This is a genomic window from Streptomyces sp. NPDC006544 (assembly GCF_040611715.1).
Classification (GTDB): domain Bacteria; phylum Actinomycetota; class Actinomycetes; order Streptomycetales; family Streptomycetaceae; genus Streptomyces.
Map to the genome: position 1 here is coordinate 1 of NZ_JBEXOV010000041.1, position 57671 is coordinate 57671.

Annotated in this window: 46 protein-coding genes and 2 tRNA genes (1 of these 48 running past the window's edge); 16 read left to right on the forward strand and 32 right to left on the reverse strand. The window is 71.5% G+C overall.

The window, feature by feature from the left end; genetic code table 11:
* Positions 1–66: 66 nt before the first annotated feature.
* From ABZY44_RS19980 to ABZY44_RS20040, 13 genes are all read right to left on the reverse strand, one after another.
* Positions 67–651, reverse strand: coding sequence for a hypothetical protein (locus ABZY44_RS19980; protein WP_356655560.1), 585 nt, complete (start codon positions 649–651; stop codon positions 67–69).
* Positions 652–884: 233 nt separating this feature from the next.
* Complete coding sequence (locus ABZY44_RS19985) at positions 885–1664, reverse strand: TIGR03936 family radical SAM-associated protein (RefSeq protein WP_356655562.1); 780 nt, start codon at positions 1662–1664, stop codon at positions 885–887.
* A gap of 126 nt (positions 1665–1790) precedes the next feature.
* Positions 1791–2900, reverse strand: a complete 1110-nt coding sequence (locus ABZY44_RS19990; RefSeq protein WP_356655564.1) for a hypothetical protein — start codon at positions 2898–2900, stop codon at positions 1791–1793.
* 186 nt (positions 2901–3086) lie between these two features.
* Positions 3087–5012: a TIGR03960 family B12-binding radical SAM protein gene (locus tag ABZY44_RS19995; RefSeq protein ID WP_356655566.1), complete on the reverse strand. Its 1926-nt coding sequence runs from the start codon at positions 5010–5012 to the stop codon at positions 3087–3089.
* Between the two features lie 71 nt (positions 5013–5083).
* Complete coding sequence (locus ABZY44_RS20000) at positions 5084–6556, reverse strand: CYTH and CHAD domain-containing protein (RefSeq protein ID WP_356655568.1); 1473 nt, start codon at positions 6554–6556, stop codon at positions 5084–5086.
* 79 nt (positions 6557–6635) lie between these two features.
* Complete coding sequence (gene rodA / locus ABZY44_RS20005) at positions 6636–7835, reverse strand: rod shape-determining protein RodA (RefSeq protein WP_356655570.1); 1200 nt, start codon at positions 7833–7835, stop codon at positions 6636–6638.
* Between the two features lie 15 nt (positions 7836–7850).
* Positions 7851–10028 (reverse strand): penicillin-binding protein 2, encoded by a 2178-nt coding sequence (mrdA, locus tag ABZY44_RS20010; RefSeq protein ID WP_356655572.1) that lies wholly within the window; start codon positions 10026–10028, stop codon positions 7851–7853.
* A 13-nt stretch (positions 10029–10041) separates the two neighbouring features.
* The gene (gene mreD, locus ABZY44_RS20015) at positions 10042–10746 is read right to left on the reverse strand and encodes a rod shape-determining protein MreD (RefSeq protein WP_356655574.1); all 705 of its coding nucleotides are present in this window, start codon (positions 10744–10746) and stop codon (positions 10042–10044) included.
* Positions 10747–10758: 12 nt separating this feature from the next.
* The gene (gene mreC / locus ABZY44_RS20020; protein ID WP_356655576.1) at positions 10759–11700 is read right to left on the reverse strand and encodes a rod shape-determining protein MreC; all 942 of its coding nucleotides are present in this window, start codon (positions 11698–11700) and stop codon (positions 10759–10761) included.
* A 162-nt stretch (positions 11701–11862) separates the two neighbouring features.
* A complete protein-coding gene (locus ABZY44_RS20025) occupies positions 11863–12882 on the reverse strand; it encodes a rod shape-determining protein (protein WP_112453164.1) in 1020 nt (339 codons plus the stop codon).
* Between the two features lie 295 nt (positions 12883–13177).
* A complete protein-coding gene (gene ndk / locus ABZY44_RS20030; RefSeq protein ID WP_356655578.1) occupies positions 13178–13588 on the reverse strand; it encodes a nucleoside-diphosphate kinase in 411 nt (136 codons plus the stop codon).
* A 140-nt stretch (positions 13589–13728) separates the two neighbouring features.
* Complete coding sequence (locus ABZY44_RS20035) at positions 13729–14085, reverse strand: DUF4233 domain-containing protein (RefSeq protein ID WP_356655580.1); 357 nt, start codon at positions 14083–14085, stop codon at positions 13729–13731.
* A 3-nt stretch (positions 14086–14088) separates the two neighbouring features.
* Positions 14089–15603: a folylpolyglutamate synthase/dihydrofolate synthase family protein gene (locus ABZY44_RS20040; RefSeq protein WP_356655582.1), complete on the reverse strand. Its 1515-nt coding sequence runs from the start codon at positions 15601–15603 to the stop codon at positions 14089–14091.
* A gap of 118 nt (positions 15604–15721) precedes the next feature.
* Between ABZY44_RS20040 and ABZY44_RS20045 the strand changes: the two genes are divergently transcribed.
* Positions 15722–16771 (forward strand): rod shape-determining protein, encoded by a 1050-nt coding sequence (locus ABZY44_RS20045; protein ID WP_356655584.1) that lies wholly within the window; start codon positions 15722–15724, stop codon positions 16769–16771.
* A 115-nt stretch (positions 16772–16886) separates the two neighbouring features.
* Here the strand turns inward: ABZY44_RS20045 and ABZY44_RS20050 are convergent, their stop codons facing one another.
* Both ABZY44_RS20050 and ABZY44_RS20055 read right to left on the reverse strand, forming a co-directional pair.
* On the reverse strand, positions 16887–18035 hold the full coding sequence (locus tag ABZY44_RS20050; RefSeq protein WP_356655586.1) for a histidine kinase: 1149 nt from the start codon (positions 18033–18035) through the stop codon (positions 16887–16889).
* 227 nt (positions 18036–18262) lie between these two features.
* Positions 18263–20884: a valine--tRNA ligase gene (locus ABZY44_RS20055; RefSeq protein ID WP_356655589.1), complete on the reverse strand. Its 2622-nt coding sequence runs from the start codon at positions 20882–20884 to the stop codon at positions 18263–18265.
* Between the two features lie 128 nt (positions 20885–21012).
* Here ABZY44_RS20055 and ABZY44_RS20060 point away from each other — a divergent pair, with 128 nt between their 5' ends.
* Positions 21013–21948 carry a hypothetical protein gene (locus tag ABZY44_RS20060; RefSeq protein WP_356655591.1) on the forward strand — a complete coding sequence of 312 codons (936 nt, stop codon included), beginning with the start codon at positions 21013–21015 and terminating at the stop codon, positions 21946–21948.
* A 77-nt stretch (positions 21949–22025) separates the two neighbouring features.
* Here ABZY44_RS20060 and clpX read toward each other — a convergent pair whose 3' ends face one another.
* The 5 genes from clpX to ABZY44_RS20085 form a co-directional block, all read right to left on the reverse strand.
* The gene (clpX, locus tag ABZY44_RS20065; RefSeq protein WP_356655593.1) at positions 22026–23312 is read right to left on the reverse strand and encodes an ATP-dependent Clp protease ATP-binding subunit ClpX; all 1287 of its coding nucleotides are present in this window, start codon (positions 23310–23312) and stop codon (positions 22026–22028) included.
* 152 nt (positions 23313–23464) lie between these two features.
* Positions 23465–24136 carry an ATP-dependent Clp protease proteolytic subunit gene (locus tag ABZY44_RS20070; protein WP_285427762.1) on the reverse strand — a complete coding sequence of 224 codons (672 nt, stop codon included), beginning with the start codon at positions 24134–24136 and terminating at the stop codon, positions 23465–23467.
* Positions 24137–24221: 85 nt separating this feature from the next.
* A complete protein-coding gene (locus tag ABZY44_RS20075) occupies positions 24222–24839 on the reverse strand; it encodes an ATP-dependent Clp protease proteolytic subunit (protein ID WP_215021577.1) in 618 nt (205 codons plus the stop codon).
* A gap of 297 nt (positions 24840–25136) precedes the next feature.
* Positions 25137–26519 (reverse strand): trigger factor, encoded by a 1383-nt coding sequence (gene tig / locus ABZY44_RS20080; RefSeq protein WP_356655596.1) that lies wholly within the window; start codon positions 26517–26519, stop codon positions 25137–25139.
* A gap of 187 nt (positions 26520–26706) precedes the next feature.
* Positions 26707–26783, reverse strand: a tRNA-Pro gene (locus tag ABZY44_RS20085).
* A 167-nt stretch (positions 26784–26950) separates the two neighbouring features.
* Between ABZY44_RS20085 and ABZY44_RS20090 the strand changes: the two genes are divergently transcribed.
* A tRNA-Gly gene (locus ABZY44_RS20090) sits at positions 26951–27021 on the forward strand.
* Positions 27022–27414: 393 nt separating this feature from the next.
* On the opposite strand, the gene ABZY44_RS20095 is transcribed toward ABZY44_RS20090, so the two are convergent.
* From ABZY44_RS20095 to ABZY44_RS20105, 3 genes are all read right to left on the reverse strand, one after another.
* Positions 27415–27609 (reverse strand): hypothetical protein, encoded by a 195-nt coding sequence (locus ABZY44_RS20095; RefSeq protein ID WP_215021580.1) that lies wholly within the window; start codon positions 27607–27609, stop codon positions 27415–27417.
* A 128-nt stretch (positions 27610–27737) separates the two neighbouring features.
* A complete protein-coding gene (locus ABZY44_RS20100) occupies positions 27738–28196 on the reverse strand; it encodes an HD domain-containing protein (protein ID WP_356655598.1) in 459 nt (152 codons plus the stop codon).
* Positions 28193–29587 (reverse strand): pyridoxal-dependent decarboxylase, encoded by a 1395-nt coding sequence (locus ABZY44_RS20105; RefSeq protein WP_356655600.1) that lies wholly within the window; start codon positions 29585–29587, stop codon positions 28193–28195. The genes ABZY44_RS20100 and ABZY44_RS20105 overlap by 4 nt, the downstream gene beginning before the upstream one ends.
* Before the next feature lie 382 nt (positions 29588–29969).
* On the opposite strand from ABZY44_RS20105, the gene ABZY44_RS20110 reads away from it, so the two are divergent.
* Together ABZY44_RS20110 and ABZY44_RS20115 are read left to right on the forward strand one after the other, a co-directional pair.
* A complete protein-coding gene (locus ABZY44_RS20110; RefSeq protein WP_356655602.1) occupies positions 29970–30392 on the forward strand; it encodes a DUF4232 domain-containing protein in 423 nt (140 codons plus the stop codon).
* The gene (locus ABZY44_RS20115; RefSeq protein WP_356655651.1) at positions 30389–30991 is read left to right on the forward strand and encodes an ATP-binding protein; all 603 of its coding nucleotides are present in this window, start codon (positions 30389–30391) and stop codon (positions 30989–30991) included. The genes ABZY44_RS20110 and ABZY44_RS20115 overlap by 4 nt, the downstream gene beginning before the upstream one ends.
* Here ABZY44_RS20115 and ABZY44_RS20120 read toward each other — a convergent pair.
* From ABZY44_RS20120 to ABZY44_RS20130, 3 genes are all read right to left on the reverse strand, one after another.
* Positions 30978–33380: an FtsX-like permease family protein gene (locus ABZY44_RS20120; protein ID WP_356655604.1), complete on the reverse strand. Its 2403-nt coding sequence runs from the start codon at positions 33378–33380 to the stop codon at positions 30978–30980. The two genes, ABZY44_RS20115 and ABZY44_RS20120, sit on opposite strands and share 14 nt — an antisense overlap.
* Complete coding sequence (locus tag ABZY44_RS20125; protein ID WP_356655606.1) at positions 33380–34330, reverse strand: ABC transporter ATP-binding protein; 951 nt, start codon at positions 34328–34330, stop codon at positions 33380–33382. Before ABZY44_RS20125 ends, ABZY44_RS20120 begins: the two co-directional genes overlap by 1 nt.
* A gap of 304 nt (positions 34331–34634) precedes the next feature.
* A complete protein-coding gene (locus ABZY44_RS20130) occupies positions 34635–35777 on the reverse strand; it encodes a PP2C family protein-serine/threonine phosphatase (RefSeq protein ID WP_356655608.1) in 1143 nt (380 codons plus the stop codon).
* A gap of 117 nt (positions 35778–35894) precedes the next feature.
* Here ABZY44_RS20130 and ABZY44_RS20135 point away from each other — a divergent pair, with 117 nt between their 5' ends.
* Positions 35895–37136: a GNAT family N-acetyltransferase gene (locus tag ABZY44_RS20135; protein WP_356655610.1), complete on the forward strand. Its 1242-nt coding sequence runs from the start codon at positions 35895–35897 to the stop codon at positions 37134–37136.
* A 103-nt stretch (positions 37137–37239) separates the two neighbouring features.
* On the opposite strand, the gene ABZY44_RS20140 is transcribed toward ABZY44_RS20135, so the two are convergent.
* Both ABZY44_RS20140 and ABZY44_RS20145 read right to left on the reverse strand, forming a co-directional pair.
* Positions 37240–38049 (reverse strand): DNA-formamidopyrimidine glycosylase family protein, encoded by an 810-nt coding sequence (locus ABZY44_RS20140; protein ID WP_356655612.1) that lies wholly within the window; start codon positions 38047–38049, stop codon positions 37240–37242.
* A 67-nt stretch (positions 38050–38116) separates the two neighbouring features.
* Positions 38117–38602, reverse strand: a complete 486-nt coding sequence (locus ABZY44_RS20145) for a ribose-5-phosphate isomerase (protein WP_356655614.1) — start codon at positions 38600–38602, stop codon at positions 38117–38119.
* Between the two features lie 228 nt (positions 38603–38830).
* Between ABZY44_RS20145 and ABZY44_RS20150 the strand changes: the two genes are divergently transcribed.
* Positions 38831–40270, forward strand: coding sequence for an amino acid permease (locus ABZY44_RS20150; protein ID WP_356655616.1), 1440 nt, complete (start codon positions 38831–38833; stop codon positions 40268–40270).
* A 112-nt stretch (positions 40271–40382) separates the two neighbouring features.
* Here the strand turns inward: ABZY44_RS20150 and ABZY44_RS20155 are convergent, their stop codons facing one another.
* Complete coding sequence (locus ABZY44_RS20155; protein WP_356655618.1) at positions 40383–40967, reverse strand: biotin transporter BioY; 585 nt, start codon at positions 40965–40967, stop codon at positions 40383–40385.
* A 283-nt stretch (positions 40968–41250) separates the two neighbouring features.
* Here ABZY44_RS20155 and ABZY44_RS20160 point away from each other — a divergent pair, with 283 nt between their 5' ends.
* The 3 genes from ABZY44_RS20160 to ABZY44_RS20170 all read left to right on the forward strand — a co-directional run bounded on the left by ABZY44_RS20160 (position 41251) and on the right by ABZY44_RS20170 (position 45098).
* Positions 41251–42675, forward strand: a complete 1425-nt coding sequence (locus tag ABZY44_RS20160; RefSeq protein WP_356655620.1) for an amino acid permease — start codon at positions 41251–41253, stop codon at positions 42673–42675.
* A 186-nt stretch (positions 42676–42861) separates the two neighbouring features.
* Positions 42862–44277 carry an amino acid permease gene (locus ABZY44_RS20165; protein ID WP_356655622.1) on the forward strand — a complete coding sequence of 472 codons (1416 nt, stop codon included), beginning with the start codon at positions 42862–42864 and terminating at the stop codon, positions 44275–44277.
* 164 nt (positions 44278–44441) lie between these two features.
* Complete coding sequence (locus ABZY44_RS20170; RefSeq protein WP_356655624.1) at positions 44442–45098, forward strand: superoxide dismutase; 657 nt, start codon at positions 44442–44444, stop codon at positions 45096–45098.
* Between the two features lie 153 nt (positions 45099–45251).
* Here the strand turns inward: ABZY44_RS20170 and ABZY44_RS20175 are convergent, their stop codons facing one another.
* The gene (locus ABZY44_RS20175) at positions 45252–45899 is read right to left on the reverse strand and encodes a DsbA family protein (protein ID WP_356655625.1); all 648 of its coding nucleotides are present in this window, start codon (positions 45897–45899) and stop codon (positions 45252–45254) included.
* A 110-nt stretch (positions 45900–46009) separates the two neighbouring features.
* Here ABZY44_RS20175 and pepN (ABZY44_RS20180) point away from each other — a divergent pair, with 110 nt between their 5' ends.
* A complete protein-coding gene (gene pepN, locus ABZY44_RS20180) occupies positions 46010–48574 on the forward strand; it encodes an aminopeptidase N (RefSeq protein WP_356655627.1) in 2565 nt (854 codons plus the stop codon).
* 186 nt (positions 48575–48760) lie between these two features.
* Complete coding sequence (locus ABZY44_RS20185) at positions 48761–49720, forward strand: hypothetical protein (RefSeq protein WP_356655629.1); 960 nt, start codon at positions 48761–48763, stop codon at positions 49718–49720.
* Positions 49721–49806: 86 nt separating this feature from the next.
* Here the strand turns inward: ABZY44_RS20185 and ABZY44_RS20190 are convergent, their stop codons facing one another.
* Both ABZY44_RS20190 and ABZY44_RS20195 read right to left on the reverse strand, forming a co-directional pair.
* Positions 49807–50721: a pyridoxamine 5'-phosphate oxidase family protein gene (locus ABZY44_RS20190; RefSeq protein ID WP_356655631.1), complete on the reverse strand. Its 915-nt coding sequence runs from the start codon at positions 50719–50721 to the stop codon at positions 49807–49809.
* On the reverse strand, positions 50721–51179 hold the full coding sequence (locus ABZY44_RS20195; protein ID WP_356655633.1) for a VOC family protein: 459 nt from the start codon (positions 51177–51179) through the stop codon (positions 50721–50723). The genes ABZY44_RS20190 and ABZY44_RS20195 overlap by 1 nt, the downstream gene beginning before the upstream one ends.
* Before the next feature lie 148 nt (positions 51180–51327).
* On the opposite strand from ABZY44_RS20195, the gene ABZY44_RS20200 reads away from it, so the two are divergent.
* The 4 genes from ABZY44_RS20200 to pepN (ABZY44_RS20215) form a co-directional block, all read left to right on the forward strand.
* Positions 51328–51894, forward strand: coding sequence for a CGNR zinc finger domain-containing protein (locus tag ABZY44_RS20200; protein WP_356655635.1), 567 nt, complete (start codon positions 51328–51330; stop codon positions 51892–51894).
* A 273-nt stretch (positions 51895–52167) separates the two neighbouring features.
* Positions 52168–55500 carry a S8 family serine peptidase gene (locus ABZY44_RS20205; protein ID WP_356655637.1) on the forward strand — a complete coding sequence of 1111 codons (3333 nt, stop codon included), beginning with the start codon at positions 52168–52170 and terminating at the stop codon, positions 55498–55500.
* 288 nt (positions 55501–55788) lie between these two features.
* Positions 55789–56817 carry an aspartate-semialdehyde dehydrogenase gene (locus ABZY44_RS20210; RefSeq protein ID WP_356655639.1) on the forward strand — a complete coding sequence of 343 codons (1029 nt, stop codon included), beginning with the start codon at positions 55789–55791 and terminating at the stop codon, positions 56815–56817.
* A gap of 197 nt (positions 56818–57014) precedes the next feature.
* A protein-coding gene (gene pepN, locus ABZY44_RS20215; RefSeq protein ID WP_356655641.1) for an aminopeptidase N crosses the window boundary here: on the forward strand, positions 57015–57671 show its beginning. It continues 1920 nt past the right edge of the window; the window shows 657 of its 2577 coding nt (coding positions 1–657); its start codon is at positions 57015–57017; its stop codon lies beyond the right edge, outside the window.

Below are 57671 nucleotides of genomic sequence, written 5' to 3' on the forward strand. Positions count from 1 at the left end.
TGCCGTCGGTCTGGCCGTCGATGGAGGTGCGCCGGATGTCGCCGTCGCCGGAGGCCCAGCGGCCCATCACGTACCAGGGACGGCGGGGGCCTCCTCGGCGACGGCGGGCGCGGCCTCGGCGGCGGGAGTCTCCGGGGCGGCGACGCCGCGGGTGGCGCGGCGACGGGCACGCGGAGCGGGAGCGGCGGCCTCCTCGGCAGCCACGGCCGGCGCGGCCTCGGCGACCGGAGCCTCCGGGGCGACCGGCGCGGCCTCGGCCACGGGCGCCTCGGGAGCGGTCACGGCGCGGGTGGCGCGGCGACGGGCACGGGGCGCCGGGGCGGCGGTCTCCTCGGCGGCGACGGGCGCGGCCGGAGCGGCCGGAGCCTCCTCGGCCACCGGCGCGGCCTCGGCCACGGGCGCCTCGGGGGCGGTCACGGCGCGGGTGGCGCGGCGACGGGTACGGGCCGGGGCGGCGGCCGGGGCGGCCTCCTCGGCGGGAACGGCTGCCACCACGGGTGCGGGGGCTGCCTCTGCGGCGGCTACGGGGCCGCCGGGGGGACCGGCCGGCCGGGAAGCGGCGCGCCGGCGCCTGCGCGGAGGCAGGTTGTCGCTGGGGCTGCCACTGTCGGCGGCGTTGTTGGCGGTGGTGTCGTTTTCGCTGTTGAGCATGCGGGGGTCTCCCGTCACGCTCCCGGGCGCCGCGGCTGACTTCCGGTCCGGCACGGCCCCGCGTAATGAGCGCGGAGCCGGCCTCCGGGGCGCGTTCGCCACACGGGAGCTCAGTTCAATGGCCGCCGGTTCCGTACGTGGTAGTCCGTACGGCCTGGCGGAAGTCTTCAGGTCTGTGCGCGGCCGGACCCAGGTGGCTCCCGAGTCCCGGGGCTGCGCGACGACGACGATCCTTACGCGGCGGGACCTTCCGGCGCCTTCGCGTCGGCGGTGGCGGCCGCCGTGGATGGGGCGGTCGCAACAGCTTCGCGGTCGGGCGCGAGCGGGTCGGTCACCGTGCCGGACTCCTCGTCGAAGAGCCCCTGCGCCAGCCTGGTCACCGCAGCGGGGACCGGCGGCGTTAGGTCGGCCACAGCTCGGAGACCGGACAGGACGTCGTCGGGTCGCACGGCAGGTGTCAGATGCCGAACAACCAGCCGCAGTATCGCACAAGCATTGTCCAGGGGCCTATCAGCCGTTGCCGGAACCGCTTGAAGGGCGACGACGGCCCCCCGCGTGTCGAAGGTCCGCATGCCGTTCTTGGTACGGCGCTGGACCTCGACCGCCTCGGCGGCGAGGAAGGCCTCGACGGCGCTCTCGGCTTCCGTGGGCTCGACGCCGTCCAGGCGCAGCTCCCACACGGAGGCGGTCAGCCGCTCGGCGAGGCCCGAGGTGCGGGCTTCGACGGCGTCGATGATGTCGAGGCCGACGGGCATCGAGTCGTCGAGCAGCTTGCGCAGGACCGCGGGGTCGCGGGGCTCCGCGAGGGCGATCTCCAGGTACTCGGCCTCGCTGCCGGTCCCGGTCGGGGCGGCGTTCGCGTACGAGACGCGGGGGTGCGGGGTGAAGCCCGCCGAGTACGCCATGGGTACCTCGGAGCGGCGCAGGGCCCGCTCGAAGGCACGCTGGAAGTCCCGGTGGCTGGTGAACCGGAGGCGGCCGCGCTTGGTGTAGCGCAGACGAATGCGCTGCACCACCGGTGCGGGAGGCGGGCCTTCGGGCTGGCGCTTGCCCAGTGGTTCTTCTCCTTGTGCGGGGCTCCGCGGCTCGCGCGTCGCCCTGAGGTCTGTGGAGCCTGCCGGCTCGCCGTGCCCTCCGGCTCACCCTTGCTTGGACAAGGAGATCTCGGGGGCGGGCGTGTCGCCTGCGGCTGTGTTACTACCCAGAGTACGCGCCTGTGACCTCCCCGGTTCCCGGGACGGGCCGCCGAACAGCGCGCGGCGCACATCGTCCCGTGCTTCGCGCACCGCGAGGCGGGAGGCACGCCAGACCTCGCCGGCGGCGCGGCCGACGGGAGCGATCACCTGCCGGCGCACCGTGCGGACCGCACGGCGGGCGGAGGCCCACGCCGCGCGGACGGCGTGCCCGACGGGTGTGGCGATCCACCGGTACGCCCAGGCGGCGGGCCGCGCGACGAGCCCGCGCCACAGCAGGAGGAGTCCGCGTCCCAGCGCCCGGCTCAGCCTTCCGGCGAGTTGCCAGGCGCCGACGAGCAGTCGTCCCAGTGGCATGAGCAGCCAGGCGTGGAGCGCCCGGCCGGCCGGCGCGGCGCCGTACCGGTACAGCGCCCGCACCGGCAGGACCAGCAGGTACCGGACCAGGCGGATGACCAGCCAAGCGAGGCCCCGCCCGAGGGGCACCAGCACGTACTGCCCGGCCGGGACCATGACGAACCGCCAGAGGCCGACCCACGGCCAGACGAAGAGCGTCATCCCCAGCGCCCAGCCGGCCCGCTTGAGGGCCACGCCGACCGGCCGGATCGCGTACGCGTACAGGGCCCGCACGAGCCAGGCGGTCCCGTGCCCGACGGGCCGCAGCGCGTACGCGTAGACCCTCCGTCCGAGCCAGGCGATCCCCCGCCCGACCGGCCGCAGCGCGTACGCGTACACCCCCCGTCCGAGCCGGGCGATCCCCCGCGCGGCCGGAACGGCGACGAACCGCCAGAGACCGGCCCAGGGCCAGTAGAAGACCGCCTTGATCAGGATCTCGATCACCAGCCCGAGCCCGCGCAGCGCCGGCAGCAGCAGCCGTTGCCACAGCGGCCCGAGGACCGTCCGGCCCAGCGTCCGCGCGGCGGCGACGAGCAGGTCCCACACCACCCGTACGGGCAGCACGAGCAGCACCGCCACGATCTTCACGGGAAGCCGGACCATCCCGGCCAGGCAGCCGTCGCCATCGCCCTGCGCGGGCCGCGACTCATCGAGTTCCATGACAGTAAGGACACACCACGTCCCCGCGCCGTTGCACCAGGCGCCCCTCGGTCGGGGATCCCCGCGCCGGGGGCCAACGGACGGGCGGCTCCGGGTGTTTGACGTACGCCCCGGTGTCCGGGGCACGCACGACGATGCCCCCCGCCGTTCGGCGGGGGGCATCGTGGGGCGGTAGTCAGCCCGGGATCACTTCACGACCGTGAGGGGCAGCAGCTTCTTGCCCGTGGGGCCGATCTGGATGTCGAGATCGAGCTGCGGGCACACGCCGCAGTCGAAGCACGGGGTCCAGCGGCAGTCCTCGACCTCGGTCTCGTCGAGGGCGTCCTGCCAGTCCTCCCAGAGCCAGTCCTTGTCGAGACCGGAGTCCAGGTGGTCCCAGGGCAGGACTTCCTCGTAGGTGCGCTCACGGGTCGTGTACCAGGCCACGTCCACGCCGTACGCGGGCAGCGTCTCCTCGGCCGCCCGCATCCAGCGGTCGTAGCTGAAGTGCTCGCGCCAGCCGTCGAAGCGGCCGCCCGACTCGTACACGGCGCGGATGACGTCGCCGACGCGGCGGTCGCCCCGCGAGAGCAGGCCCTCGACGACGCCCGGCTTGCCGTCGTGGTAGCGGAAGCCGATGGAACGGCCGTACTTCTTGTCCCCGCGGAGCTTGTCGCGGAGCTTGCCCAGACGGGCGTCCGTCTCCTCCGCCGACAGCTGCGGCGCCCACTGGAACGGGGTGTGCGGCTTCGGCACGAACCCGCCGATGGACACCGTGCAGCGGATGTCGTTCTGGCCGGAGACCTCGCGGCCCTTGGCGATGACGTTGACCGCCATGTCGCCGATCTGGAGCACGTCCTCGTCGGTCTCGGTCGGCAGGCCGACCATGAAGTACAGCTTGACCTGGCGCCAGCCGTTGCCGTACGCCGTGGCCACGGTCCGGATCAGGTCCTCTTCCGAGACCATCTTGTTGATGACCTTGCGCATGCGCTCGGAGCCGCCCTCGGGGGCGAAGGTCAGGCCGGAGCGGCGGCCGTTGCGGGTCAGCTCGTTGGCCAGGTCGACGTTGAAGGCGTCCACGCGGGTCGACGGGAGGGACAGGCCCACCTTCTCGTCGGTGTAGCGGTCGGCCAGGCCCTTGGCGATGTCGGCGATCTCGGTGTGGTCCGCGGAGGACAGCGACAGCAGGCCGACCTCTTCGAAGCCCGTCGCCTTGAGGCCGCGCTCCACCATTTCGCCGATGCCGGTGATGCTTCGCTCCCGTACGGGACGCGTGATCATGCCGGCCTGGCAGAAACGGCAGCCGCGGGTGCAGCCGCGGAAGATCTCCACGGACATGCGCTCGTGGACGGTCTCGGCGAGCGGGACCAGGGGCTGCTTGGGGTAGGGCCATTCGTCGAGGTCCATGACGGTGTGCTTGGACACCCGCCACGGCACGCCCGAGCGGTTCGGGACGACGCGGCCGATGCGGCCGTCGGGCAGGTACTCGACGTCGTAGAAGCCCGGCACGTAGACGCCGCCGGTCTTCGCGAGCCGCAGGAGGACCTCTTCGCGGCCGCCCGGCCTGCCCTCGGCCTTCCACGCGCGGATGATCTCGGTCATGTCGAGGACGGCCTGTTCGCCGTCGCCGATGACCGCGCAGTCGATGAACTCCGCGATCGGCTCGGGGTTGAAGGCCGCGTGGCCGCCCGCGAGCACGATGGGGTGGTCGAGCGTACGGTTCTTGGCCTCCAGCGGGATGCCCGCGAGGTCGAGGGCCGTCAGCATGTTGGTGTAGCCGAGCTCCGTGGAGAAGGAGAGCCCGAAGACGTCGAAGTCCCCGACCGGGCGGTGCGAGTCGACGGTGAACTGCGGCACCTTGTGCTCGCGCATCAGCTCTTCGAGGTCCGGCCACACGCTGTACGTGCGCTCCGCGAGCACGCCCTCGCGCTCGTTGAGCACCTCGTAAAGGATCATGACGCCCTGGTTGGGCAGACCGACCTCGTACGCGTCCGGGTACATGAGTGCCCAGCGCACGTCGGCGCTGTCCCAGGGCTTGACGGTCGAGTTGAGCTCACCGCCGACGTACTGGATCGGCTTCTGGACGTGCGGAAGCAGAGCCTCGAGCTGGGGGAAGACCGATTCGGTCATCACGCGACTTTCTGGAGCGGGCAGGGGGCGACTCTCAAGCGTACCCCGAGGCCCGGCAGCCTCCCGCCCGAAGATCAGCCGCGCAGTGCGGCCGCCCGGGCGGCCGTGCCCGCCCACATCTCGGGCAGCTCCCGCTCGCGACGGTCGGACAGCGCCTCCTCGCGGGCGAAGAGCACGCCCCAGGTGAAGGCGGACTCCCCCGCCCCCGCCGCCTGGACCGCGAGAGCGCGCAGGGCCGCCCGCGCGACGACGCTGTCCTGGTGGTCGCCGAGCAGGCTCTGGACCGCCTTCACCTTCTTGGCCAGCCGCCGGGCCGGCTTGCCGAGGGCCGGGGCGGCCGCGTCCGCCGCGTACCGGGCCCGCTTCGCGGCCTTGCGGGCCTCGTGCAGGGCCAGGTCGCGGGCCTGGCCCGGGTCGATGGCCAGCGCCCCTTCGATCCGGCCGGCGAGGCGTTCGCAGTCGTGGATGACCGCCGCGGGCAGCGCCGTCCGCGCGGACCGGCCGGCGGCCTTGCGCAGCGGCGGGTCGGCCAGCAGGGCGGCGAGCACCGTGCGGCGCGAGCCGGTGCGGCGGGCGGTGTTCCAGGTCTTGAGGCGGCCGCGGACCGGACCCAGCTGCAGGGTCACCGGGAGTTCGCCCAGCCGGGTCTGGATCCGCTCCAGCAGCACCTCCTGGTCGCGGTCGACCCCGAGCTCGGCGGCGAGCCAGCGCAGCTCCTCGCCGACCGGACCGGTCACGGCGGGATCCAGGAGCCGTCGGTAGGTCTTGAAGGCGCTGCGCAGCCGCCGGGTGGCGACCCGCATCTGGTGGACGGAGTCGGGCAGGCCCCGGCGTACGGCGGGGTCCTGGGCGATCAGGGTGTCGCGCTGTTCGCGCAGGTATCCCAGGACGCACGCGCCCGCCGTGCCGTCGGGGGCGGCGGCCCCGTTGCGGTCCGGCGGCTCGCCGGTGGTCTCGGCGAGCGCGCGGGCCAGTTTGGAGGGGGCGGCGGAGACCCGCAGGCCGGCCTTGCGGAACTTCTTCTCGACGGCGTCGAGCAGCGCCGGGTCGACACCGTCGGCGAGTTCCACCTCGACCTCGGTCCAGGCGGCGGTGGCGTCCGCGCGCTCGGCCCGCACCGCGTCGGTGGACAGCTCCGCGAGGAGGGTGCCGTCGGCGTCCAGGAGGTGGCTGACACGGCGCGAGGACAGCAGCCTGACCTGGGGTTCCAGGGCGCTGTCGCGGATCCGGGAGCGGAGCAGGACGGCGAGGGAACGGGGGACGGTGTCGCTGAGGGCGGCCGTGATCTCGTCGCGGACGCCGGGGGACACCGGAAGTTTCAGGTGCCACCCCGCGTCCTTGCCGCCGGTGCGCCGCCGCAGGGTGAGCCCGTCGGCGGCGAGCCGCTGGTCGTGGGTGTCGTAGTAGACGGCGTCGAGGTCCACGGTGCCCTGGTCGGTGACGGCCGCGACGGCGGCCGTGCCGGTCAGGTCCGGTACCCCGCGCCGGGCCCGCTCGGCCGTGGAGAACTCGAACTTCCGCTCGATCTCACGCTTCGTGTCCGCCATGAACCGAATTTAGTCCCGAACGGGCGGCCGCGTGAAGGCGAACGGGCAGAGCGGCCGAAAGCGTCCCCCGGGCGGCCGGTCAGGCCGACATCGGCCGCTGCACCCTGATCGACTGGAGCAGTCCGATGGCCACCCATACGGCGAACATCGACGATCCTCCGTACGACACGAACGGCAGCGGGAGTCCCGCCACCGGCATGATCCCCAGCGTCATCCCGATGTTCTCGAAGGCCTGGAAGGCGAACCAGGCGATGATCCCGGCGCACACGATCGTCCCGTACAGCTCGGTCGTCTCGCGGGCGATCACGCAGGCCCGCCACAGGATGACGCCCAGGAGGACGAGGATCAGCCCCGCTCCGACGAAACCGAGCTCCTCCCCCGCCACCGTGAACACGAAGTCGGTCTGCTGCTCCGGGACGAACTGGCCGGTGGTCTGCGAGCCGTGGAAGAGCCCGGAGCCGGTGAGTCCGCCGGAGCCGATGGCGATCCGCGCCTGGTTGGTGTTGTAGCCGACGCCCGCGGGGTCGAGCTCCGGGTTGGCGAAGGCCGCGAAGCGGTTGATCTGGTACTCGTCGAGGATCCCGAGCTGCCAGATGAGGATGGCGCCGGCCGCGCCCGAGCCGAGGAGGCCGAACACCCAGCGGTTGGAGGCGCCGGAGGCGAGCAGGACGCCGAGCACGATGACGACCATGACCATGACGGAGCCGAGGTCGGGCATCAGCATGGTGATGCCCATCGGTGCGGCCGCGAGGCAGAGCGCCTTGACGACGGTGCGGTGGTCGGGGTGGGCGAGGTCGCCCGCGTCGACCCGGGCCGCGAGCAGCATCGCCATGCCCAGGATGATCGTGATCTTCACGAACTCGGAGGGCTGGAGCGAGAAGCCGCCGCCGATCACGATCCAGGCGTGGGCGCCGTTGATGGTGGCGCCGAGCGGGGTGAGCACGGCGAGGATCAGCACCACGGAGAGGCCGTAGAGGACCGGCACGGCGCCGCGCAGGGTCCGGTGGCCGAGCCAGACGGTGCCGATCATCAGCACGAGGCCGATGCCGGTGTTCATGGCGTGGCGGAAGAGGAAGTAGTACGGGTCCCCGTTGTTCAGCGAGGTGCGGTTGCGCGTGGCCGACCACACCAGCAGGGAGCCGAGGAGGGAGAGGGCGAGTGCGGAGAGGAGTATCGGCCAGTCGAGCCGGCGCACGACGGAGTCGCGCGCGGTGAGCTTGGCCATCGCCCCGCGTTCCGGCGCGTACCGGGATACGGAGAACTTGTTCGCGGTCTGCATGGGGGGTCTCGGTCCTCAGTCCTGGCGCGCGACGGGTGGGGCGGGGGGCCCGGCGAGCGCGGGCGGTGCCGGTTCCTCGGGGGACGGCGGCACGTACGGGGTGATCTCCGGGGTCTCGATCGAGCCGTCGGGCAGGATCTTGGGCAGTTTCGCCTCCGGCTTGAGCAGCAGGGCCTTCTTCGGGTCCTGGACGCCGGACATGGTGAGTCCGTAGATGGCGTTGTAGACGTTGCGCACCGCGGGACCGGAGGCGCCGGAGCCGGTGCCGCCCTGGGAGATCGTCATCACGATCGTGTAGTCCTCGGTGTACGTGGCGAACCAGGAGGTGGTCTGCTTGCCGTAGACCTCCGCGGTGCCGGTCTTGGCGTGCATGGGGATCTGCTTCTGCGGCCAGCCGCCGAAGCGCCAGGCGGCGGTGCCGCGGGTCGCGACCCCCTCCAGCGCGGCGGCCATCTTCTGCCGGGTGACCTCGGTCATCGGCAGCCTGCCGTGGGCCTGCGGTTTGATCTCTTCGATCCTCTTGCCGTCGGCGGAGACGATGGCCTTGCCGATGGTCGGGTTCCACAGGGTGCCGCCGTTGGAGATGGCCGCGTAGATGGTCGCCATCTGGATCGGGGTGACGAGGGTGTCGCCCTGGCCGATGGAGTAGTTGACGGCGTCACCGGCGCGCATGAGGTTGCCTTCGAGGCAGTTCTCGTAGGACAGCAGCTCGACGTAGGTGCCGCCCTTCTTGCCGGTCTTGCACCACACGTCCTTGTTGGCCTGCCAGAACCGCTGCTTCCACGCGCGGTCGGGCACGCGGCCCTTCTCCTCGCCCGGCAGGTCCACGTGGGTCTCGGCGCCGAGGCCGAACTGGTGGGCGGTCTTGTAGAAGACCTCGGCCGGGCTCTTCTTCGGATGGAGTCCGCCGTCCTTGATCCACTGCTGGTGGCCGAGGGCGTAGAAGACGGTGTCGCAGGAGACCTCGAGGGCCCGGCCGAGGGTGATCGATCCGTGGCCCTGGGACTCGAAGTTCTTGAAGACCTGGCCGCCGATGGAGTACGAGCTCGGGCAGGGGTACTCGCCGTCGAACTTGTATCCGGCGTTGACCGCGGCCGCGGTCGGGATGACCTTGAAGATGGAGCCCGGGGCGGCCTGCCCCTGGATCGCCCGGTTCATCAGCGGGACGTTGGACTCCTTGGCGGTGAGCTTGGCGTAGTCCTTGCCGGAGATGCCGCCGACCCAGACGTTCGGGTCGTAGCTCGGGTTCGAGGCCATCGCCACGACCCGGCCGGTCCTGGACTCCAGGACGACGATGGCGCCCGCGTCGGCCTTGTAGGGGACGCCGGTGTTGCGGTCGATCTGCTTGCGCGCCTCCACCATGGCCGCGTTGAGCTCGAACTCGGCGACCCCTTGGACGCGGGCGTCGATGCTGGTGACGAGGTGGGCGCCGGGCACGGCCGGGTCGTTCCTGGCCTGGCCGATGACCCGGCCGAGGTTGTCCACCTCGTAGCGGGTGACGCCCGACTTCCCGCGCAGCTCCTTGTCGTACGTACGCTCGATGCCGAAGCGGCCGACCTGGTCGGAGCGCAGGAAGGGCGAGTTGGTGTCCTTCGCCTTGACGATCTCGGCGTCGGTGACCGGGGAGAGGTAGCCGAGGACCTGGCCGGTGTTGGCGCCGCCGGGGGCGGGGTAGCGCCGGACGGCAGTGGGTTCGGCGGTGATGCCGGGGAAGTCCTCGGGGCGTTCGCGGATCTGGAGGGCCTGCTGGGTGGTGGCCTTGTTGGTGACCGGGATCGGCTGGTACGGGGAGCCGTTCCAACAGGGCTGCGGGGTCTGGTTGTCGCAGAGCCGGACCTTGTCCGCGACGTCCTGCGGCTTCATGTCGAGGACCCCGGCGAGCTGGGCGAGCACCGCCTTGCCCCGGTCCTTCATCTTCATCAGCTCGGTGCGGCTGGCGGAGACGACGAGGCGGGTCTCGTTGTCGGCGAGCGGGACCCCGCGGGCGTCGAGGATCGAGCCGCGCACGGCCGGCTGGACCACCTGCTGGACGTGGTTGTTCTTCGCCTCGTCGGAGTACTCGTCGCCGTTGCGGATCTGGAGGTACCAGAGGCGCCCGCCGAGGGTGAGCAGCAGGGAGAAGACGAGGACCTGGATGATCACGAGCCGGATCTGCACCCGGGAGGTGCGGCCGGTGTCCGGAATATTGGTCACGGGGACTCCTCCCTCACAGCTTCTTGACGCTCTTCACACCCTTGATTCCCTTGACACCCTTTATCCGGCCGGCCCGGTTGGCGCGGTTGCGGGCGGTCTTCATCCGCAGGCCGCCTCGTTGGCTGCCGATCCGCAGCCCGGTGCCGCCGGCCAGCCAGCCGGAGGCGAAGTCCTTGCCGGCCGGCGGCCCGCCGTTGGCGTCGACGGCCATCGGGTCGTTCTCGGCGCGGCGGGCCAGGGCCATGATGAACGGAACGGTGAAGGGCGCGAGCAGCAGGTCGTAGAGGACCGCGGTGAACAGCAGCCCGGTCAGGCCCACGTGGCGGGCGGCGGTGTCGCCGACCAGTGCGCCGACGCCCGCGGAGAGCAGGGTGGAGGCGAAGGCGGCGCCGACGACGGTGAGCATCGGGCCCCAGGCGGAGCGGAAGCGCCCCGTGTCGGGGCGGACCACGCCGGCGACGTAGCCGATGACGCACAGCACGAGCGCGTAGCGGCCGGCGGCGTGGTCGGCGGGCGGGGCCAGGTCGGTGAGGAGGCCGGCGGCGAAGCCGATGAGGGCGCCGCTGACGCTGCCGTACACGAGTGCGAGGGCGACGACGGTGAGGAGGACCAGGTCGGGGACGGCTCCGGGCAGTTGGAGCCGTCCCAGGACGGAGACCTGGATGACGAGCGCGACCACGACGAGCGTGGCAGCGAGCAGGATCCGGTTGAAGCGCATGGTGATCGGCTCCTACTCGTCGGCCGGCTTGCCGGGCGCGCTGGCCGACGGCGTGACCGTGACGGTGACCGTCGGGATGGGCTTGGGCGCCTCGGGCTTGGGCGGCAGGACGGCGTCGCGCGGGTCCTCGCGCGGGGGCATCACCACGACGCCCACGATGTCCAGGCGCGAGAAACCCACGAACGGGCGGACCCAGACGGTCCGGGTCAGGTCGCCGCGCGAGGGGTCGACCTTGACCACCTCGCCGATCGGGACACCGGGGACGAAGGGCTTGTTGCCGCGCGAGCCGAAGGTGACGAGGCGGTCGCCGGGGTTGATCTTGGCCTTGCCGTTGAGCATCTGCACGGACAGCGCGCGGTCGCCCTGGCCGGTGGCGAAACCGAGTTCGCCGGTCTTCTCCAGACGGGTGCCGACCGTGAAGTCGGGGTCGTTGGCGAGGACCACGGTGGCGGTGTCGGGGCCGACGGTCGCGACGCGGCCGACGAGTCCGTCCCCGTTGAGGACGGTCATGTCGCGTTCGATGCCGTCTTTGCTGCCGGCGTCGATGGTCACGGTCCAGGAGAAGCCCTGGGCCGCTCCTATGGCGATGACCTCGGCGCCCTTGATGCCGTACTGTCCGGCGCCCGCCCGCTTGAGCATCTCGTCCAGTTCGCGGATCCGGCTGCGGGTCTGGTCGTCACTGCCCAGCTTGGCCTTCAGCGCCGCGTTCTCGCGCTCCAGCGTGGCGATGCGGTTGTGCCGCTCGCCGGAGTCCCGTACCGCCCCTATGGCGTTGGCGACCGGGTCGACCCCTCTGGCCACGCCCTTCTCGACCGGCCCGAAGACCGCTGCGGCGGCCTGCCGGGCACCGTCGACCGGCGAGTCCTCGCCCGTCCTGATGTCCACCGTGATCAATGCGAACGCGATGGCGATCAGAAGCACCAGGAGCAGCCGGCTTTCTCGTGTGTCCCTCACGTGCGGCGGCCGTGCCTTCCTCGTAGTTCCGTGCGGCGAAGCCGCTCCGGTGGAGCCGGGGCTCGAACCGGACCTTGCCTGTATATCAACGATCCGCCGCACGGGCCCGGTAGCACCCGTACGGCGGATCATTTGCGTTCCGCCGCCCCGCGGCGGGCCGGGTCAGCGTCGGGGCTGGGCGTCCAGGACCTGCTGGAGCGCCTCGAACTCCTCGACGCACTTGCCGGATCCGAGCGCGACGGAGTCGAGCGGATCCTCGGCGATGTGGATGGGCATGCCCGTCTCGCGGCGCAGCCGCTCGTCGAGGCCGCGCAGCAGGGCGCCGCCGCCCGTGAGGACGATGCCGCGGTCCATGATGTCGCCGGAGAGTTCGGGCGGGCACTTGTCGAGGGTGGTCTTGACGGCGTCGACGATGGCGTTGACCGGCTCCTCGATCGCCTTGCGGACCTCGGCGGCCGAGATCACGACCGTCTTCGGCAGGCCGGAGACCAGGTCCCGGCCGCGGATCTCGGTGTGCTCGTCCTTGTCGAGGTCGTAGGCCGACCCGATGGTGATCTTGATCTGTTCGGCCGTGCGCTCGCCGAGGAGGAGCGAGTACTCCTTCTTGATGTGCTGGATGATCGCGTTGTCCAGCTCGTCGCCGGCCACCCGGATGGACTGCGCCGTGACGATTCCGCCGAGGGAGATGACGGCCACCTCGGTGGTGCCGCCGCCGATGTCCACGACCATGTTGCCGGTGGCCTCGTGGACGGGCAGCCCGGCGCCGATGGCCGCGGCCATGGGCTCCTCGATGATGTGCACCTGGCGGGCGCCGGCCTGCGTGGACGCCTCGATGACGGCGCGGCGCTCCACTCCCGTGATGCCGGAGGGTACGCAGACCACGACGCGCGGACGGGCCAGGTAGCGGCGCTTGTGGATCTTGAGGATGAAGTACCGGAGCATGCGCTCGGTGATCTCGAAGTCGGCGATCACGCCGTCCTTGAGGGGCCGAACGGCGACGATGTTGCCGGGCGTGCGCCCGATCATCTTCTTCGCCTCGGTGCCTACCGCCAGGATGCCGCCGGTGTTCGTGTTGATGGCGACCACGGACGGCTCGTTCAGGACGATTCCCCGGCCCCTCACGTACACCAGCGTGTTGGCGGTCCCGAGGTCGATCGCCATGTCACGGCCGATGAACGACATGTAATTCCCCTTGTTCCCCATGAGGAGCGTCTGGCCTTCCAGTTGATAGCAGCTGCTGTCAGGTCGGCGAGGTGGGTGTGTGGGTGGAAGCCTCATCGTAGTGCCGCAAGTACGGACACCGCGCGACGGGACTCCGGCAATCCCGCCGGAACGGATACCCGCCCCATAGTGGTGACGTCGTGTCCTGTCCATGCGTTCCCCGAAGTCGCCGGTAATACCAAAGGGCGACCGAAATTACTTCGGTCGCCCCAGGTCATGAGCGCTATTCGGCTGATGTTCCGTCAGGGAGGAGTGATCAGAGCGACGGGAAGAAAAGCTTCAGCTCGCGCTCGGCGGACTCCTCGGAGTCCGAGGCGTGGATCAGGTTCTCCCGGGTGACGGTACCGAAGTCGCCCCGGATGGAACCGGGCGCCGCGGCGATCGGGTCAGTGGGTCCGGCCAGCTGGCGGACACCCTCGATCACGCGTTCCCCTTCGACGACCAGGGCCACGACCGGGCCACTGGCCATGAAGCCCATGAGCGGCTCGTAGAAGACCTTGCCCTTGTGCTCGCCGTAGTGCGCCTCCAGGGTCTCCTGGTCCAGCGTGCGCAGCTCCAGCGCGGGAATGGTCCAGCCGGCCTTCCGCTCGATGCGGCCGACGATCTCGCCGATCAGGCCCCGCCGGACGGCGTCGGGCTTGAGCAGGACGAGCGTGCGCTGGGTCATGTGGGTAACTCCTTGCGGCATACGGGTGCGGTCCGACGAGGCTACAGGGGCCCGGAGCCCCTCCGTACGGGGCCTTCCCCGGTCCGGGCGCCACTTTGCCGGCGACGCCCTGGGCCGATCGGGTAACGGCCCGGCGGACCCTACGCCTCCGCGGCGGCGGGCGTCTCGGACTGCGCGGCGGCCCAGCGGGCCTTGATGACGTCGATCCGGCGCCCGTAGTGGACCGAGCACCACCACAGGCCCGCGAACACCGCGCCCAGGACGAACATCATCGGGACCACGAAGCCGCTCAGGACCAGCCCGATCTGCAGGGCCCAGCCGATCTGCACGGCGCCCGGGCGGGACAGCATCCCGCACAGCAGCACCGACAGCAGCATCCCGAGCCCGCAGACCGTCCAGACCACCGCCTGGCTCAGGTCTCCCTTCATGGCGACCAGACCCGCGAAACCGATCACGAAGAACTCGCCGATCAGCGTCGAAGCACACAGCGTGCGCATCCCTCAGCCCCTCTTCAGCAGCAGGCGGGCCTCGCCCACCGTGATCACGGACCCGGTCACCAGGACTCCGGCCCCTCCGAACTCCGCCTCTTCCTCCGCCAGGGTGATCGCCGCCTCCAGGGCGTCGTCCAGCCTCGGCTCCACCTGCACCCGGTCCGGTCCGAACACCTCGACCGCGATGGCCGCCAGCTCGTCGGCGGTCATCGCCCGGTGGCTGGTGTTCTCCGTGACCACGACCTCCGCGAAGATCGGCTCGAAGGCCTCGAAGAGCCCGCGCACGTCCTTGCCCTCGCTCGCCGCCACGACCCCGATCAGCCGGCTGAAACCGAAGGACTCGGTCACCGCGTCCGCCGTGGCCAGCGCCCCGGCCGGGTTGTGCGCCGCGTCCAGGACCACCGTCGGGCTGCGCCGCACGACCTCCATGCGGCCGGGCGAGGTCACCGAGGCGAACGCCTTGCGCACGGTGTCCACGTCCAGCACCCGCGCGTGGTCCGCGCCGATGCCGAAGAAGGCCTCGACCGCGGCCAGCGCCACCGCCGCGTTGTGCGCCATGTGGGCGCCGTACAGCGGCAGGAAGATCCCGTCGTACTCGCCGCCCAGCCCGCGCAGCGTCAGCTGCTGGCCGCCGACCGCGACCTCACGGGTGACCACGCCGAACTCCATGCCCTCGCGGGCCACCGTCGCGTCGACCTCGACGGCCTTCTTCAGCAGCACCTGCGCCGCGTCCACCGGCTGCTGCGCCAGGATCACGGTGGCGCCCTGCTTGATGACGCCGCTCTTCTCCACCGCGATCTCGCCGGGCGTGGAGCCGAGCCGGTCCGTGTGGTCCAGGCTGATCGGGGTGACCACGGCGACGGCCCCGTCGATCACATTCGTCGCGTCCCAGGTGCCGCCCATGCCGACCTCGACCACGGCCGCGTCCACCGGCGCGTCCGCGAACGCCGCGTACGCCATGCCGGTGAGGACCTCGAAGAACGACAGCCGGAACTCCTCGGCCGCGTCGACCATCTCCACGTACGGCTTGATGTCGTGGTAGGTCTCGACGAACCGCTCGGCGGAGATCGGCGCCCCGTCCAGGCTGATCCGCTCCGTGACCGACTGCACGTGCGGGCTCGTGTAGCGGCCGGTGCGCAGCTCGAAGGCGTTCATCAGCACCTCGATCATGCGGGCGGTGCTCGTCTTGCCGTTGGTGCCGGTGATGTGGATGGAGGGGTACGCGCGCTGCGGCTCGCCCAGGACGTCCATCAGCGCGGCGATCCGCGTGACGGACGGCTCGAGTTTCGTCTCGCCCCACCGCCCGGCCAGCTCCTGCTCCACCTCCCGCAGCGCTTCGCTCACCTGGGGGTCGGCGGGCACGTCGGGCACCGGGTCGCCCTGGGGTGGACCGGCGTGCGCGCGCAGGGTGCGGCTGCCCGCAGCGATCACCGCCAGGTCGGGGTCGCGGTCGGACTCTTCCGCCACGATCTGGTCGAACTCGTCGAAGCTGTCATCGTGGCTCTCGGGCTGCTGCTCACTCACGGGACCCAGTCTACGGACGAGGGGCGCCGGGACTTTCGGCCTGGTCGCTTCGGGGCCTTCGGCGGCGGAGGCGACCTGATCGTCATGCAAGCCTTGCGGACAGGAGATAGGGGAACGAATGCCGCAGGCCAGCACCAACAAGACAGCTTCCAGCCGCGACATAGGGATAGACCTGGGAACCGCCAACACCCTCGTCTACGCGCGGGGGCACGGCATCGTCCTGAATGAGCCGTCCGTGGTCGCGGTCAAGGCCGGCACGACCACCGCCCTGGCCGTCGGGGCCGAGGCCAAGGAGACCATCGGCCGCACCCCGGGCTCCATCACCGCGATCCGCCCGCTCAAGGACGGCGTGATCTGCGACTACGAGGCCGCCGAGGAGATGATCCGGCACTTCGTCCGCAAGGCCGTCCCCGGCCGGCGGGTACGCACCCGGATGGTGATCTGCGTGCCCTCCGGGGTCACCCCGGTCGAGCGGCGGGCCATCATCCACGCCTCCACCCGGGCCGGCGCCAGGACCGTGCACCTGATCGAGGAGCCGATGGCCGCGGCGATCGGCGCCGGACTGCCGGTGTCCGAAGCGCGCGGCTCGATGGTCGTCGACATCGGCGGCGGCACCTCCGAGGTCGCCGTCATCTCACTGGGCGGCATCGTCACCGCCCAGTCCCTGCGCGTCGGCGGGGACCGGCTGGACGGCGCGATCATGGACTACGTCCGCAGGGAGCACTCCTTGCTCATCGGCGAACGCTCCGCCGAGGACGTCAAGATCGGCATCGGCTCGGCCTGGCCCGTGCCGGACCGGCCGGAGCTGGAGACCCGCAGCTTCACCGTCCGGGGCCGCGAGAAGGTCGGCGGCATGCCCAAGAGCCTCCAGCTCGGCGCGGCCGACGTCCGCGCGGCCCTCGACGAACCCGTCGAGGCGATCATCGCGGCCGTGCGCACCACCCTCGAGGAGTGCCCGCCCGAGCTGTCCGGCGACGTCATGGAGCACGGCATCGTCCTGACCGGCGGCGGCGCGCTGCTGCCCGGCCTGGACCTGCGGATGGCCTCCGCCACCGGGATCCCCGTCTTCGTCGCGGACTCACCGCTGGACTGCGTGGCCCTGGGCTCGGGCCGCTGCGTCGAGGACATGGACACGCTCAGCAGCCTGCTCGCACCGGCGAAGGCCTGACACCCGGGCCCGGCAGTGCGGGAGGGGCCGGTGCCCGCGCCCACGGACAGAACCGGAGCCCCGGCACCCGCGCCCGCGGACACCGGCGAGGACCTTCCCGAAGCCTGGACGTCGTCTAGCCCTTCGGGAAGGTCGCGACGACCTCGTACGCGTCCTGCGTGCGGGTCGCCGTCAGGCTGCCGCCCAGGCTGCGCACGCGCTCCGACATGCTCGCCGTGCCCGAACCCGCGGAGACCGGCGCCCGGGTCGCAGTGCGCTCCGGCAGGCCGTTGCTGACCGCGATCCGAAGCTGCGGCCCGTTCGCCGCTATCGAGACCTCGATGGTCTCGCCGCGGGCGTGCTTGGCCGCGTTGGTCAGGCATTCCTGCACCACCCGGTAGACCGCCGCCTGCCGCAGCGGCGACAGCCCGTGTGCCTCCGGATCCAGGTCGAGCCGTACGGGCGAACCCGCGCGCCCGCTCTCCTGCGCGAGCTCCGCCAGCCCCTCAACCCCCGGGGTCGAGGCCCGCTCCCCGCGCTGCACGATGATCTCGTTCAGCACCAGGTGCGCCCGGCGCGCGGTGTCGGCCAGCTCCTCGAAGTCCTTCGCGTACGCCGTCTCGCGCGCCCGCATCGACAGCACCTCGGAGCGGACCGTGAGCAGGGTCAGCTCCCGCCCCACGAAGTCGTGGACATCACGGGCCACCGAGGTGCGCTCCTGCTCCACGGCCCGCAGGACCGCGGCCTCCGCGCGCCGGGTGTCGAGCTCGCGCACGAGGTCGTGCCGGTAGGCGGCGATGCCGACGGCCGAGGCGAGCACCCCGATGGGGACGACGAGGCTGAGGAAGGAGCTGAGGGTCTCGATCCGCGGCTCGGGCCAGCCGGGTACCGCGAACACCATCAGCGCGAAGGCCACGTACCCCAGGGTGGCCAGGATCCCGGTGCGGCGCCCGCGGTAGCGGCCCACGGAGTAGAGCGCGAACTGGATCAGGGTGAGTTCGTGGAGCCAGCCGATGAAGAACAGCGCGGTGAGGTAGGAGACCCAGGGCGCGCGCCGGCGCACCAGCAGGCCGAGGCAGCCGACGGCGAGCACCACGGCGGCGAGCGGGCCGTTGAGGGAGTTGTCCGCGGCGGCCAGGCCCGGCAGGTCCAGGGCCATCAGGGCGAAGCAGCTGCCCGCCGTGAGCAGGTCCATCGCCCGGGGCGAGCCGGCCCAGCCCTCGGCGAACCGGCGACCGGTGGCCAGGGCCCGGTGGAACGCCGGGACGACGGGCTTCACGTGCATGCCTTCCATCATCCGTGGTCGACATCGTGGATCCGATCCGCGGACGCCGCACAAGGGGTGATATACGGCACTTCGGACCATCCGGTCACGCGGCGCTGATCCTTACGGGGTGCGGCAGCCGTCTGCCGTGACGGCGGCTCTCCGGCGGGGAACAGATACGGCGAAGGCCCCCACGTCGACCGACGGCGTGGGGGCCTTCGCCTGCGCTCTACCGCGCCACCGGAGGGCTAGGCCGGGGGCAGCGCGTCCAGCTGGGTCCGGAGCCGGGCGATGTCGCCCTCGGCCTTGGTGAGGCGGCCCTTGATCTTGTCGACGACGTTGTCGGGCGCCTTGGCGATGAACGCCTCGTTCCCGAGCTTCGCCTCGGCCTGCAGCTTCTCCTTCTCGGCGGCCGCCAGGTCCTTGGAGAGCCGCTTGCGCTCCGCCTCCACGTCGATGGTGCCCGACAGGTCGAGCGCGACGGTGGCACCGGCGACCGGCAGGGTCGCGGTGGCGCTGAACGCCTCGCCCTCGGGCTGGAGGCGCAGAACCTGGCGGATGGCACCCTCGTGCGCGGCCAGCGCGGTGGCCGACAGGTCCAGGCGGGCCGGAACCTTCTGCTTGTCGTCGAGGCCCTGCTCCTTGCGGAACCGGCGGACCTCCCTGACCAGGGCCTGGACGCCCTCGATCTCGGCCTCGGCGGCCGCGTCGCGGAAGCCGCTGTCCTTCGGCCAGTCGGCGATCACGAGGGACTCGCCGCCGGTCAGCGTGGTCCACAGCGTCTCGGTGACGAAGGGGACCACCGGGTGCAGCAGCCGCAGCATGACGTCGAGGACCTCGCCGAGGACCCGGGCGGACGCCTTGGCCGGCTCGCCACCCGCGAAGAAGGTCGTCTTCGACAGCTCGACGTACCAGTCGAAGACCTCGTCCCACGCGAAGTGGTAGAGGGCGTCCGACAGCTTCGAGAACTGGTAGTCCTCGTAGAACGCGTCGATCTCGGCGACGGTCTTGCCAAGCCGCGACAGGATCCAGCGGTCGGTCGCCGACATCTGCTCGGCGCTCGGCAGCTCGCCCTCGATCGTGGCGCCGTTCATCAGCGCGAAGCGCGTGGCGTTCCAGATCTTGTTGGCGAACTTGCTGGAGGCCTGGACCCAGTCCTCACCGATCGGGACGTCGACACCCGGGTTGGCGCCGCGCGCCAGCGTGAAGCGGACCGCGTCGGAGCCGTACTTGTCCATCCAGTCCAGCGGGTTGACCGCGTTGCCGAAGGACTTCGACATCTTCTTGCCGCGCTCGTCGCGGACCATGCCGTGCAGGGCGATGGTGCCGAACGGCGGGGTGCCGTCCATCGCGTACAGGCCGAACATCATCATCCGGGCGACCCAGAAGAAGAGGATGTCGTAGCCGGTGACCAGGACGGCGTTCGGGTAGAACTTCGCCAGGCTGTCGGTCTGCTGCGGCCAGCCGAGCGTGGAGAACGGCCACAGGCCGGAGGAGAACCAGGTGTCCAGAACGTCGGTGTCCTGGGTCCAGCCCTCGCCGGTGGGCGGCTGCTCGTCGGGACCGACGCAGACGATCTCGCCGTTCGGGCCGTACCAGACCGGAATGCGGTGGCCCCACCACAACTGACGCGAGATGCACCAGTCGTGGAGGTTGTCGACCCAGTCGAAGTACCGCTTCTCCATCTCCTGCGGGTGGATCTTGACCTTGCCGTCGCGGACCGCGTCACCGGCGGCCTTGGCGAGCGGGCCGACCTTGACCCACCACTGGAGCGAGAGACGCGGCTCGATGGTGGTCTTGCAGCGCGAGCAGTGACCCACCGAGTGGGTGTACGGGCGCTTCTCGGCGACGATGCGGCCCTCGGCGCGCAGCGCGGCGACGATGGCGGAGCGGGCCTCCAGCCGGTCCAGGCCCTGGAAGGGGCCGTGGGTGGTGATGATGGCGTGCTCGTCCATGACGGCGAGGTTGGGCAGGCCGTGGCGCTGACCGATCTCGAAGTCGTTCGGGTCGTGCGCCGGGGTCACCTTGACGGCGCCGGTGCCGAACTCGGGGTCGACGTGCTCGTCGGCGACGACCGGGATGCGGCGGCCGGTGAGCGGCAGCTCGATCTCGGTGCCGACGAGGTGCTGGTAGCGCGCGTCCCCGGGGTGGACGGCGATGGCCGTGTCGCCCAGCATCGTCTCGGCGCGGGTGGTCGCCACGACGATGGAGGCGTCACCTTCGCCGTACCGGATGGAGACGAGCTCGCCCTCGTCGTCCTGGTACTCGACCTCGATGTCGGAGATCGCGGTCAGGCAGCGCGGGCACCAGTTGATGATGCGCTCGGCCCGGTAGATCAGCTCGTCGTCGTAGAGCTTCTTGAAGATGGTCTGGACGGCCTCGGACAGGCCCTCGTCCATGGTGAAGCGCTCGCGCGACCAGTCGACGCCGTCGCCGAGGCGCCGCATCTGGCCGGAGATCTGCCCGCCGGACTCGCCCTTCCACTGCCAGACGCGCTCGACGAACGCCTCGCGGCCCAGGTCGTGGCGGGACTTGCCCTCCTTGGCGAGCTCTCGCTCGACGACGTTCTGGGTGGCGATGCCCGCGTGGTCCATGCCGGGCTGCCAGAGCGTCTCGTAACCCTGCATGCGCTTGCGGCGGGTGAGGGCGTCGATCAGCGTGTGTTCGAAGGCGTGCCCCAGGTGGAGGCTTCCGGTGACGTTCGGCGGCGGGATGACGATGGCGTACGGAGGCTTCTCGCTCTTCTCGTCCGCCTCGAAGTAGCCACGCTCTACCCAGCGCTCGTAGAGCTTCCCCTCTACGTCGGCCGGCGTGTAGGCGGTCGGCAGTTCGGAGTCGGGGCTGCTGGGTGTCTGCGTGTTCTCGGTCACGAGGCACAGTTTAGAGCGGTAACAGTCCAGTCATGAAACCGGCTTTCCAGGGACCCCGCGGCCCTGTGGGCCCACGGCTTCCGCCAGGATGTGTGAAACGAATAAACAACCTCATGGGGGGACGCGGGATGAGCTACAACCAGCCGGGGCCGTACGGAGGCCAACAGCCGCAGCAGCCGGGGCCTTACGGGCAGCAGCCGCAGCAGCCGGGACCCTACGGACAGCCCGGCCCCTACGGGCAGCAGCCCGCGGCCCCGCAGCCCGGCTACGGATACCCGCAGCAGGCCCCCCAGGGCGTCCCCCCGCAGGGCTACCCGCAGCAGCAGCCCCCGTACGGCGGCTACCCGCAGCAGCCTCCGTACGGCGGCACGCCCCCGAAGAAGTCGAAGGCCGGCGTGGTCGTCGCGGTGGTCCTGGCGGTCGCCGTGATCGGCGGCGCGGGCTGGTACTTCACGAAGGGCGGCGGCGCGAGCGCCTCCATCTCGGCCGACACCAAGGGCTACAAGCTGGTGGCCCCGGAGTCCGTCGACGACTTCAAGAAGGACCCGAAGTACGCGGCCAAGGACTTCAGCGACAAGGACAAGAAGGAAGCCGAGGGGGTGGGCATCAAGAACCCCACCCAGGTCGGCATGAACTACCAGTCCGGCGACCCGAAGAACCCGCTGACCGCCAAGGGCCTGAACTTCACCGGCCTCTACGGCGACATCGCCGACCCGGAGAAGTCGGTGGACTCGTACTTCGCCATGGCCAAGCTCAACGCCGGCAAGGAGAAGGAGTTCTCGGCGGAGCTGATCGGGAGCCCCCAGGCCATGACCCCGGCCGGCTTCAAGGGCGCGGTGATGAAGTGCCAGGAGATGAAGTTGACCTCCACGCGCACCAGCACCACGGCGAAGGAGCCGAAGGAGATGACCCTGCCGCTCTGCGTCTGGGGTGACTACAGCACCCTGAGCATGGTCAGCGCCAGCGACGTGGCTTCCCTCCTCGCAGGCAAGAAGGGCTACACCCTGGAGCAGACCGCGGACCTCACCGCGAAGGTCTACAACACCGCCCGCGTCAAGAAGTAGCGGACGGCACGCAGTCGAACGGAAGGGGCGCCCCCGGTCGGGGGCGCCCCTTCTGCGTACGCGTACCTGCCGTGCGGCTACGCCGACTTCTCGTGCGGTCCCTGGTCCTTCGGGACGATCCGCGGGACCAGCGTCGGGTTGACGTTGGAGCGGACCACGTCCGCGGTGATGACCACGCGGGCCACGTCCTTGCGGGACGGGACCTCGTACATCACCGACATCAGGACCTCTTCCATGATGGCGCGCAGGCCGCGCGCGCCCGTCTGGCGCAGGATCGCCTGGTCCGCGATGGCTTCCAGCGCCTCGCGCTCGAAGTCCAGCTCCACACCGTCGAGTTCGAACAGCCGCTGGTACTGCTTCACCAGCGCGTTGCGCGGCTCGATGAGGATCTGGAGCAGGGCCTCGCGGTCCAGGTTGTGCACCGAGGTGATGACGGGGAGACGGCCGATGAACTCGGGGATCATCCCGAACTTCACCAGGTCCTCCGGCATGACCTCCTGGAACTGGTTGCTCGCCTCGATCTCGCGCTTCGAGCGGATCGTCGCCCCGAAGCCGATGCCCTTGGCGCCGGCGCGGGACTCGATGATCCGCTCCAGGCCGGAGAAGGCGCCGCCCACGATGAACAGCACGTTCGTCGTGTCGATCTGGATGAACTCCTGGTGCGGGTGCTTGCGGCCGCCCTGCGGCGGTACGGAAGCGGTCGTGCCTTCCAGGATCTTCAGGAGGGCCTGCTGCACGCCCTCACCGCTCACGTCGCGCGTGATCGACGGGTTCTCGCTCTTGCGGGCGACCTTGTCGATCTCGTCGATGTAGATGATCCCGGTCTCGGCCTTCTTGACGTCGTAGTCGGCCGCCTGGATCAGCTTGAGCAGGATGTTCTCGACGTCCTCGCCGACGTATCCGGCCTCCGTGAGCGCCGTCGCGTCGGCGATGGCGAACGGGACGTTGAGCATGCGGGCGAGCGTCTGGGCCAGCAGCGTCTTGCCCGAGCCCGTGGGGCCCAGCAGCAGGATGTTGGACTTCGCGAGCTCGATCGCGTCGTCCTTGCCCTGTGCGCCGCCGTTCTCGCCGGCCTGGACGCGCTTGTAGTGGTTGTACACCGCGACCGAGAGCGCCTTCTTCGCCGGCTCCTGGCCGACGACGTAGCTCTCCAGGAACTCGTAGATCTCACGGGGCTTGGGGAGTTCCTCCCACCGGACCTCGGAGGTCTCCGCGAGCTCCTCTTCGATGATCTCGTTGCAGAGGTCGATGCACTCGTCGCAGATGTACACACCGGGTCCCGCGATGAGCTTCTTCACCTGCTTCTGGCTCTTTCCGCAGAACGAGCACTTGAGCAGGTCGCCGCCGTCACCGATGCGTGCCACGAGGTACTTCCCCTTCGCCTGGGAGACGCCTGGATCAGCGCCCCCGGTGCCTCATATCCGACGGTACCTTGCCGGGGGCCCCGTGCGGGGCCCCCTTGACGTGGTTCACATCCCGAATCCGGCGACGTGCCCACGCCAACTGGCGGCAAGGATCAGTGCGAGGTCTTGCGCGTGGCGACGACCTGGTCGATCAGGCCGTAGGCGAGCGCGCCCTCGGCAGTGAGGATCTTGTCGCGCTCGATGTCGTCGCGGATCTTCTCCAGCGGCGTCGTCGAGTGCTTGGCCAGCATGGTCTCCAGCTGGTCGCGCATGCGCAGGATCTCGTTCGCCGCGATCTCCAGGTCGGAGAGCTGCTCGCGACCGGTGCCACCCGAGGGCTGGTGGATCAGCACGCGGGCGTTCGGCAGGGCCATGCGCTTGCCGGGGGCGCCGGCGGCGAGCAGGACGGCGGCGGCGGAGGCCGCCTGGCCCATGCAGACCGTCGAGATGTCCGGCTTCACGAACTGCATCGTGTCGTAGATGGCCGTCAGCGCGGTGAAGGAGCCACCGGGGCTGTTGATGTAGAGGTAGATGTCGCGGTCCGGGTCCATCGACTCCAGGCACAGCAGCTGTGCCATGACGTCGTTGGCGGAGGCGTCGTCGATCTGCACGCCGAGGAAGATGATGCGCTCCTCGAAGAGCTTCGCGTACGGGTCGTACTCGCGCACGCCCTGCGAGGTGCGCTCGACGAAGCGCGGAACGACGTAGCGGTTGTCCACCGGCGCGCCGGTGTAGAGGCCGCTCGCGGGAGAGAGGTTGTTCATGTGCATCTGGGTGTTCACCATCCTGGTGGCGTTCTGCGGGCTGAGGCTTGCCTGGTGCTGGCGGGCGTACGGGCCCCCGTACGGGGACCCGCGCGCCGGGGCCGGATCAGGCCCCGGTGCCGCCGCCGCCGGGGACCAGGGACGCCGCGGAGATGATCTCGTCGATGAGGCCGTAGGACTTGGCCTCTTCCGCCGTGTACCAGCGGTCGCGGTCGCCGTCGCGGATGATCGTCTCCACGGTCTGGCCGGAGTGGCGGGCGGTGATCTCAGCCATGCGCTGCTTCGTGCGCAGCAGGTACTGGGCCTGGATCTTGATGTCAGAGGCGGTGCCGCCGATGCCGGCGGAGCCCTGGTGCATCAGGATGTCGGTGTTCGGGAGCGCGAAGCGCTTGCCCGCGGTGCCGCCGGTGAGCAGGAACTGGCCCATGGAGGCCGCCATGCCCATACCGATGGTGACGACGTCGTTCGGGATGTACTGCATGGTGTCGTAGACCGCCATGCCCGCCGTCACCGAGCCACCGGGGCTGTTGATGTACAGGTAGATGTCCTTCTCCGGCTCGGCGGCCAGGAGCAGGAGCTGCGCCGTGATCTTGTTCGCGATGTCGTCGTCGACCTGCTGGCCGAGGAAGATGATGCGCTCGCCGAGCAGCCGGTTGTAGACATGGTCGCCGAGGCCGCCACCGATGGACGGCTCACCCGCGGCGTAAGGCTTCAGATTCGTCACGTATCCACCTGCTCGTCTCCGACGGCCATGTGCCGTCTCAGCGTCTCGTTCTGGGGCTCGGACCTACCGACGGGGCGATGCCCCGCGGCGTCGGGTACTCCCGTGCCCTCGTATTCATGGACCCTAACGCGCAGGTAGGACAACGCCATCCCGCTTCCCGAACTGTTCGCTCGGAGCGCAAGGTCCGCGGCCGCTCACGGGGCGTTCGCCCCGGCTGCCGCGAAGGGCCCGCACGCGGTCGCGTACGGGCCCTTCGGCAGTGCTCCGGTACTGCTCGGCGGGGGTGACCCCGGGGTGTTACTTGGCCTCGTCGGCCGCGGTCTCGTCGGCGGCCTCGACGGCCTCGACGGTCTCGGCGTCCTCGTCCTCGTCGTCGGAGAGGTCGACGACCTCACCGTTGGTGTCGGTGACCTTGGCGGCCTCGACGACGACCGCGAGGGCCTTGCCGCGGGCGACCTCGCCGACGAGCATCGGAACCTGGCCGCCCTCGACGACGGCCTGGGCGAACTGGTCGGGGGACATGCCGGAGGAGGAGGCACGCCGCATGAGGTGCTCGGTGAGCTCCTCCTGGTTGACGTTCAGCTTCTCCTTGTTGACCAGCTCGTCGAGGACGAACTGGGTCTTGATGCCCTTGATCGCCTGCTCGGCGGTCTCGGCGTCGAACTCCTCGACCGTCTTGCCCTGGATCTCGAGGTACTTCTCGATGGACAGGCCCATCTGGCCGAGCTGGTGGTGCTCGAGGTTGTGCTTGCGGGTCTGGACCTCGTCCGCGAGGAGCTTCTCGGGGATCGGGACCTCGACGAGCTCCAGCAGCTTCTCCAGGACGCGCTCCTGGGCCTGCGTGGCCTGGTCGTACTGCTTCATGTTCTCGAGGCGCTTGCGGCTGTCCGCCTTGAGCTCTTCGAGGGTGTCGAACTCGCTGGCCATGCCGGCGAACTCGTCGTCCAGCTCCGGCAGCTCGCGGGCGGAAACCTTGGTGACCTTGACGGTGACCTCGGCGTCCTTGCCCTCGGCGGAACCGCCCTTGAGCTGGGAGGTGAAGGTGGCCTCGCCACCGGCCTCCAGGCCCTTGACGGCCTCGTCGATGCCTTCGAGAAGCTCACCCGAGCCGATGGTGTAGGAGACGTCCTGGGCGACACCGTCCTCCAGCACCTCGCCGTCGACCTTGGCCTCGAGGTCGATGGTGACGACGTCGCCGTCCTCCGCCGCGCGCTCGACGTCCTTGGTGGACGCGAAACGGCCGCGCAGCTGCTCGACCGACTTCTCGACGTCCTCGTCCGAGACCTCGATGGCGTCCACCGTGACCTCGATGCCGGAGTAGTCCGGGATCTCGATCGCGGGACGGATGTCAACCTCGGCGGTGAAGGCCAGCAGTTCGCCGTCCTTCAGCTCCGTGATGTCGACCTCGGGCTGGCCCAGCGGGTTCAGGTCGGCCTCGTTGACCGCCTCGGTGTAGAACTTCGGGAGGGCGTCGTTGACGGCCTCCTCGAGCACCGCACCGCGGCCGAAGCGCTGGTCGATGACGCGGGCGGGGATCTTGCCCTTGCGGAAGCCCTTCACCGTGACCTGCTGGTTGATCTTCTTGTAGGCCGCGTCGAGGCTTTCCTTGAGCTCCTCGAAGGGCACCTCAACAGTGAGCCGAACCCGAGTCGGGTTCAGGGTCTCCACGGCGCTCTTCACGGTTTGGTCTCCTTGTGGCTGACTGCTGGGGTCTCTGTCGTCACGCTGGGATTCAGCGGTCCGGCGGATCGGGCCCGGTACATCAGACACACGGGCACGCAGCTTGCATAGTAACCGCAAGCGGCAATCAGCCCACAACGCGATCATCGGCGCGATCACCCGCGCGATCTTCGGCGAAGGGCCCTGCTGGTCGGGGTGGCCGGATTCGAACCGACGACCTTCCGCTCCCAAAGCGGACGCGCTACCAAGCTGCGCCACACCCCGTCGGTGCGACACGTAGGGTACATGCCCGAAGACCCTCCGCCGCGCGGAGTTCCGGCGAAATCGTCACCGCGCGCACACGCGGGGCCGCAATGTGGTGTGCGATCCCCCGCTCCGACCCGCTAGGATGCTGTCCGTGCCGCGGTCCCCGGACCTGCGGTGCATGTGCTGCGGGTGTAGCTCAATGGTAGAGCACTAGTCTTCCAAACTAGCTACGCGGGTTCGATTCCCGTCACCCGCTCAGAAGTACGAAGGGCCAGGTCAGAGGATGTTTCCTCGACCTGGCCCTTCGTCGTTCCCGGGGGCTGCGATCAGGCCGCCGTGCCCCCTGCGTGCCCCTTGCCGCACCGCCGCGACAGGGAATGGATCATCCGCAACGCCAAGGGGCGGAAGTTCGTCTACGAGCGTCGGGATCGGTGAACGGCGGCGGGACCTCTAGCCGGTCGGCGACTGGGTTGGTGCGGAACAGGCCCCGGTAGATCTCGCGGGTCAGCACGACGGCTCCCCCGCCGCACTCATGCAGTTCCTCCCCCCGCGCCGCGGCTGTCGCAGCGCGGCGCGTGTGCGCTTTCCCCGTCTGGCCCAGGGCAGCTACGCGGGGTCGATTCCCGTCACCCGCTCGTCCCGGGCCGGCTCAGAGTTTGATGCCGGCGATCGTGTCCGCGAGGGAGTTCAAGAAGCGGTTGACGTCCGGGGCGATCGAGCTGGACGCGAGGAAGAAGCCGAAGAGGACCGCGACGATCGCGGGGCCGGCCTTGAGGTGACTTCCCCGGACGAGCACCACGAGGATGATCGCCAACAGAACCACTACTGACAGCGAAATGGCCACTTCTGATCACACCTTCAGTCGTCCCCTGGTCGGCCCGGGGCGCGACCAGCACACCCCCACATGGGCCATCTTCCCACCAACACGCCCCGCCTATCCGCCTGGTGGCCAAGAGACCTGGCGCATTCCCGTCAGGAGGCGGCGAGTCCGAGGAGCGAGCGGACATAGGCGTACTTAGCGGACAAGCGGTCGCGGGTCGCGGCGTCGAGGACCGCGAGGCGGGCGGGATCGGCGTTGTGGGCCAGGTCGGCCTCCTTGACCAGGAGCGCGCCCGGAGTGGCGAGGACGCGGGCGGCGTACTCCTCGACCGGTTCTCCGGGGCGTTTGCTGAGGGACAGGACCATCTCCTTGACGGACGACGGGAGTCCGGCCGATTCCAGCCAGGCCAGGGTGAGGGCGTCGTCCTCGATCGCGTCGTGGAGCCAGGCCGCCGCCTGCTGCTCGGCCGTGCCGCCGCGCAGGCGCACTCCCTCGGCGACGGCCGCGAGGTGCTCGGCGTACGGCCTGCCGGCCTTGTCGGTCTGGCCCTCGTGCGCGGCGCGCGCCAGGGCCTCGACCTCGATGAGGGTCAGGGGGTGGTGGTCGGTCATCCGAGCTCCCTTGCCGCCGTGTGCAGTGCCCGCGCGATCCGGCGCACATCCGCCTGCGTCGTACGCCAGTTGGAGAACGCGGCGCGCAGGGCGGGGGTTCCCGCGTAGTGCGTGGGGGTGACGAAGACTTCGGAGCCGGCCGCTTCGCGCAGGGCCGTGAGGCGTTCGGGGGTGGGCGCCTCGGCGAGGGTGAAGCAGACGACGTTCAGCCGGACCGGGGCGAGGACGGTGAAGGACGGGTCCTGTGCGAGGGCGGCGCCGAGGGCGCGGGCGCAGGCGATGTCGCGTTCGACGATCTCCCGGTGGCCCTCGCGGCCGTAGGCGCGCAGCGTGAACCAGGCGGCGAGCGCGCGCAGCCGGCGGGAGTTCTCGGGGGTGAGGTGGACCAGGTCGGGGTGGTCGCCGAGGGGGCCGAGGTAGGCGGCGGCGTTCTGGAACACGCGGGCCTGGAGGTCGCGGCGGCGGGTGAACTGGACGGCGCTGTCGTAGGGGACGTTGAGCCACTTGTGCAGGTCGACGCAGACCGAGTCGGAGGCGTCGAGACCGGAGGTGAGGTGGGCGTGCTCCGGGGACAGCGCGGCGAAGGCGCCGAAGGCAGCGTCGGTGTGCAGCCAGAAGTCGTGGCGTGCGCGCAGGGCCGCGATGGCCGGGAGGTCGTCGAAGTCGACGGTGTTGACGGTGCCGGCGTTGGCGACGACGACGGCGGGGCGGCCGGGCTCGTCGGCGAGGGCGCGCTCCAGCGCCGCCGGGTCCACGGCCTCCCGGCCGGGCAGGGTCGGTACGGGGACCAGGGCGCGACGGCCGAGACCGAGGACGGAGAGGGCCTTGGCGATGGAGGAGTGCGGGGCGCCGGACAGGACACGGACCCGGCCGAGCGCGGCCGCGCCGTCCGCGGCCGGGGAGACCCCGAGGCGTTCACCGAGCCATTCGCGGGCGATGGCCAGGCCGGTGGTGTTGGACAGGGTGGCGCCGCTGACGAACGTGCCGGTGTGGGCGTCGGAGAGGCCGAAGAGCTCGCGGAGCCAGCCGACGGTCTCGCGTTCGAGGTCCTGGCCGCCGCCGTCCAGGGCGGAGTTGGAGTTCTGGTCGTGGGTCGCGGTGAGCCAGTCCCCCGCGAGGGCGGCGGGGGTGGCGCCGCCGGTGACGAAGCCCAGGTAGCGGGGGCCCGCCGAGGCCGACAGCCGCGGGGCCCAGCGGTCCTCGAAGGCGGCGAGGGCGGCTTCCGTCCCGGCGCCGTGCTCGGGGAGCGGCTCGGGAGCCGGGGGCCCCTCCGGGCGGGGAGGTACGACGGGACGTGCGCCCAGGGCCGCGAGGGTCGCGGCGGCGGCGTCACGGGTGGCGTCGAGGAGTGCGGGGAGGCGGGCGAGATCGGCGGCGAGGGTGCGGTCCATGGGGGGCACGCTAGGCCCCGCCGGGCGGCGGCGGACCGGCCAATCGGGGGCGATTGGCCCGTGGAGGCCCGGGACGGTCCCCTGAGTCCGGCCGTAAGGTCGGGGGATGATCGCGAAGCGGTGGGTGCGGGGTGTGGTCGGTGCCGGTGCGCTGGCGGGGGTGTTGGCGGCGTGCGGGACCCCGCCCGCGCCGTCGGCCGCGCCGGGGCCCACGGGGCCGGCGGCGGGAAGGCCGGCGGGGAGCGCCCCGGGGGCGACGGCGGGATCCCCGGCGCGGCCCGGGTCCACGGCCGGCTCCGGATCCACGGGCGGGACCGCGGCCGGAGCGGGGGCCGGGGCCGCAGACGGAGCGGAAGCCGGCGCGGAGTGTCCCGAAGGCGGGGTGCGGCTGCTCGAAGGGGACGGGAGCGCCGCGATGGGGCTGCGGGCGGAGTCCGTTCAGCTGGTCAACTGCGGGACAGAGCCCTACGCGCTGGACGGTTATCCGGGCCTGCGGCTGCTCGACAAGGCCGGGACCCCGGTGGAGGTGACCGTCGCGCACGGGGCCGCGGGCATCACCACCGGGGTACCGAACGTGGAGGCGGCCCCGCGGCCGGTGGTGGTGGGGCCGGGGCAGACCGCGTACGTGCCGCTGCTGTGGCGCAACCTCGTCACGGACTCGACCGTGGTCGCGACGGACGCCTGGGTGCTGGAGGTCACGCCCCGCCCAGGCGCTCCCAAGCAGCGGCTGCGTCTGACCCGGCCGGTCGACCTGGGCAACACCGGGCTGCTGGGGATCGGTCCGTGGCAGGAGATGCCGCGGTGATCGTGTGGCTCAACGGGCCCTTCGGGGGCGGCAAGACCCAGACGGCGTACGCCCTGCACCGGCGGCTGCCCGGCAGCGCGGTGTGCGATCCGGAGCACGTCGGCTTCGGCCTGCACCGGATGCTGCCACCGGCCCTGCGCGGGGACTTCCAGGACTTTCCGGCATGGCGGCGGGGCGTGTTCGAGGTACTGGACCTGGCGGGCCGGGAGCACCCGGGGGTGGTGATCGTGCCCATGACCGTCACCGACACCGGCTACTTCGCCGAGACGGTGGGGCGCTTGCGCGAACGCGGGCACGACGTACGCCACTTCGCGCTGCTGGCCGAGCGCGGGACCGTACTGCGGCGGCTGCGCGAGCGGGGCTGGGGGCGCGGGCTGCGGCGGGAGAGCTTCGCGGTGGCCCGGCTGGACGGGTGCCTGGAGGCCCTGGAGGCGCCGGAGTTCGCGGAGCACGTGCGTACGGACCGGATCCCGGTGGCCGGGGTGGCCGAGCGGGTGGCCGCCCGGTCCGGGCTGGAGCTGACCGCGGACACCGACAGCGCGCTCCGGGCGTGGGCCCGGCGCGCGCTGGTCGGCGTACGGCACGTCAGGCTCGACTGAGCCGGAGCGCGCGGCGGGCCGGGAGGGTGGTGGCGGCCAGGGTGAGGGCCACGGCGGCGGCCACGAAGGAGGCGTAGACGGCGGGCGGGACGTAGGGGCCGCCGCCCGTCACGGCCTTGGTCAGGGGAATCAGCGTGGTCAGCGCGATCGCCGAGCCGAGGGTGATGCCGGCGCCGGCGACGAGGAGGGCTTCCCAGCGGAGCATCCGCAGCACCTGGCGGCGGGTGGAGCCGACGAGGCGGAGCATGCCCAGTTCGCGGCGGCGGTCGAGGACGGTCATCACCAGGGTGTTGGCGGCGGCGACGGCCGCGAAGCCGCCGAGGACGGCCGCCATGACGGTGTTGGCCCAGGCGTTGACCTCGCGGTCCAGGCTCTGGGCGGTGGTCCAGGCGGAGGCGGACCGCGCCGGGCCGAGGTCCGCGGGGAGCGGACCGCGGATCAGGAGTTCCGTGGGCCGGCCCGCGGTGGTGTGGCCGGCGAGGTCGGCGGCGGGCAGGGTGATCTCGCCGAGGCCCAGGCCGCGGGAGTAGACGGCGACGATCTCGGGGTCGGTCCGGGTGCCGTCGGGGAGGCGCAGCTCGAGGCGGTCGCCGACGGAGGCATGGTCGGCGGCGGCCAGGGTCCGGTCGACGGCGATCTTGCCGGGGGCCAGCCGGGCGAGGTCGCCCGAGACCACGCCCAGGTCCTCGACGGTGGTGATGTCGCCGGTGACCCCCTGGGCCGTGGCGTTGTGGATCAGGCGTTCCGGGCCGGAACCGACGAGGGCGAGGACGGAGGTGCGGGTGAGCGCGACCGCTCCGGCCGCGACCGCCCGGTCCGGGTCGCGCGGGTCGGTGACGACGTGGTCGGCGAGCAGCCCGGTCTCCTGCTGCCGGCTCACGGCGTGGTCCTGGCTGGTGTGGAGGAAGACCAGGGTGGAGGAGAAGGCCATGGCGAGCACGATCGGGGTGATCGCGGAGGCGAGGCGGCGGGCGTGGGCGCTGGAGTTGGCGGCGGCCAGGGAGCCGGAGGCGCCGACGGCGCGCAGCGGGAATCCGAAGAGGGCGGCGCAGGCGCGGGCGATCAGCGGCCCGAGGAGGGCGACCGCGAGCATGAAGAGCATGACGACGCCGAGGGCGGCATTGGCGGCGTCCGGGCCGTTGCTGGTGGCGGCGAGGGAGGCGCAGGCGACGCCTCCGGCCAGGGCGGCGACGCCCAGCGGGGTACGGATCCATCCGGGCCGCAGGCGTTCCACGGCGGCCGCGGCCAGAGCCTGACCGGGGCGGATGCGGGCGGGACGGCGAGCGGCGGCCCAGCCGGCAAGCAGGGCGGTGACGAGCCCGATGCCGACGGCGGCGACGAGCGGGATCCAGGAGACGGTCAGGTCGACGTCGGCCGGGATCGCGCCCTTCTCCTTGAGCTGGCCGAACCACCAGGAGGCGAGCGCGACACCGGGTACGCAGCCCAGTACGCCCGCGACCGGGGCGACGAGCAGGGCTTCGGTGGCGACGGTGCGGCGGATCTGGCGCGGGGTGGCTCCGACGGCGCGCAGCAGCGCGAACTCGCGGGAGCGCTGGCCGACGGAGAGCGCGACGGTGCCCGCGGCGGTGAAGACCGCGACGAGGGTGGCGATGCCGCCGAAGGAGCCGCCGAGACCGGCCAACAGTTCCTTGGCGCCCGCGAGCTGCCGGTCCATGGCGCGGTCGGCGCCGGTCAGGACCTTGGCGCGGCCGCCCACGGCGGCCCGGGCCTTCGCCGCGTCGGCCTCGAACAGCACGATGGCGTCGAGGGCCTCGGGGTGTCCGGAGAGGACGCGCGCCTCGGCGTCGGAGAACCACGCGCCGGGGCGGTCGGTGCGCCCGACGACCCGGAACTCCCGCTTTCCGGCAGGGGTGTCGAGCGTGACCTTGCCGGGCCCGTCGGCGCCGCCGAGGACGACTTCGCCGGGGGCGGCCGGGGCGCGGCCCGTGCGCAGCTCGGCGGGGCTGAACGCGGTGGAGCCCCAGCCGTACGCGTCGAGGGAAGCGCCGGCGGCTCCGGCCGCGGCTCCGGCTCCCGCCGCGGCCGCGTCCCGTACGGGGAACGTCACGTCGGGGACGGCCCGCCCCAGGGGGGCCAGCCGGTCCAGGAGCGCGGCGTCGACCCGGGCGTGCTCGGGGACGGGCGCGGAGACGTCGTAGGCCCCTTCGCCACTGCCCACCCGCAGGGTGACCCGCTGGTCGGCGGCGACCACGACGGGGGCCGCGGCGTACCGGGTCGGCGGGACGCTCGCCCGGATGCCGGTCTCCAGGAGGAGCCCGCAGGCGGAGACGATGGCGACGGTCATGAGCAGGGCGACGAGGGTGCCGGCGAAGGCGGCGGGGCGGAAGCGGATCGCCGCGCGGGCCAGGCCGTTGGAGCGAAGGGCCATCAGGCGGCCGCTCCCGCGAACACCGGGGCGGTGGTGAGGGTGGTCATCCGGGCGGCGATCGTGGCGGCCGAGCTGCGCGGGAGCCGGTCGGCGATCCGGCCGTCGGCGAGGAAGAGCACCTGGTCGGCGTGGGCGGCCGCGGCCGGGTCGTGGGTGACCATGACGACGGTGGCGCCGAGGGTGTCCACGGCGCTCCGGAGCAGTGCGAGCACCTCCACCGCGGTGGTGGTGTCGAGGGCGCCGGTGGGCTCGTCGGCGAAGATCACGTCGGGGCTGGTGACGAGGGCGCGGGCGATGGCGACGCGCTGCTGCTGGCCGCCGGAGAGCTCGGCGGGGCGCCGCCGGCCCTTGCCTTCCAGGCCGACGCGGGCGAGGAGTTCGGCGGCGCGGGCCTGGCCCTGGGCGGCGGCGCGGCCGCCGGCGAGGCGCAGCGGGAGCAGGACGTTCTGCTCGACGGTGAGGGAGGGCAGCAGGTTGAAGGCCTGGAAGACGAAGCCGAGGCGGCCGCGGCGCAGTGCGGTGAGCTGGTTCTCGTTCATGCCGGTGATCTCGGTCCCGCCGAGGCGGACGGAGCCCTCGTCGGGGAGGTCGAGGCCGGCGGCGCACTGGAGGAAGGTGGACTTGCCGGAGCCGGAGGGGCCCATCACGGCGGTGAAGCTGCCGCGCGGCAGGCTGAGGTCGATGCCGCGCAGGGCGTGGACGGTGGCGGAGCCGCGCCCGTACCGGCGGCGGACCCCGTGCAGCTCGACGGCGGCGGTGGGGTCGTACGACGCCCCGGCCCGTCCGTCGTTCCCGGTGGCGTACCCGGCGGCGTTCCAGGTCTGCCCGGCGTGACCGGTCCACGTCGGCTGACCTGCGTGCCCTGCCTGACCTGCCTGACCTGCGTGCCCGGCGTGTCCGGCCTGCCCCGCCCGCTGCTCGGCCTGTCGTTTGCTCCGCCGGAGCCCCATGGTGTGCCGCCTTCCGTGCTGGTCGACCACCCCGCGGTGATCGTGTCGTTGACGCTACGGAGGGCGGAGGGTCCGCGGCCATGACGGCGGCAGGCGGACCGATGGTGGGGTAAACCCCAGCACCGGCCGGGGGAACGGGGCAGCTCAGCGGGAGAACGGGGCAGCTCGTCCGGCGGAAACGCACGGCCCGCCCGCCCCGCCCCGCCCGCCGCGCCCGTCCCGCACGGGCGGCTCGCGCCAGGGAGCGGGCAGCCCTCCCGCCGGGCGCCGGACCCGGCGGCGGATCACACCCGGAGGTAGGGGATCAGAGCGAGCGGCGGATCAGCAGGAGGGCGCGGTCGTCGTTGACGTCCTTGGCGACCTTCTCGATCAGGTGCCAGGCCGCGCCGTCCCAGCCCGCGGCGACATAGCGGTCGGCCTCGCCGGTGAGCCGGTCCATGCCCTCGCTGATGTCGCATTCGGCGGTCTCGACGAGGCCGTCGGTGAAGAGCATCAGGACGTCGCCGCGCCGCAGGTTCCCGCGGGCGGGTTCGAATTCGGCCCCGTCGTAGACCCCGAGCAGCGGGCCGTCACCGGAGACCTCCTGCCAGCGGCCGGTGCCCGCGCAGAGCTGGAGGGCGGGCAGGTGCCCGGCGGAGAGCAACTCGTAGTCCCCGCTCTCCAGGTCCAGGACGAGGTGGATGGAGGTGGCGAAGCCCTCGTCCCAGTCCTGGCGCAGGAGGTAGCCGTTGGCGGCGGGCAGGAAGCCGTGCGCGGGCAGGGCGCCGAGGAGGCCGCCGAAGGCGCCGGAGAGCAGCAGGGCCCGGGAGCCGGCTTCCATGCCCTTGCCGGAGACGTCGGTGAGGACGATCTCCAGGGTGCGGCCGCCGTTGGTGCGGGCGGCGACGACGAAGTCTCCGGAGAAGGACTGGCCGCCCGCCGGGCGCAGGGCCATCTCGCGGTGCCAGCCGCGCGGCAGGGCGGGCAGCTTGCTCTGCACGCGGATGCGTTCGCGCAGGTCGAAGAGCATGGTGCCGCCGCGTCTCCAGGGCACGCCGACGCGGCTGCGGAACTGGGCAATGACCAGCCCGAAGAACCCGCAGGCGGCGACGACGAGCACGGTGCCGGGGGTGACCCGGGCCGGGCCCTGGGTGTACGGGCCGAGGACGAGGGCCTCGACGATGAGCGCGGCCGCTGAGGCCGCGTACAGGGAGAGGAGGCTGGCGGGCCGTAGCAGGAGGCCGCCGGCCACGATGGGCAGGACCAGCGCGGACGGTGAGAACCACACCGGCAGCATCAGGGTGCCGCAGGCGATGGCGGGGATGGTGAGCAGCAGTCCGCCGAAGGCGAGCCAGTCCGAGGCGTCGCCGCGGAAATAGTCGACGGCGGATTTGCGCAGGGCGGTGCGTGCCCGGTGCGACAGCATGCGCGTCCGGGCCAGGAGGGTCTCCACACGTGCTCCGGCCATTGCTTCGGGACCCTATCCATCCTGGCTGTGCGTGCGCAGGGGTACCCCCGGAACATGGGTCCTCCGGCGACCGAAAAGGGTTCGCACGGAACGGATTGCCCTGATAGGGATGGCCATATGGCACTTGAGACGCGCATATTGACGGCTGATGAGTGGGATGTCTGGTTCGACCATCTGGAACTGGCGTTCGGTGGTGTGCCCGAGATCTCCGAGGAACGCGAACTCTACAAGTCCCTGACCGAGCTCGAACGTGCGCTCGGCGTGTGGGACGGCGGGGAGTGCGTGGGCTCGGCCGGGGCCTTCTCCTTCCGCCTGTCCGTCCCCGGGGACGGCCCGCTCGTGCCGGCCGCCGGCGTCACGATGGTGGGCGTCTCCCCCACCCATCGGCGCCGGGGCGTGCTCACTTCGCTGATGCGCCGGCAATTGGACGACATCCGGGCGGGTGGTGAACCGCTCGCCGTGCTGACGGCCTCGGATCCGGCGATCTACGGGCGCTTCGGCTACGGCACCGCCGCGTACTGCGTGTCCGTCGACATCGACACGACGCGCGTGCGGCTCTCCGTGCCGCCGGGTACCGACGACGTCCGTCTGCGGCTCGTCGACCCCCTGAAGTCCCTGCCCGACTGCGAGCGCGTCTACGCGGCCCTGGTCGCGGGCCGGCCGGGGATGCCGGCCCGGCAGCCGGGCTGGGAACTGCAGGCGCTGCTGGACCCGCCGTCGGGGCGATCGGGCTCCTCGCCGCTGAAGTGCGTGGTGGCCGAGGGCCCGGACGGCGAGGTCGTCGGTTACGCCCGCTATCAGGTCAAGCCCGACTGGGAGCAGACCGGTTCGGACGGCAAGGTCCAGCTGCGCACCCTGGAAGCGCTGGATCCGGCGGCGTACGCGGCACTGTGGCGCTACCTCTTCGACATCGACCTGGCGTGGCGGGTGCGGGCGTACGGGCGGCCCGTCGACGATCCGGTGCTGCACCTGGTGAGCGACGTGCGGCGGGCCGAGGTGCGTCAGCGCGACGCGCTGCACGTGCGGCTGGTGGACCTGCCGGCGGCACTGGAGGCCCGCGGCTACGGGGCTCCGCTGGACGTGGTCCTCGAGGTCGAGGACGGGTTCTGCCCGTGGAACGCGGGCCGTTGGCGGCTGACCGCCGCCGCCGCCGGGGGCGCGGCCTCCTGTACGCGCACCGATGCGCCGGCGGATCTGGAGCTGTCGGTCGGCGAACTCGGCGCGGCGTACCTGGGCGGGGTCACCCTGACCTCGCTCGCCGCGGCCGGCCGGGTGCGGGCACTGCGCGAGGGCGCGTTGGCGCAGGCCTCCCGGGCCTTCGCCGGGGACGTGGCCCCGTGGCTGTCGCACGGGTTCTAGGCCGCGGACCCCGGAGGGACGCGCCCCCTGCGGGCCTGCGCCCGGTGGGGGCGGCAGGGGCCGGCAAGCCGGTGCAGCCGGTGCACGCGGGCGCCGTGGCCGGCTAGCGGACCTGGCACCCCGGGCACCAGAAGAGGTTGCGGGCGGCGAGACCGGCGGTGCGGATCTCGCCCCCGCAGATGTGGCAGGGCATGTTCGCCCTCCGGTAGACGTACACCTCGCCGCCGTGGTCGTCCACCCTCGGCGGGCGGCCCATCGCCTCCGGCAGGTGCTCGTCGCGGACGGTGTCGATGCGGTTGTTGCGCACGCCCTCGCGCATGAGCAGCACCAGGTCGGCCCAGACCGCGTCCCACTCCCCGCGGGTGAGGTCCTTGCCGGTCCGGTACGGGTCGATGCCGTGGCGGAAGAGGACCTCGGCGCGGTAGACGTTGCCGACGCCCGAGACGATCTTCTGGTCCATGAGCAGGGCGGCGACGGTGGTGCGGGAGCGGGAGATGCGGGCCCAGGCGCGGTCCGGGTCGTCGCCGCTGCGCAGGGGGTCCGGGCCCAGCCGGCCGCTCACGGCCGCCTTCTCCTCGTCCGTGATCCACGCGCAGGTGGTCGGGCCGCGCAGGTCGGAGAACCAGTCGTCGTTGGCGAGGCGCAGCCGGACGGTGTCCGTGGGCGGCGGGGCCGGTGCGGGGCCCGTCGCGTACTTGCCGAAGAGCCCGAGGTGGATGTGGATCCACCCGTTCTCCTCGAAGCCGAGGAAGAGGTGCTTGCCGTGGGCGTCGACGCCGTCCAGGATCCGTCCGTCGAGCAGGGCCGCGCTCTCGGCGAACCGGCCCTGGGGGCTGCTGACGGCGACCTCCCGGCCGGCGAACCGCTCGAGGTGGTCCTCGGCGAGGCGGTGGATCGTATGCCCCTCGGGCACGGCGGTACTCCTCGGAAAAGAAAAACCGGCCGCGCCGCCCCGGGAGGCGACGCGGCCGGAAGCGGGATCAGCCCTGCGGGTGGTGCGCCGGGATCGCCGGGAGCTCGCCGGTGGTCTCGTACGCCGAGAGCATCTCGATGCGGCGCGTGTGGCGCTCCTCGTCGGAGTACGGGGTCGCCAGGAACGCCTCGATGAAGGAGACGGCCTCGTCCTGGGTGTGCATCCGGCCGCCGACCGAGATGACGTTGGCGTTGTTGTGCTCGCGGCCGAGCTTCGCGGTCTCGACGCTCCAGGCGAGGATGGCGCGGACGCCCTTGACCTTGTTCGCGGCGATCTGCTCGCCGTTGCCGGAGCCGCCGATCACGATGCCCAGGCCGTCGGCGTCGGCGGCGGTCTTCTCCGCGGCACGCAGGCAGAACGGCGGGTAGTCGTCCACCGCGTCGTAGATGTGGGGCCCGCAGTCGACGGGCTCGTGGCCGTTGTTCTTGAGCCAGTCCACCAAGTGGTTCTTGAGCTCAAAGCCGGCATGGTCGGATCCGAGGTACACGCGCATGGGTCGAGTGTGGCACGAGCCGCCCCGTCGGCCCGAAGCGGGTGTCGCGTAAGTCACTTCTCAAGCTCAAGTAAACCCAAACAACCCAGATGGGACGGGGTGGGACGCATGTCCCGGACTTTGAGCCCTGGGCAACTATCCGGAACAGGGTCTTCCGTCTCGCCGGTGTGTCGGGTTTGAATGCCGGGGCTCGTAACCCGAGCGCCCCGAGAACCTAAGGAATCGTTCATGAGTCCCACGACGACCCTTCAGAAGGCAGGCGACCCCACCGGAAACCCCGGCGAAGGCCGGCCCTCCGACGGACTGAAGGCCGGTCTCAAGAACCGCCACCTGTCGATGATCGCCATCGGCGGCGTCATCGGCGCCGGCCTCTTCGTCGGCTCCGGCGGCGGTATCGCCAAGGCCGGACCGGCCATTCTGATCTCCTACGCGCTGGTCGGCGCGATGGTCGTCTTCGTCATGCGGATGCTGGGCGAGATGGCCGCCGCGAGCCCGAACTCCGGCTCCTTCTCCGCGTACGCCGACCGGGCGCTCGGCCGCTGGGCCGGCTTCTCCATCGGCTGGCTCTACTGGTTCTTCTGGGTCGTGGTCCTTGCCGTGGAGGCCACCGCCGGCGCCGTGATCCTCGAAGGCTGGGTACCGGCCGTCCCGCAGTGGGCCTGGGCCCTGATCGTGATGGCGGTACTGACGGTCACCAACCTCGGCTCGGTCGCCTCGTACGGCGAGTTCGAGTTCTGGTTCGCCGGCATCAAGGTGGTCGCCATCGGCGGCTTCGTGGTCATCGGCATGCTCGCCGTCTTCGGCGTGCTGCCGGGCTCGGACAACCCGGGCGCGGGCTTCGCGCACCTCACCGACACGGGCGGCTTCATGCCGAACGGCTGGGGCTCGGTCCTCACCGGTGTGCTGATGGTCGTCTTCTCCTTCATGGGCAGCGAGATCGTCACGCTGGCCGCCGGCGAGTCCGAGGACCCGCGGCGCGCCGTCACCAAGGCCACCAACTCGGTGATCTGGCGGATCGGCGTCTTCTACCTGGGTTCGATCTTCATCGTCCTCACCCTGCTGCCGTGGAACGACAAGTCGATCACCGAGAAGGGCTCGTACGTCGCCGCCCTGGACTCGATCGGCATCGCCCACGCCGGACAGATCATGAACGTGATCGTGCTGACGGCCGTGCTGTCCTGCCTCAACTCGGGCCTGTACACCGCTTCCCGCATGGCCTTCTCGCTGGGTGAGCGGGGCGACGCCCCGAAGGCCTTCGCCAAGGTCAGCAAGCGCGGCGTGCCGGTGGCCGCGATCCTGGGCTCGGTCGTGTTCGGCTTCGTCGCCGTCTACTTCAACTACGCCTTCAAGGACACGGTCTTCACCTTCCTGCTGAACGCGTCGGGCGCCATCGCGCTGTTCGTGTGGCTCGTGATCTGCCTGACCCAGCTGCGGATGCGCGGGATCCTCATGCGCGAGGCGCCGGAGAAGGTGACGGTGAAGATGTGGTTCTTCCCGTACCTGACCTGGGCCACCGCCGCGATGATCACCTTCGTCCTGGGCTACATGGTCTACGACAAGGACAACCGCGAGACCGTCCTGCTGTCGCTGCTGGTCGCGGCCGTGGTCCTGGTGATCGGCGTGATCCGCGACGTGCGCCGCAAGGCCGCCGCACGCCTCTCCGCGTAAGCGCCCGGGCGGCGGTGCGCCGCCGTCGGCGCGAGGGCCCCGCCCACGACGCACAGCAGCCCCGGACCGCCGCTCGCGGTCCGGGGCTGCCGGTCTTTCGTCCGGGGCGGGGTCAGCCGCGGCGGCCCACCAGCTTCCAGGCGGCCGGCAGCACGCCCATCGCCAGCGCGGCCTTGAGCGCGTCGCCGATCAGGAACGGGGTCAGACCGGCCGCGACGGCCGCGCCGAAGGACATCCCGGTGGACAGCGCGAGGTAGGGGACGCCGACGCCGTAGACGACCGCGGAGCCCAGCAGCATCGTGGCCGCCGTGCGCCAGGCGGAGCGGTCGGCGCCGCGCCGCGCGAGGGCGCCCACGACCGTGGCGGCGAGCAGCATGCCGAGCACGTAGCCGAAGGAGGCGCCGCCCGCGCCGGAGGTGCCGCCCGCGAACCACGGCACGCCCGCCATGCCGACGAGCGCGTACAGGGCCAGCGAGAGGAACCCGCGGCGGGCGCCGAAGGAGGCGCCGACCAGCAGCGCGGCGAAGGTCTGGCCGGTCACGGGGACCGGGGAACCGGGGACGGGCACGGCGATCTGCGCGGCCAGACCGGTGAGCGCGGCTCCGCCGACGACGAGCGCCACCTCGCGGACGCGGCTCGCGGGCAGCAGGTCGGCGAGGACGGCGCCGGGCCGGAAGGAGACGGAAGCAGTGCTCATCGGGGACTCCGCGGGAGGGTGGTGTCGACAGGACGATCACCGACGTTAGTCCCGGAGCCGTGGCCTCAGCAGGGTCGCCCGGGACAAAGCCGCACTCCCCCGTTTGGTGGGGAGTTGACAAACACCCCCTGCACACCCGAGTTGAAGTGATCCGCATCACGAGCCAGAACCGATAGCACGTCCGTTTTGCACGGATGGGTGCGCTCCAGAGAGACTGTAGGGTCCCTCCAACTGTCGCGGAGCCCCCACCGCCGCCAGGCCACAGAGAGTACGAGCACTCCTCATGCGCGACCTCCTGCCCGACCCGCCCGCCAGCACGGGCGAGCTCCCTGCGGAGCCCCTGAGCCACGGCCTCAAACAGCGCCACCTGACCATGCTGGGACTCGGCGGCGTGATCGGCGCCGGGCTGTTCGTCGGCTCCGGCGTCGGCATCGGCATCGCCGGTCCCGCGATCATCTGCTCGTACCTGCTCGCGGGCGTCCTCGCGATGCTGGTGATGCGGGCGCTCGGCGAGATGTCGGCGGCGATGCCCGCCTCCGGCTCGTTCTCGGTGTACGCGGAGAAGGCGCTCGGCCGCTGGGCCGGCTTCTCGGCGGGCTGGCTGTACTGGTTCCTGCTGGTCGTGGTGCTGGCGGTGGAGGCGACCGGCGCGGCGAAGATCGCGAACGGCTGGCTCCCGTCGGTGGACCAGTGGGTCTGGGTGCTCGTGTTCATGGTGGTCTTCACCGTGAGCAACCTGGCCGCCGTGCGGAACTTCGGCGAGTTCGAGTTCTGGTTCGCGGCCCTCAAGGTCGGCGCGATCGTGCTGTTCCTGGTCCTCGGCACGCTGGCCGTCTTCGGCATGCTCCCGGACACCGATCCGGTCGGGACGGCCATCCTGACCGGCCACGGCGGCTTCTTCCCCAACGGCGCGAGCGGCGTGGTGGCCGGCATGCTGGCCGTCGTCTTCGCCTTCGGCGGCCTGGAGGTCGTCACCATCGCGGCGGCCGAGTCCGACGACCCGGCCAAGTCCGTGGCCCGCGCGGTGCGCAGCGCCGTGTGGCGCATCCTCTTCTTCTACGTCGGCTCGATGCTGGTCATCGTGGCCCTGCTGCCGTGGGACTCGCTGGAGCCCGGCCAGAGTCCGTACGTGGCGGTGCTGGACTCCATCGGCGTCCCGGGGGCCGGCCAGATCATGGACATCGTGATCTTCGTGGCCCTGCTGTCGGCGCTCAACGCGAACCTGTACGGGTCCTCGCGCATGATCTTCTCGCTGGCGGAGCGGGGCGAGGCGCCCGAGGCGCTGCTGAAGGTCTCCGCCGGCGGGGTGCCCCGCAGGGCGGTCTTCGCGTCGGTGGCCTTCGGGTTCGTCTCGGTGGTGCTGAACCTGCTGTGGCCGGACACGATCTTCCTCTACATGCTCAACGCGGTGGGCGCGGTCCTGCTCTTCGTGTGGGCCCTGATCGCGGTCTCGCAGCTGAAGCTGCGGGCGAAGATCGAGCGGGACATGCCGGAGCGGCTGACGCTGCCGATGTGGCTGTTCCCGTACGCAACGTGGGCCGCGCTGGTCGCGATGGCCGCGGTGCTGGTCCTGATGCTGTTCGACGACTCGGCGCGGCCGCAGCTGCTGTGGTCCTCGGGGGCCGCGGGCGCGGTGCTGGTGGTGGCGTGGATCCGGGAGGTCCGCGACCGCCGGAGGCGCCAAGAGGCCGGGGCCGGGCGGCCCTGACGCGCAGGGCCGCGACGGGCGGCCCGGGGCTCTCGCCCCGGGCCGCCCGTCGCGTTGTGCGGGGTGCATGATCACGTCCGGTGAAACGGGCGTCCGGATGCTGGACATTGAATGTCCGATAAACGGACGGTCGGCAGACTGGGGCACTCCACCCCGTCCACCCGCACACCGGACAGGCACCTCCCCATGCGCCAGAGCACCCTGACCCCGCCCGAGCAGCAGGGCTCCGTACCGCCGCCGCCCGAAGCCGGATCGCCCCTCGGCAACGGGCTCAAGCAGCGTCACCTTTCGATGATCGCCCTCGGCGGCGTGATCGGAGCCGGACTCTTCGTGGGTTCCGGCGCGGGCATCGCGGCCGCGGGCCCCTCGATCGTCCTCGCGTACGCCGCTTCCGGCCTGCTCGTGATGTTCGTGATGCGGATGCTCGGTGAGATGTCCGCGGCCAATCCCGCCTCCGGCTCCTTCTCCGTGCACGCGGACCGGGCCATCGGCCCGTGGGCGGGCTTCACCGCCGGGTGGATGTTCTGGACCCTGCTGTGCGTGGGCGTGGCCATCGAGGCCATCGGCGCGGCGCACATCGTGACCGGCTGGCTCCCGGGCACCCCGTCATGGATGTGGGTACTGATCTTCATGGCGGTGTTCTGCGGGTCCAACCTGGCCGCCGTCTCCCACTTCGGCGAGTTCGAGTTCTGGTTCGCGGCCCTCAAGATCGGCGCGATCGCCCTCTTCCTGGGCCTGGGCGTGCTGGCCGTCACCGGCGTGCTGCCCGGCACCGACTCCCCCGGCGCCGCCAACCTGCTCCACGGCGGCGGCTTCCTGCCCAACGGCGTGGACGGACTGCTCGTCGGCCTGCTCGCCTCCGTGGTCGCGTACGGCGGCCTGGAGACGGTGACCATCGCGGCCGCCGAGTCCGACGACCCGGTCAAGGGCGTCGCCAGGGCCGTGAAGACCACGATGTGGCGGATCGCGATCGTCTACGTCGGCTCGATGCTGGTCATCGTCACGCTGCTGCCGTGGAACGATCCGGCGGTCGCCGCCGACGGCCCGTACGCGGCCACCCTGGACCACCTGGGCATCCCGCACGCCGGCCAGATCATGAACGTGGTCATCCTGGTCGCCCTGCTGTCCGCGATGAACGCGAACATCTACGGATCCTCCCGCATGGCCTACTCCCTGGTCGCCCGCGGCCAGGGCCCCAAGGCGCTCGGCAAGCTCAGCGGACGGGTGCCGCGTCGCGCGGTGCTCGCGTCCTGCGGCTTCGGCTTCGTCACCGTGCTGCTGTCGTACTGGTATCCGGAGACCCTGTTCGCCTGGCTGCTGAACATGGTCGGCGGGGTCGTCCTCGTCGTCTGGGGCTTCATCGCCGTCTCGCAGTTCGCGCTGCGGCGCCGCATCGAGCGCGAGGCGCCCGAGCAGCTGGTCGTGCGGATGTGGGGCTTCCCGTACCTGACCTGGGTGGCGCTGGCCGGGGTGGCCGGGGTGCTGGTCCTGATGGCCCTGGGCGAGGACACCCGGGTCCAGGTCGCCTTCACCGGCGGGCTGACCGTCGCGCTCGCCGCGACCGGGTACCTGAGGCAGCGCCGGGCCGCAGCCAGGGCCTGACCCCCGCCCCTCGACCCGGAGGCGCGCCCCCTGTGACGGCACGGGGCGCGCCTTCGTCGTACCCGGGCGCCCCTTGCGCATGAGCGGGAACAGATACTGCTAGCGTGCAGTTGCGCATTAATTGCAATAAGCAGTTGGCACGCTGAGGGGACCGGACGACATACATGGCCATCTACACGCTTCCTGAACTTCCCTACGACTACGCGGCGCTCGAGCCGGTGATCAACCCACAGATCATCGAGCTGCACCACGACAAGCACCACGCGGCCTACGTCGCGGGCGCCAACACCACGCTGGAGCAGCTGGAGGAGGCGCGCGACAAGGAGAACTGGGGCGTGCTGAACGGCCTGGAGAAGAACCTGGCCTTCCACCTCTCCGGTCACATCCTGCACAGCATCTACTGGCACAACATGGCCAGCCCGAAGACCGGCGAGGGCGGCGGCGAGCCCACCGCGGCCGACGGCCTGGGCGACCTGGCCGATGCGATCACCGAGTCCTTCGGCTCCTTCGCGAGGTTCCGCAAGCAGCTGACCTTCGCGTCCTCCGCGACGCAGGGCTCCGGCTGGGGCGTGCTCGCGTACGAGCCCGTCAGCGGCCGCCTGATCGTCGAGCAGATCTACGACCACCAGGGCAACGTCGGCCAGGCCTCCGTGCCGGTCCTCGTGTTCGACGCCTGGGAGCACGCCTTCTACCTGCAGTACAAGAACCAGAGGGTGGACTTCATCGAGGCGATGTGGAACGTCGTCAACTGGCAGGACGTGGCCAGGCGCTACGCCGACGCCAAGGCGAACACCCCGCTGCTGATCCCCGTCAAGGGCTGATCGGCGCCACCCGAAAGCCCGTCCGCCTCGTGATCGTCTTCTCACCCTTCACGTGCGGGCGTGTCCACCCGAAGGCCCCCGCGAGGACATGACTCGCGGGGGCCTTCCGGGCCGTCTGCTGCTCGAGCTGCGGTCGGCCCGAGCTCCGGCCGGCTAGTCGAAGACCGGGCCCTGGGTGCGGGTGCGCTTGATCTCGTAGAAGCCGGGGGTGGAGGCGACGAGCAGGGTGCCGTCCCAGAGGCGGGCGGCGGCCTCGCCGCGCGGGGCCGGGGTGACGACCGGGCCGAAGAAGGCCACGTCCTCGCCGTCGGCGCCGGGCACCGAGATCACCGGGGTGCCGACTTCCTGGCCCACGCGGTCGATGCCGTCGTTGTGGGAGGCCCGCAGCACCTCGTCGTACTCGTCGGAGTCGGCGTAGTGGATCAGCTCGGCGGGCAGGTCGACCTCGGCCAGCGCCTCGGCGATCGCCTCGCGGGTCGCGCCCTTGGCCTCGTTGTGGAAGCGGGTGCCGAGCGCGGTGTAGAGCTTGCCGGTGACCTCGTCGCCGAACTTCTGCTGGGCCGCCACGACCACGCGCACCGGTGCCCAGCCCTTGGGGCCGAGGAGCTCGCGGTAGCGCTCGGGCAGCTCGTCGAGCTTGTTCTCGTTCAGCACGGCGAGGCTCATCACGTGCCAGCGCACCTCGACGTCGCGGACCTTCTCGACCTCGAGCATCCAGCGGGACGTCATCCACGCCCAGGGGCAGAGCGGGTCGAACCAGAAGTCGACGAGGGTCTTGTCCTGCACCTGGCGCTCAGCCATGTCTCTCCTCAGATCGGAACGTTCCTCCCTGCCCAACCGTCCCGGCCGCACACGCATTCCCCCGTGGGAGGATTCGGTCAGATATCACGATCACGCACGAAGGAGTGCATGTGCCCGGAGAGAATCTGTCCCGTGACGAGGCCCGCGAGCGGGCCGAGCTGCTGTCCGTCGACGGGTACGAGGTGGTCCTCGACCTGAGGTCCGCGGTGGACGGGGCCGAACCGGCCGAGGGCCCCCGGACGTTCCGCTCGGTGACCACCGTCCGTTTCCGCGCCGCCGTCCCGGGAGCCTCCAGCTTCGCGGACCTCATCGCACCCTCGGTGAACACCGTGACCCTCAACGGGCGCGCGCTGGACCCCTCGGCCGTCTTCGACGGCGCGCGCATCGCCCTGGACGCCCTGGCCGCCGAGAACGTCCTGGTGGTCGACGCGAACTGCGCGTACAGCCGGACCGGCGAGGGCATGCACCGCTTCGTGGACCCGGAGGACGGCGAGGTCTACCTCTACACCCAGTACGAGCCGGCCGACGCCCGGCGGGTGTACGCGAACTTCGAACAGCCCGACCTGAAGGCCCCGTACCGCTTCGAGGTGACCGCGCCCGAGGGCTGGCAGGTCTGGAGCAACGGCGCCGAGGAGTCCCGCGAGGGCGCGACCCGGCGCTTCGCCGAGACCGAGCCCATCTCCACGTACATCACCTGCGTGGTCGCGGGCCCGTACCACTACGTCACGGACACCTACACGCGCGGGGACCTGACGATCCCGCTCGGCGCGATCTGCCGCAAGGGACTGGCGAAGCACTTCGACGCGGACGACGTCTTCCTCGTCACGAAGCAGGGCTTCGACCTCTTCCACGAGATCTTCGACTACCCGTACCCCTTCGGGAAGTACGACCAGGCCTTCGTGCCGGAGTACAACCTGGGCGCGATGGAGAACCCGGGGATGGTGACCTTCCGGGAGGAGTACATCTTCCGCGGGAAGGTCACGCAGGCCTCCTACGAGCGGCGCGCGAACACCATCCTGCACGAGATGGCGCACATGTGGTTCGGCGACCTGGTCACCATGAAGTGGTGGGACGACCTGTGGCTGAAGGAGTCCTTCGCGGACTTCATGGGCTCCTTCGCGCTGGTCGAGGCCACCCGCTTCGACCAGGCCTGGGTCACCTTCGCCAACAACCGCAAGGCGTGGGCCTACCGGGCCGACCAGCTGCCGTCCACCCACCCGGTCACGGCCGACATCCGTGACCTGGAGGACGCGAAGCTGAACTTCGACGGCATCACCTACGCCAAGGGCGCGGCGGTGCTCAAGCAGCTCGTGGCCTACGTGGGCCGGGAGGCGTTCCTGGAGGGCGCGCGGCGCTACTTCAAGGCCAACGCCTACGGGAACACCACGCTGGACGACCTGCTGTCGGTGCTCGCGGAGGTCTCCGGGCGGGACATGGCCGAATGGTCGCGGGCATGGCTGCAGACGGCCGGCGTGAACGCGCTGACCCCGGTGGTGACCTGCGACGCGGGCGGGCGGGTGACCGAACTGGCCGTGGTCCAGGACGGCGAGGAGCTTCGCCCGCACCGGGTCGCGGTCGGCCTGTACCGGCTGGACGCGGACGGCTCACTGGTGCGGTACGCGCGCGCCGAGGCGGACGTGGCCGGGGCGCGGACGGTCGTCGGCGAGCTGGCCGGGCAGGAGGAGCCCGCCCTCGTCCTCGTCAACGACGAGGACCTCACCTACTGCAAGATCCGCTTCGACGCGGCGTCGCTGGCCACGCTGCGCACGCACCTGGGCTCGGTGACGGACCCGCTGACCCGCGCGCTGTGCTGGTCGGCGCTGTGGAACCTGACGCGTGACGCGCTGATGCCGGCGCGGGACTTCGTCTCGCTGGTCCTGGCCCACGCGGGCCGGGAGACGGACGTCGGCGTGCTGCAGATGCTGCACGCGCAGGCCCTGTCGGCGGTCACCCACTACGCCGCTCCGGGCTGGCGGGAGCAGGGCGGCCGGGTACTGGCGGCCTGCGCACTGCAGGAACTGCGGTTCGCGGAGCCCGGGTCCGAGCACCAGCTGACCTGGGCCCGGTTCTTCGCGGCGAGCGCCGCGACCGAGGGTGACTTCCAGCTGCTGCTCGGCCTGCTGGACGGCTCGGCGCGGATCGACGGCCTGGAGGTGGACCAGGAACTGCGCTGGGACTTCCTGCTGCCGCTGGCCGCGCACGGGGCGGTGGACGAGGAGGTCCTGGCGGCCGAACTGGCGCGCGACGACACGGCGTCGGGCAAGCGGCACCAGGTCCGCTGCCTGGCGGCGCGGCCGTCGGCGGCGGTCAAGGACCAGGCCTGGGCGGCCGTGATGGAGTCGGACGCCCTGTCGAACGCGCTGGTCGAGGCCACGATCGCGGGCATGCAGCAGCCTTCGCAGCGAGGGCTGCTGGCCGGGTTCACGGAGCCGTACTTCGCGGCCATCGAGCGGCTGTGGGCGGACCGGTCGATCCAGATCGGCATGGACGTGGTGAAGGGCCTCTACCCCTCGCTGCAGGACGACTCCGCCACGCTGGACGCCACCGACGCCTGGCTGGCCGCGCACGAGTCGGCTCCGCCGGCGCTGCGCCGCCTGGTCCTGGAGTCGCGCGACGACCTGGCCCGCGCGCTGCGCGGGCAGCACTGCGACGCGACGGCCGGCGAGGCCGGGTAACGCTCCGGCCTGCGCTTCACGCGCCGGCGGGGCCGGGATTCCCGGGCCCGCCGGCGTTTTCGCGCCCGGAGCCGAACGACGGTATCGGCATTCGAACGCCCGTACTTTAGCCCTGGCTTGTCCCGATTTGTCGACGAACGTGTAACAGGGGTTAGCGAGGCCACGGCCCGAGGGAATCACCGCGTCATGAACCACAACACACCCCTCCCCCTCGCCCACCTCACGGGCACCCGTCCCCGCGTGCTCTCGCTGGCGCAGCTCCGCGAGCACGGGGTCTCCGCCTCCGACGCCGCCGAGCGGGACTGGCAGCAGGTCCTGCCCGGCGTGTTCCTGCTCCACTCGGGACCGGCGACGAGCGAGGAGCGGCTCCAGGCCGCGCTGCTCTACGCGGGGCGGCGCGGCGACGAGGTCATGATCACCGGGCTCACCGCCCTCGCGCTGTACCGGTTCTCCTGCACCCCCACCCTGCCCCGCCTCCCCCAGATCGACGTCCTCGTACCGAACACCCGCCGACTGCGCTCCACCGGGCAGGTCCGCCTCGTGCGCACGCACACTCCGCCCCGGCCGATGGAGGTGGACGGCCTCCCCGTCGTGCCCGTGGCCCGCGCCGTCGCCGATGCCGTCGCCCAGCTCTCCGACGCCGCCACGGTCCGCCGGCTGCTCAGTGAGGCCGTGCGTACGGGGCACTGCGAACCGGCCGCCGTGGTACGGGAACTGACGGTGGCCCGGCTGCTGAACCGGCCGCACGTGGTCGACGCCGTCGAATCGCTGCTCGCCGAGGGCCGGGCCATCGCCGAGGACCGGCTGTACCAGCTCGTACGGGGCTTCGAACTCCCCGAGCCCGTCTGGAACGTGGACCTGCGGCTGCCCGGCGGTCCGCACCTCGGCGGGGTGGACGCCTACTGGCCCGAGCACGCGGTCGCCGTGGAGATCGACACCCGGGTCCCGCGCCAGGTCGAGGACGAGGAGTGGTCGGAGTCGGTGCACAAGCGGGAGGCACTGGAGCGGTGCGGGGTGACCGTCCTGCACGTCACCCCGCGCAAGCTGCGCGACTGGCCCGAGCAGCAGGCGGCGGTCGTACGGACCGCCCTGACGGCGGCCGCCGACCGCGAGCCCGCCGCCTACCTCGTCGTCCTGCCCAGGTGAGCCGCCCCCGGCCCCGGGGGTCACGACCGGAGGGATCCCCGCCCGGGGCGTCCCGGCCGGAGGCATCCCGCCCCCGGGGATCCCGGCTACCGGGGGCCAGGCCGCACCGGTCCCTGCGGCGCGTGCGGCGCGGGATTCGCCGGCGAGTACTCCGGGGTGCTCCACCGCAGCCGCCCCGGGTGCACGCTCTCCATCACCGCGTCGACGCGGAAGCGGACCCGCCGCTCCCCGTCCTCCCCGAACTCCGTCTCCGCCCGCCCGCTGAGCTGGAGCAGGGCTCCGCTCTCCCAGTCGGGGAAGAGCAGCCCGGCCCTCGGATCGGTCAGCAGGTTCCCCAGCGTCAGGAACATGGCATTGCCCGGATAGTCCGGCCAGGCCAGCTCCGTCGGCGACAGGACCTCCACGAAGCCCGGCAGGCCGCCCCGATGACTCGCGTCGGCCCCCCGCGCCCCGGCGGCGGTCGCGACGAAGAAGGTGTCGGCGGCGCGGACGGCCCGCTCCTGGCCGGGGGTGAGCGCCCGCCCGCGGCGCACGACACCGGGCCCTTCGGCGGCGAGCGCCACCGGCTGCCGCTTCTGGAGGTACTTGGGACAGTTCGCGAAGACCTCCTCGGCCGAGACGGCGAACCCGCCCCCGGTCACCTCCAGGGTTCCGTTGAGCCGCATCCGGCGCCGGGTGCGCGGGTCGAGGGAGAGGGTCCCGACCCGGGTGCCGGCGCTCGCCAGCGCCTCCGCGAGCGGATCGCCCTCCGGGAGCCCGCCGCGGACCGCGATCCGGTCCGGCCCGGTGGCCCGCACGAAGCCCGGGGCGCCGGTGAGCAGCGAGGACCAGAGCAGTCCGGCGGCGTCGGCGGCGCCGACCACCAGGTGCGGCTGCTGCGCCAGGAAGGCCGCGGCGACGTCCTTGACGTACGGGGTGACCGAGCGGCCCACGTGCACGGCGTGCTCGCGGACGCCGACCCGGTCCTGCACGGCCAAGGATCCCCAGTGGTACCCGGACATTAGAAGAACCCGCAGGTCGGGGCCCCCGTGACGGGAGCCTCCAGATGTTCGTCGGCGAGCGGCGAGAAGATCTCCAGGCGGGTGCCGTCGGGGTCGTGGAAGAAGATCCCGCCGGTGTGCGCCCCCTCGCCGTGGGCGACGAGCCCCTCGTACGCGAACGCGACGCCCAGGCCGCGCAGCCGCTCCTCGTACGCCCGGACCTCCTCGGCGCTCCCGGCGGAGAGCGCCAGGTGGTGCAGTCCCGCCACGTCGGCCGCGTACCCGCCGCGCGCCTGCTCCCACAGCGTGAGGACGAGCTCGCCGTCCTGGCCCAGGAAGGCGAAGCGGCGGCCCTCCTCCTTGCCCCCGCCGAGCGGCTCGAAGCCGAGGGCGCCCTCGTAGAAGGCGAGCGAGCGGGCGAGGTCGGTGACGTTCAGCCCCACGTGTCCGGTGTGCAGCTTGCTGGTGACGGCCGTCATGACGGGTCCTTTCGGCAGGCCCCTCACCGGGGCTCCTTCGCCTTGCTGTCTAACCTTCTATCTACAAATTAACGGTTAGAACGAAAGGCGTCAACCACTCACGTAGGCTTAGGGGGTTAGTCGGCGGACGGAGCGGGAGGAACTCGAGATGACGGCACCGGCGGCGGACCCCCGCCCCCTGACCGGCGAACCGGTGGCCCTGGACCTGCTGAACACCCGCTGGGTCCAGGAGGGCGAGCCCCTCGACCTCTTCGCCGGGGCCTTCGGGCTGACCCGCGTGGAGGGGCTCGCGCTGTGGCTGGAGAGCACGGGGCTGGCCGGCCGTTTCCGCGCGGACGCCGCGACCCTGGTGCACCTGCTGACCGTCCGCGAAGCGCTGGCCCGCGCGGTCCGGGACCCGGCCGACGAGAGCGCCCGCGCCCTGATCGACGCCGTGCTGGAGCACGGGCGGATCCGCCTCACCCTGACCGGGGCGGGGATCGGCGAGCGGCCCGAGTTCGACGACCCGTCCTGGGGCCCGGCCTGGACGGCCGCCCGCGACTACCTGGAGCTGCTGGCGTCCGGGCCCGGCCGGATCCGCGCGTGCGCCTCCGAGACGTGCGTGCTGCACTTCCACGACACCTCACGCAACGGCACCCGGCGCTGGTGCTCGATGGCGGCCTGCGGAAACCGGGCGAAGGCCTCGCGGCACTACGCGCGCACGCGCGAGCGCTGAGCGGCCCGAAGTTGTCACACCCGGTCCGGGGCGCGGCCGTGTCCCGCCCCTGACGGACGGTCGGGAAGTCTACAAATCGATCTTTGGACCCGCAAATTCGTACCGTTCCACCCCGGTACGGGCCTGCTGGCGCATCCCACGCACTGGCGGGAGTCCGCCACGCCAGGTCTCGGTCAGTGACAACTCTCCCCAAAGAGCTGTCACTTAGGCGAGGCTGACCGGTCATCCGGCACCGAAATCCGGACCGTATCTTTCACTTAGCCAGGGATGCTGATGACCCTCGACTCCCCCGCTCGCCCCTCACAAGGCGGCATACCCGTGCCCCGGCGCGCCGTGCGCGTCGCGGCCGCGGCCGGCCTGGTGGTCGCCCTCGCGGCCACCGGCGCCATGCCCGTCTTCGCGGCGACCGGCACCGACAACCCCACGGCCAACCCGGCGGTCAAGTCGGCTGACCAGAAGCTCGGTTCGGCCGACGTAGAGCTGCTGCAGGAAGCCCGGACCAAGGGCGACAAGACCGTCACCGTCATGGTCGCCACCGCTCCCGGCGAGACCCAGCAGGTGGCCAAGCAGCTCGACGGCGTCCAGGGCGCCTCGGTGGGCCAGACGTACGACAAGCTCGGCTACGTACGCGCCACCCTGCCGACCGACAAGGCGGAGGCCGCACTGAAGGCGGCCGCCAAGCTGTCCTCGGTGCACGGCATCGACCTGCGGCACGAGATCCAGCTCCCGGACCCCCGTCCGGACGCGGACCGCGAGGCCGGCTCGGCCAAGAAGACCTCGGCCGAGACCTACCCCGGGCCGGACAAGAACACGCCCGCGAAGAACCCGTACAACCCGGCCTTCGAGACCGGTTCGCTGGACTTCCTGAAGGAGAACCCGCAGGCCGACGGCCGCGGCGTGACCATCGGCATCCTGGACTCGGGCGTCGACCTCGGCCACCCCGCGCTCCAGAAGACCACCACGGGCGAGCGCAAGATCGTCGACTGGGTCACCGCGACCGACCCGCTCGCCGACGCCGACGCCACCTGGCGCGCCCAGATCACCCCGGTGACCGGCGGCACGTTCACCGCGGGCGGCGGGAGCTGGAAGGCCCCTGAGGGCTCGTACCAGTGGAGCCGCTTCACCGAGTCGATCACCGCCACCGGTGACATGAAGGGCGACGTCAACCGGGACGGGGACACCACCGACCGGTTCGGCCTGCTCTACGACCCGGTCGCCGGGACCGTCCGCGTCGACACCGACCAGGACAACGACTTCACGAACAACGAGCCGATGAAGCCGTACAAGGACGGCTACCAGATCGGCTACTTCGGCACGGACAACCCGGCGACCGACGTCGCCGAGCGCATCCCGTTCGTGATCGAGATCCGCAAGGACGTCCCGATGGACCCGCTGGGCGGTGACTGGGTCGGCAAGAAGGCCGACTTCGTCAACGTCGGCATCATCGAGTCCGAGCACGGCACGCACGTCGCGGGCATCACGGCCGCCAACGGCCTGTTCGGCGGCGCGATGAACGGCGAGGCGCCCGGCGCCAAGATCGTCTCCTCGCGCGCCTGCTCCTGGTCCGGCGGCTGCACCAACATCGCGCTGACCGAGGGCATGATCGACCTCGTGGTCAACCGCGGCGTGGACATCGTCAACATGTCGATCGGCGGCCTGCCGGCGCTGAACGACGGCAACAACGCGCGCTCCGAGCTCTACAAGAACCTCATCGACACCTACGGTGTCCAGCTCGTCATCTCGGCGGGCAACGAGGGCCCCGGTGTCAACACCATCGGCGACCCCGGCCTCGCGGACAAGGTCATCTCCGTGGGCGCGGCGGTCTCCAAGGAGACCTGGGCGGCCAACTACGGCTCCGGCGTGACCACGAAGTACAACATGTTCCCCTTCTCCTCGCGCGGTCCGCGTGAGGACGGCGGCTTCACGCCGACCATCACCGCCCCCGGCGCGGCCATCAACACCACCCAGACGTGGCTGCCCGGCTCCCCGGTGAAGGAGGCCGGCTACGACCTCCCGGCCGGCTACTCGATGCTGCAGGGCACCTCGATGTCCTCGCCGCAGGCCACGGGCGCCAGCGCCCTGCTGATCTCGGCCGCGAAGCAGCAGCACATCGCCCTCACCCCGGCGAACCTGCGCATCGCGCTCACCAGCAGCGCCAAGAAGATCGACGACGTCCCGGCGCACGCCCAGGGCTCCGGTCTGATCAACATCCCCGGTGCGTGGGAGTCCATCCAGAGCGGTGCGACGGCCAACGAGTTCACCGTCAAGGCCCCGGTCGACACCGCGATCGACCAGTTCCTGAAGACCCCGGGCTTCGGCACCGGCGTCTACGACCGCGAGGGCGGTCTGAAGGTCGGCCAGAAGAAGGTCTACAACGTCGTCGTGACCCGCACCACCGGCGTCAAGTACGGCACCCCGCACAAGCTCAGCTGGCGCAACGACGACGGTACGTTCAAGCTCCTCACGGACTACGACTACGTCACCCTGCCGCTGAACAAGCCGGTCACGATCAAGGTCGAGGCGAAGGCCAAGACGGCCGGCGTCCACAGCGGCATCCTGCAGCTCGACGACCCGACCACCGAGGGCATCGACAAGCAGATCCTCTCCACGGTCGTCGTCTCCACCCCGCTGGCGAAGCCGTCGTTCGCCTACTCGGACACCTCGTCCGTGCAGCGCAACAGCCACAAGTCGTACTTCGTGACCGTCCCCGCGGGCGCCAAGACCCTCGAGGTCGCCCTCGGCGGTCTGAAGCCGGGCAGCCAGACCCGCTTCATCTCGATCCACCCGTACGGCGTGGGCGTCGAGGACAGCGCGACGACCCAGTGCTACCCGAACTACGACAACCCGGCGAACCTGTGCCGCCCCGACCTGCGCTCGTACGCGAACCCGCTGCCGGGCGTCTGGGAGATCGAGGTCGAGTCGCGCCGTACGTCGCCGCTGCTCGACAACCCGTACAAGCTGGACGTCTCCGTGCTCGGCGCGGCCTTCGACCCCGCGGTCAAGGTCCTGCCCGAGGTCAAGCAGGGCACCCCGGCGCCGGTCCAGTGGACCGTCAAGAACGAGGGCGCGGCCATCGCCGCCGGCAAGCTCCAGGGCGGCCCGCTCGGCTCCGCGAAGGTCGCCAAGCCGACCATCACCCCCGGTGAGACCCAGACGTCGGAGGTCACGATCGGCGAGGGCGTCTCCCGCCTCGACATCGCGATCGGCAACGTCTCCGACACCGCCGCCGACCTCGACCTCGAGGTCTACAAGGACGGCGTCAAGGTCGGCTCCTCCGCCGACGGCGACTCCGACGAGGCCGTGAGCCTGGTCAACCCGGCCGCCGGCACCTACACCGTGAACGTGATCGGCTACGCGATCCCGTCCGGGACCACCACGTACGACTACCGCGACGTCTACTACTCGGCCGCCCTGGGCACCGTCCAGGTCGACGAGTCCGCCGCGGTCAACCTCGCCAACGGAGCCTCGGCGTCCGTCTCCGCGAACGTGCTGGTCAACAGCGCCGCTCCGGAAGGCCGCCAGTTCTTCGGCGAGGTCAAGCTGCTCAACGCCCGCGGCACCGCCGCCGGCACCGGCAGCGTGCAGATCGAGAAGGTCCTCCCGTAACGGGAACCGGCTGATCGCGTGACGGAGGGGCGGGTACCCGGTCGGGTGCCCGCCCCTTCGCCGTGCCCGTCCCGCACCGGCCGCGACCAGGCAGGACGGGCCCCCGCCGGTCCTGCGGCACGGTGGTCCCGGCGGTGTCGCGCGGGCCCGCGGCCGGATCGCCGTCCGCTCCTCGGACAATGGATTGGACAAGGCTCGTGGGGTCGAACGCATGATGGTTTCGCGCGCGCCCGCGTCGTACATGTCCATACGTGTACTTACGTGTCCATACGTATCGAAGGAGTCACCGTGAGGGTCGGAATCGTCGGAGCCACCGGACAGGTCGGCGGAGTCATGCGCGGCATCCTCGTCGAGCGCAAGTTCCCGGTGGACGAGCTGCGGCTGTTCGCCTCCGCGCGGTCCGCGGGCTCCACCATCGAGTGGGACGGCCGGGAGATCACCATCGAGGACGCCTCCACGGCCGACTACTCCGGCCTGGACATCGTGCTCTTCTCCGCGGGCGGCGCCACGTCCAAGGCCCTCGCCGAGAAGGTCGCCTCGCAGGGCGCCGTCGTGATCGACAACTCCTCCGCCTGGCGCGGTGACCCCGAGGTCCCCCTCGTCGTCTCCGAGGTGAACCCGCACGCGGTCAAGGACCGCCCCAAGGGCATCATCGCGAACCCGAACTGCACCACCATGGCCGCGATGCCGGTGCTGCGCCCGCTGCACGACGAGGCCGGCCTGACCGCGCTGATCGCCACCACCTACCAGGCCGTCTCCGGCTCGGGCCTGGCGGGCGTCGCCGAGCTCAAGGGCCAGGCCTGCGCGGTTTCCGAGGCCGCCGACCAGCTGACCTTCGACGGCGGCGCGGTGGAGTTCCCGGAGCCCAAGGTCTACCAGCGGCCGATCGCCTACAACGTGGTCCCGCTCGCGGGCAACCTGCTCGACGACGGCTCCTTCGAGACCGACGAGGAGCGCAAGCTCCGCAGCGAGTCCCGCAAGATCCTGGAGATCCCGGAGCTCAAGGTCTCGGGCACCTGCGTGCGCGTGCCGGTGTTCTCCGGCCACTCCCTCCAGGTCAACGTCCGCTTCGAGCGTCCGCTGAGCGTCGAGCGCGCCTACGAGCTGCTGAAGGACGCCCCGGGCGTCGAGCTCTCGGAGATCCCGACCCCGCTCCAGGCCGCCGGCAAGGACGCCTCGTACGTGGGCCGCATCCGCCTCGACGAGACGGCGGAGAACGGCCTCGCGCTGTTCCTCTCGAGCGACAACCTCCGCAAGGGTGCCGCGCTGAACGCGGTCCAGATCGCCGAGCTGGTCGCGCAGGAGCTCCGCGGCTGATCCCGCGCGCACGCACGACACGCAGGGGGCGGCGCCTGACGGCGCCGCCCCCTGCGTGGCACAGCGCGATGGCCGCGTGTACCGACGGTCCGGTCCCCTCGAGGCCTCCCGCGTTCGCCCGTGGATTACTCCGACGCGGTGGCCCGGCCCGCGTGGAAGGATGGCGCTGCAACGTCACCATCGAAGGAGATGAACGCGTGCCAGGCACGAATCTGACCCGTGAAGAGGCTCAGCAGCGCGCAAAGCTGCTCACCGTCGACTCGTACGAGATCGAACTCGATCTCAGCGGAGCGCAGGAGGGCGGCACCTTCCCCTCCGTGACCACCGTGCGCTTCGAATCCGCCGAGGCCGGCGCCGAGACCTTCATCGACCTGGTCGCTCCGGCCGTGCACGAGGTCGTTCTCAACGGCAAGGCCCTGGACGTGGCCGCCGTCTTCCGGGACTCCCGGATCGCGCTCGCCCACCTCGAGGCCGGGGCCAACGAGCTCCGCGTCGTCGCGGACTGCGCCTACACCAACACCGGTGAGGGCCTGCACCGCTTCGTCGACCCGGTCGACGAGCAGGCCTACCTGTACACCCAGTTCGAAGTCCCGGACGCGCGGCGCGTGTTCGCCAGCTTCGAGCAGCCCGACCTGAAGGCGACGTTCCGGTTCACCGTGACGGCCCCCGCGGGCTGGACGGTCATCTCGAACTCCCCGACGCCGAAGGCTCCGGCCGACGACGTGTGGCGCTTCGAGCCCACCCCGCGCATCTCCACGTACATCACGGCCCTGATCGTCGGGCCGTACCACGCGGTGCACAGCTCGTACGAGGGCAAGGACGGGCAGTCCGTACCGCTCGGCATCTACTGCCGG

Bases quoted from the DNA above. Each gene is read 5' to 3' on its own strand.
- ABZY44_RS20190 (WP_356655631.1), bottom strand. From the start codon at position 50,721: ATGTCCGGGTACCACTGGGGATCCTTGGCCGTGCAGGACCGGGTCGGC.
- ABZY44_RS19980 (WP_356655560.1), bottom strand. From the start codon at position 651: ATGCTCAACAGCGAAAACGACACCACCGCCAACAACGCCGCCGACAGT.
- ABZY44_RS20185 (WP_356655629.1), top strand. From the start codon at position 48,761: ATGAACCACAACACACCCCTCCCCCTCGCCCACCTCACGGGCACCCGT.
- ABZY44_RS20120 (WP_356655604.1), bottom strand. From the start codon at position 33,380: ATGGCCCTTCGCTCCAACGGCCTGGCCCGCGCGGCGATCCGCTTCCGC.
- ABZY44_RS20135 (WP_356655610.1), top strand. From the start codon at position 35,895: ATGGCACTTGAGACGCGCATATTGACGGCTGATGAGTGGGATGTCTGG.
- ABZY44_RS20145 (WP_356655614.1), bottom strand. From the start codon at position 38,602: ATGCGCGTGTACCTCGGATCCGACCATGCCGGCTTTGAGCTCAAGAAC.
- ABZY44_RS20045 (WP_356655584.1), top strand. From the start codon at position 15,722: ATGCCGCAGGCCAGCACCAACAAGACAGCTTCCAGCCGCGACATAGGG.
- ABZY44_RS20050 (WP_356655586.1), bottom strand. From the start codon at position 18,035: ATGCACGTGAAGCCCGTCGTCCCGGCGTTCCACCGGGCCCTGGCCACC.
- ABZY44_RS20130 (WP_356655608.1), bottom strand. From the start codon at position 35,777: ATGGCCGGAGCACGTGTGGAGACCCTCCTGGCCCGGACGCGCATGCTG.
- ABZY44_RS20200 (WP_356655635.1), top strand. From the start codon at position 51,328: ATGACGGCACCGGCGGCGGACCCCCGCCCCCTGACCGGCGAACCGGTG.
- ABZY44_RS20165 (WP_356655622.1), top strand. From the start codon at position 42,862: ATGCGCCAGAGCACCCTGACCCCGCCCGAGCAGCAGGGCTCCGTACCG.
- ABZY44_RS20195 (WP_356655633.1), bottom strand. From the start codon at position 51,179: ATGACGGCCGTCACCAGCAAGCTGCACACCGGACACGTGGGGCTGAAC.
- ABZY44_RS20035 (WP_356655580.1), bottom strand. From the start codon at position 14,085: ATGCGCACGCTGTGTGCTTCGACGCTGATCGGCGAGTTCTTCGTGATC.
- mreD (WP_356655574.1), bottom strand. From the start codon at position 10,746: ATGCGCTTCAACCGGATCCTGCTCGCTGCCACGCTCGTCGTGGTCGCG.
- ABZY44_RS20160 (WP_356655620.1), top strand. From the start codon at position 41,251: ATGCGCGACCTCCTGCCCGACCCGCCCGCCAGCACGGGCGAGCTCCCT.
- ABZY44_RS20170 (WP_356655624.1), top strand. From the start codon at position 44,442: ATGGCCATCTACACGCTTCCTGAACTTCCCTACGACTACGCGGCGCTC.
- ABZY44_RS20150 (WP_356655616.1), top strand. From the start codon at position 38,831: ATGAGTCCCACGACGACCCTTCAGAAGGCAGGCGACCCCACCGGAAAC.
- ABZY44_RS20060 (WP_356655591.1), top strand. From the start codon at position 21,013: ATGAGCTACAACCAGCCGGGGCCGTACGGAGGCCAACAGCCGCAGCAG.
- ABZY44_RS20205 (WP_356655637.1), top strand. From the start codon at position 52,168: ATGACCCTCGACTCCCCCGCTCGCCCCTCACAAGGCGGCATACCCGTG.
- ndk (WP_356655578.1), bottom strand. From the start codon at position 13,588: ATGACCCAGCGCACGCTCGTCCTGCTCAAGCCCGACGCCGTCCGGCGG.
- ABZY44_RS20025 (WP_112453164.1), bottom strand. From the start codon at position 12,882: ATGTCGTTCATCGGCCGTGACATGGCGATCGACCTCGGGACCGCCAAC.
- ABZY44_RS20155 (WP_356655618.1), bottom strand. From the start codon at position 40,967: ATGAGCACTGCTTCCGTCTCCTTCCGGCCCGGCGCCGTCCTCGCCGAC.
- ABZY44_RS20070 (WP_285427762.1), bottom strand. From the start codon at position 24,136: ATGGTGAACACCCAGATGCACATGAACAACCTCTCTCCCGCGAGCGGC.
- ABZY44_RS20105 (WP_356655600.1), bottom strand. From the start codon at position 29,587: ATGGACCGCACCCTCGCCGCCGATCTCGCCCGCCTCCCCGCACTCCTC.
- ABZY44_RS19990 (WP_356655564.1), bottom strand. From the start codon at position 2,900: ATGGAACTCGATGAGTCGCGGCCCGCGCAGGGCGATGGCGACGGCTGC.
- ABZY44_RS20000 (WP_356655568.1), bottom strand. From the start codon at position 6,556: ATGGCGGACACGAAGCGTGAGATCGAGCGGAAGTTCGAGTTCTCCACG.
- rodA (WP_356655570.1), bottom strand. From the start codon at position 7,835: ATGCAGACCGCGAACAAGTTCTCCGTATCCCGGTACGCGCCGGAACGC.
- ABZY44_RS20125 (WP_356655606.1), bottom strand. From the start codon at position 34,330: ATGGGGCTCCGGCGGAGCAAACGACAGGCCGAGCAGCGGGCGGGGCAG.
- ABZY44_RS20175 (WP_356655625.1), bottom strand. From the start codon at position 45,899: ATGGCTGAGCGCCAGGTGCAGGACAAGACCCTCGTCGACTTCTGGTTC.
- ABZY44_RS20100 (WP_356655598.1), bottom strand. From the start codon at position 28,196: ATGACCGACCACCACCCCCTGACCCTCATCGAGGTCGAGGCCCTGGCG.